The sequence below is a fragment of the uncultured Polaribacter sp. genome, assembly GCF_947503855.1.
Classification (GTDB): Bacteria; Bacteroidota; Bacteroidia; order Flavobacteriales; family Flavobacteriaceae; genus Polaribacter.
Map to the genome: position 1 here is coordinate 173,015 of NZ_CANNFF010000002.1, position 57,671 is coordinate 230,685.

The 57,671-nt window shown below is 29.3% G+C and carries 54 protein-coding genes (2 of these 54 running past the window's edge); 31 read left to right on the forward strand and 23 right to left on the reverse strand.

The window, feature by feature from the left end:
- Positions 1-307: the 3' end of a serine hydroxymethyltransferase gene (glyA, locus tag Q0662_RS02195; RefSeq protein WP_298946740.1), read on the forward strand. It extends 968 nt beyond the left edge of the window; 307 of the gene's 1,275 nt are visible here — the last part of the coding sequence; its start codon lies beyond the left edge, outside the window; the stop codon is at positions 305-307.
- Between the two features lie 65 nt (positions 308-372).
- On the opposite strand, the gene rmuC is transcribed toward glyA, so the two are convergent.
- On the reverse strand, positions 373-1,716 hold the full coding sequence (gene rmuC, locus Q0662_RS02200) for a DNA recombination protein RmuC (RefSeq protein ID WP_298947034.1): 1,344 nt from the start codon (positions 1,714-1,716) through the stop codon (positions 373-375).
- A gap of 91 nt (positions 1,717-1,807) precedes the next feature.
- On the opposite strand from rmuC, the gene Q0662_RS02205 reads away from it, so the two are divergent.
- Complete coding sequence (locus Q0662_RS02205; RefSeq protein ID WP_298946741.1) at positions 1,808-2,347, forward strand: 1-acyl-sn-glycerol-3-phosphate acyltransferase; 540 nt, start codon at positions 1,808-1,810, stop codon at positions 2,345-2,347.
- A gap of 85 nt (positions 2,348-2,432) precedes the next feature.
- On the opposite strand, the gene pepT is transcribed toward Q0662_RS02205, so the two are convergent.
- Genes pepT through Q0662_RS02220 form a run of 3 tightly spaced genes read right to left on the reverse strand, consistent with a single transcriptional unit; the run spans position 2,433 to position 5,278 of the window.
- A complete protein-coding gene (pepT, locus tag Q0662_RS02210) occupies positions 2,433-3,674 on the reverse strand; it encodes a peptidase T (protein WP_298946742.1) in 1,242 nt (413 codons plus the stop codon).
- The gene (locus tag Q0662_RS02215; RefSeq protein ID WP_298946743.1) at positions 3,675-4,235 is read right to left on the reverse strand and encodes a hypothetical protein; all 561 of its coding nucleotides are present in this window, start codon (positions 4,233-4,235) and stop codon (positions 3,675-3,677) included.
- Positions 4,235-5,278, reverse strand: coding sequence for an oxidoreductase (locus tag Q0662_RS02220; protein WP_298946744.1), 1,044 nt, complete (start codon positions 5,276-5,278; stop codon positions 4,235-4,237). The genes Q0662_RS02215 and Q0662_RS02220 overlap by 1 nt, the downstream gene beginning before the upstream one ends.
- 45 nt (positions 5,279-5,323) lie before the next feature.
- Between Q0662_RS02220 and Q0662_RS02225 the strand changes: the two genes are divergently transcribed.
- On the forward strand, positions 5,324-6,262 hold the full coding sequence (locus tag Q0662_RS02225; RefSeq protein ID WP_298946745.1) for a patatin-like phospholipase family protein: 939 nt from the start codon (positions 5,324-5,326) through the stop codon (positions 6,260-6,262).
- Between the two features lie 224 nt (positions 6,263-6,486).
- Here the strand turns inward: Q0662_RS02225 and Q0662_RS02230 are convergent, their stop codons facing one another.
- Positions 6,487-7,962, reverse strand: a complete 1,476-nt coding sequence (locus Q0662_RS02230; RefSeq protein WP_298946746.1) for a S41 family peptidase — start codon at positions 7,960-7,962, stop codon at positions 6,487-6,489.
- Between the two features lie 165 nt (positions 7,963-8,127).
- Between Q0662_RS02230 and Q0662_RS02235 the strand changes: the two genes are divergently transcribed.
- The 5 genes from Q0662_RS02235 to Q0662_RS02255 all read left to right on the forward strand — a co-directional run bounded on the left by Q0662_RS02235 (position 8,128) and on the right by Q0662_RS02255 (position 12,801).
- On the forward strand, positions 8,128-8,637 hold the full coding sequence (locus Q0662_RS02235) for a sigma-70 family RNA polymerase sigma factor (RefSeq protein WP_298946747.1): 510 nt from the start codon (positions 8,128-8,130) through the stop codon (positions 8,635-8,637).
- Positions 8,624-9,058: a hypothetical protein gene (locus tag Q0662_RS02240; RefSeq protein WP_298946748.1), complete on the forward strand. Its 435-nt coding sequence runs from the start codon at positions 8,624-8,626 to the stop codon at positions 9,056-9,058. Before Q0662_RS02235 ends, Q0662_RS02240 begins: the two co-directional genes overlap by 14 nt.
- A 41-nt stretch (positions 9,059-9,099) precedes the next feature.
- Positions 9,100-9,618 carry a DUF4252 domain-containing protein gene (locus Q0662_RS02245; protein ID WP_298946749.1) on the forward strand — a complete coding sequence of 173 codons (519 nt, stop codon included), beginning with the start codon at positions 9,100-9,102 and terminating at the stop codon, positions 9,616-9,618.
- 40 nt (positions 9,619-9,658) lie between these two features.
- Entirely contained in the window at positions 9,659-10,204 is a 546-nt protein-coding gene (locus Q0662_RS02250) for a DUF4252 domain-containing protein (protein WP_298946750.1), read from the forward strand.
- A gap of 152 nt (positions 10,205-10,356) precedes the next feature.
- Entirely contained in the window at positions 10,357-12,801 is a 2,445-nt protein-coding gene (locus Q0662_RS02255) for a M1 family metallopeptidase (protein ID WP_298946751.1), read from the forward strand.
- Between the two features lie 201 nt (positions 12,802-13,002).
- Here the strand turns inward: Q0662_RS02255 and Q0662_RS02260 are convergent, their stop codons facing one another.
- A complete protein-coding gene (locus Q0662_RS02260) occupies positions 13,003-13,362 on the reverse strand; it encodes a helix-turn-helix transcriptional regulator (RefSeq protein ID WP_298946753.1) in 360 nt (119 codons plus the stop codon).
- A 347-nt stretch (positions 13,363-13,709) separates the two neighbouring features.
- On the opposite strand from Q0662_RS02260, the gene Q0662_RS02265 reads away from it, so the two are divergent.
- The 4 genes from Q0662_RS02265 to Q0662_RS02280 all read left to right on the forward strand — a co-directional run bounded on the left by Q0662_RS02265 (position 13,710) and on the right by Q0662_RS02280 (position 16,780).
- Positions 13,710-14,768, forward strand: a complete 1,059-nt coding sequence (locus tag Q0662_RS02265) for a M14 family zinc carboxypeptidase (protein WP_298946754.1) — start codon at positions 13,710-13,712, stop codon at positions 14,766-14,768.
- A 76-nt stretch (positions 14,769-14,844) separates the two neighbouring features.
- Positions 14,845-15,324 carry a winged helix-turn-helix transcriptional regulator gene (locus Q0662_RS02270; RefSeq protein ID WP_298946756.1) on the forward strand — a complete coding sequence of 160 codons (480 nt, stop codon included), beginning with the start codon at positions 14,845-14,847 and terminating at the stop codon, positions 15,322-15,324.
- Positions 15,325-15,590: 266 nt separating this feature from the next.
- Positions 15,591-16,595: an NADP-dependent oxidoreductase gene (locus tag Q0662_RS02275; RefSeq protein WP_298946758.1), complete on the forward strand. Its 1,005-nt coding sequence runs from the start codon at positions 15,591-15,593 to the stop codon at positions 16,593-16,595.
- Positions 16,595-16,780 carry a CPXCG motif-containing cysteine-rich protein gene (locus Q0662_RS02280; protein WP_298946760.1) on the forward strand — a complete coding sequence of 62 codons (186 nt, stop codon included), beginning with the start codon at positions 16,595-16,597 and terminating at the stop codon, positions 16,778-16,780. The genes Q0662_RS02275 and Q0662_RS02280 overlap by 1 nt, the downstream gene beginning before the upstream one ends.
- A 208-nt stretch (positions 16,781-16,988) precedes the next feature.
- On the opposite strand, the gene Q0662_RS02285 is transcribed toward Q0662_RS02280, so the two are convergent.
- From Q0662_RS02285 to dnaB, 7 genes are all read right to left on the reverse strand, one after another.
- Positions 16,989-17,696 (reverse strand): pseudouridine synthase, encoded by a 708-nt coding sequence (locus Q0662_RS02285; RefSeq protein ID WP_298946762.1) that lies wholly within the window; start codon positions 17,694-17,696, stop codon positions 16,989-16,991.
- A gap of 582 nt (positions 17,697-18,278) precedes the next feature.
- Positions 18,279-19,589 (reverse strand): nitrate/nitrite transporter, encoded by a 1,311-nt coding sequence (locus Q0662_RS02290; RefSeq protein ID WP_298946764.1) that lies wholly within the window; start codon positions 19,587-19,589, stop codon positions 18,279-18,281.
- Positions 19,590-19,604: 15 nt separating this feature from the next.
- On the reverse strand, positions 19,605-20,498 hold the full coding sequence (locus Q0662_RS02295; protein WP_298946766.1) for an EamA family transporter: 894 nt from the start codon (positions 20,496-20,498) through the stop codon (positions 19,605-19,607).
- 238 nt (positions 20,499-20,736) lie between these two features.
- Complete coding sequence (gene bshA, locus Q0662_RS02300; protein ID WP_298946768.1) at positions 20,737-21,867, reverse strand: N-acetyl-alpha-D-glucosaminyl L-malate synthase BshA; 1,131 nt, start codon at positions 21,865-21,867, stop codon at positions 20,737-20,739.
- Between the two features lie 197 nt (positions 21,868-22,064).
- The gene (locus tag Q0662_RS02305; RefSeq protein ID WP_298946770.1) at positions 22,065-22,910 is read right to left on the reverse strand and encodes a transketolase; all 846 of its coding nucleotides are present in this window, start codon (positions 22,908-22,910) and stop codon (positions 22,065-22,067) included.
- A gap of 248 nt (positions 22,911-23,158) precedes the next feature.
- Positions 23,159-24,418 carry an asparagine synthetase B gene (locus tag Q0662_RS02310; protein ID WP_298946772.1) on the reverse strand — a complete coding sequence of 420 codons (1,260 nt, stop codon included), beginning with the start codon at positions 24,416-24,418 and terminating at the stop codon, positions 23,159-23,161.
- Positions 24,419-24,490: 72 nt separating this feature from the next.
- Positions 24,491-26,017: a replicative DNA helicase gene (gene dnaB, locus Q0662_RS02315; RefSeq protein ID WP_298946774.1), complete on the reverse strand. Its 1,527-nt coding sequence runs from the start codon at positions 26,015-26,017 to the stop codon at positions 24,491-24,493.
- Between the two features lie 138 nt (positions 26,018-26,155).
- Here dnaB and Q0662_RS02320 point away from each other — a divergent pair, with 138 nt between their 5' ends.
- The 12 genes from Q0662_RS02320 (at position 26,156) to Q0662_RS02375 (ending at position 42,618) form a co-directional block, all read left to right on the forward strand.
- Positions 26,156-27,226 (forward strand): DUF3810 domain-containing protein, encoded by a 1,071-nt coding sequence (locus Q0662_RS02320; RefSeq protein ID WP_298946776.1) that lies wholly within the window; start codon positions 26,156-26,158, stop codon positions 27,224-27,226.
- 97 nt (positions 27,227-27,323) lie between these two features.
- Positions 27,324-30,287 carry an amidohydrolase family protein gene (locus Q0662_RS02325; RefSeq protein WP_298946779.1) on the forward strand — a complete coding sequence of 988 codons (2,964 nt, stop codon included), beginning with the start codon at positions 27,324-27,326 and terminating at the stop codon, positions 30,285-30,287.
- Positions 30,288-30,293: 6 nt separating this feature from the next.
- On the forward strand, positions 30,294-31,589 hold the full coding sequence (locus Q0662_RS02330) for an amidohydrolase family protein (RefSeq protein WP_298947036.1): 1,296 nt from the start codon (positions 30,294-30,296) through the stop codon (positions 31,587-31,589).
- A 155-nt stretch (positions 31,590-31,744) separates the two neighbouring features.
- Positions 31,745-32,539 carry an RNA methyltransferase gene (locus Q0662_RS02335; protein WP_298946781.1) on the forward strand — a complete coding sequence of 265 codons (795 nt, stop codon included), beginning with the start codon at positions 31,745-31,747 and terminating at the stop codon, positions 32,537-32,539.
- A 26-nt stretch (positions 32,540-32,565) separates the two neighbouring features.
- Complete coding sequence (ppgK, locus tag Q0662_RS02340; RefSeq protein ID WP_298946783.1) at positions 32,566-33,309, forward strand: polyphosphate--glucose phosphotransferase; 744 nt, start codon at positions 32,566-32,568, stop codon at positions 33,307-33,309.
- A gap of 122 nt (positions 33,310-33,431) precedes the next feature.
- Entirely contained in the window at positions 33,432-34,664 is a 1,233-nt protein-coding gene (locus Q0662_RS02345) for a M48 family metallopeptidase (RefSeq protein WP_298946785.1), read from the forward strand.
- Positions 34,665-34,767: 103 nt separating this feature from the next.
- Positions 34,768-36,990 carry a RelA/SpoT family protein gene (locus tag Q0662_RS02350; RefSeq protein ID WP_298946787.1) on the forward strand — a complete coding sequence of 741 codons (2,223 nt, stop codon included), beginning with the start codon at positions 34,768-34,770 and terminating at the stop codon, positions 36,988-36,990.
- Between the two features lie 72 nt (positions 36,991-37,062).
- Positions 37,063-37,509, forward strand: a complete 447-nt coding sequence (locus Q0662_RS02355; RefSeq protein ID WP_298946789.1) for a Fur family transcriptional regulator — start codon at positions 37,063-37,065, stop codon at positions 37,507-37,509.
- A gap of 72 nt (positions 37,510-37,581) precedes the next feature.
- Positions 37,582-38,853: an adenylosuccinate synthase gene (locus tag Q0662_RS02360; protein WP_298946791.1), complete on the forward strand. Its 1,272-nt coding sequence runs from the start codon at positions 37,582-37,584 to the stop codon at positions 38,851-38,853.
- Positions 38,854-39,020: 167 nt separating this feature from the next.
- Complete coding sequence (locus Q0662_RS02365; RefSeq protein ID WP_298946792.1) at positions 39,021-39,758, forward strand: DUF542 domain-containing protein; 738 nt, start codon at positions 39,021-39,023, stop codon at positions 39,756-39,758.
- 64 nt (positions 39,759-39,822) lie between these two features.
- Positions 39,823-41,439: an OstA-like protein gene (locus Q0662_RS02370; RefSeq protein WP_298946794.1), complete on the forward strand. Its 1,617-nt coding sequence runs from the start codon at positions 39,823-39,825 to the stop codon at positions 41,437-41,439.
- Positions 41,440-42,618, forward strand: a complete 1,179-nt coding sequence (locus tag Q0662_RS02375) for an aspartate aminotransferase family protein (protein WP_298946796.1) — start codon at positions 41,440-41,442, stop codon at positions 42,616-42,618. It abuts the gene before it with no gap.
- Positions 42,619-42,676: 58 nt separating this feature from the next.
- Here the strand turns inward: Q0662_RS02375 and Q0662_RS02380 are convergent, their stop codons facing one another.
- A complete protein-coding gene (locus Q0662_RS02380) occupies positions 42,677-43,129 on the reverse strand; it encodes a cold-shock protein (protein WP_298946798.1) in 453 nt (150 codons plus the stop codon).
- Between the two features lie 300 nt (positions 43,130-43,429).
- Here Q0662_RS02380 and Q0662_RS02385 point away from each other — a divergent pair, with 300 nt between their 5' ends.
- Genes Q0662_RS02385 through Q0662_RS02400 form a run of 4 tightly spaced genes read left to right on the forward strand, consistent with a single transcriptional unit; the run spans position 43,430 to position 48,559 of the window.
- A complete protein-coding gene (locus Q0662_RS02385; protein WP_298946799.1) occupies positions 43,430-44,101 on the forward strand; it encodes a TetR/AcrR family transcriptional regulator in 672 nt (223 codons plus the stop codon).
- A gap of 2 nt (positions 44,102-44,103) precedes the next feature.
- Positions 44,104-45,768, forward strand: coding sequence for a peptidase domain-containing ABC transporter (locus Q0662_RS02390; RefSeq protein WP_298946801.1), 1,665 nt, complete (start codon positions 44,104-44,106; stop codon positions 45,766-45,768).
- Between the two features lie 5 nt (positions 45,769-45,773).
- On the forward strand, positions 45,774-47,135 hold the full coding sequence (locus Q0662_RS02395) for an HlyD family secretion protein (RefSeq protein ID WP_298946803.1): 1,362 nt from the start codon (positions 45,774-45,776) through the stop codon (positions 47,133-47,135).
- A gap of 26 nt (positions 47,136-47,161) precedes the next feature.
- Complete coding sequence (locus Q0662_RS02400) at positions 47,162-48,559, forward strand: TolC family protein (RefSeq protein WP_298946806.1); 1,398 nt, start codon at positions 47,162-47,164, stop codon at positions 48,557-48,559.
- A 75-nt stretch (positions 48,560-48,634) separates the two neighbouring features.
- On the opposite strand, the gene Q0662_RS02405 is transcribed toward Q0662_RS02400, so the two are convergent.
- Positions 48,635-48,835 (reverse strand): helix-turn-helix transcriptional regulator, encoded by a 201-nt coding sequence (locus Q0662_RS02405; RefSeq protein WP_298946808.1) that lies wholly within the window; start codon positions 48,833-48,835, stop codon positions 48,635-48,637.
- 1 nt (position 48,836) lies between these two features.
- Positions 48,837-49,280 (reverse strand): hypothetical protein, encoded by a 444-nt coding sequence (locus tag Q0662_RS02410; protein WP_298946810.1) that lies wholly within the window; start codon positions 49,278-49,280, stop codon positions 48,837-48,839.
- Positions 49,281-49,400: 120 nt separating this feature from the next.
- Here Q0662_RS02410 and Q0662_RS02415 point away from each other — a divergent pair, with 120 nt between their 5' ends.
- Positions 49,401-49,817: a hypothetical protein gene (locus Q0662_RS02415; protein ID WP_298946811.1), complete on the forward strand. Its 417-nt coding sequence runs from the start codon at positions 49,401-49,403 to the stop codon at positions 49,815-49,817.
- A 19-nt stretch (positions 49,818-49,836) separates the two neighbouring features.
- On the opposite strand, the gene Q0662_RS02420 is transcribed toward Q0662_RS02415, so the two are convergent.
- The 4 genes from Q0662_RS02420 to Q0662_RS02435 are packed head-to-tail and all read right to left on the reverse strand — an operon-like array spanning position 49,837 to position 52,475.
- Positions 49,837-50,295, reverse strand: a complete 459-nt coding sequence (locus Q0662_RS02420; RefSeq protein ID WP_298946814.1) for a MaoC family dehydratase — start codon at positions 50,293-50,295, stop codon at positions 49,837-49,839.
- A 1-nt stretch (position 50,296) separates the two neighbouring features.
- Positions 50,297-50,926, reverse strand: coding sequence for a trimeric intracellular cation channel family protein (locus Q0662_RS02425; RefSeq protein WP_298946816.1), 630 nt, complete (start codon positions 50,924-50,926; stop codon positions 50,297-50,299).
- Positions 50,927-52,045 (reverse strand): DEAD/DEAH box helicase, encoded by a 1,119-nt coding sequence (locus Q0662_RS02430; protein ID WP_298946818.1) that lies wholly within the window; start codon positions 52,043-52,045, stop codon positions 50,927-50,929.
- 34 nt (positions 52,046-52,079) lie between these two features.
- Positions 52,080-52,475 (reverse strand): thioesterase family protein, encoded by a 396-nt coding sequence (locus Q0662_RS02435; RefSeq protein WP_298946819.1) that lies wholly within the window; start codon positions 52,473-52,475, stop codon positions 52,080-52,082.
- Between the two features lie 102 nt (positions 52,476-52,577).
- Between Q0662_RS02435 and Q0662_RS02440 the strand changes: the two genes are divergently transcribed.
- Positions 52,578-53,915, forward strand: a complete 1,338-nt coding sequence (locus Q0662_RS02440; RefSeq protein ID WP_298946821.1) for an MATE family efflux transporter — start codon at positions 52,578-52,580, stop codon at positions 53,913-53,915.
- Positions 53,916-53,985: 70 nt separating this feature from the next.
- Here Q0662_RS02440 and Q0662_RS02445 read toward each other — a convergent pair whose 3' ends face one another.
- Complete coding sequence (locus Q0662_RS02445; RefSeq protein ID WP_298946823.1) at positions 53,986-54,660, reverse strand: DUF2461 domain-containing protein; 675 nt, start codon at positions 54,658-54,660, stop codon at positions 53,986-53,988.
- A gap of 35 nt (positions 54,661-54,695) precedes the next feature.
- Here Q0662_RS02445 and Q0662_RS02450 point away from each other — a divergent pair, with 35 nt between their 5' ends.
- Complete coding sequence (locus tag Q0662_RS02450; RefSeq protein WP_347186397.1) at positions 54,696-55,535, forward strand: DUF1853 family protein; 840 nt, start codon at positions 54,696-54,698, stop codon at positions 55,533-55,535.
- Positions 55,536-55,608: 73 nt separating this feature from the next.
- Here the strand turns inward: Q0662_RS02450 and Q0662_RS02455 are convergent, their stop codons facing one another.
- The gene (locus Q0662_RS02455) at positions 55,609-56,721 is read right to left on the reverse strand and encodes an efflux RND transporter periplasmic adaptor subunit (RefSeq protein WP_298946825.1); all 1,113 of its coding nucleotides are present in this window, start codon (positions 56,719-56,721) and stop codon (positions 55,609-55,611) included.
- 35 nt (positions 56,722-56,756) lie between these two features.
- Positions 56,757-57,671: the 3' portion of an ABC transporter permease gene (locus Q0662_RS02460; RefSeq protein ID WP_298946827.1), read on the reverse strand. It continues 303 nt past the right edge of the window; 915 of the gene's 1,218 nt are visible here — the last part of the coding sequence; the start codon falls outside the window, past its right edge; the stop codon is at positions 56,757-56,759.

The following is a 57,671-nucleotide window of genomic DNA, read 5'->3' on the forward strand; positions in this document are numbered from 1 at the left end:
CTGTATGTTAATAGATCTTCGTAACAAAGGTATTTCTGGTAAAGATGCAGAAATTGCCTTAGGAAAGGCAGACATTACTGTAAATAAAAATATGGTGCCTTTTGATGATAAATCTCCTTTTGTTACCTCTGGTATACGTGTTGGAACCCCTGCAATTACAACTAGAGGTTTAAAAGTTGAAGACATGAAACAAGTAGTAAACTTTATTGATGAAGCAATTCAAAATGCAGATAATGAAGAAGCTTTACATGAAATTGGAGAAAGAGTTTCTGAAATGATGAGCTCTAGAAGACTGTTTGTTATGTAAACAACCATAAATATAATTTAAAAAACACCAAGATATAAGTCTTGGTGTTTTTTTTTGAAAGAAAATTAATCGTTGTTTTTAGCTCTTTCTATAATTTTTTCAGGAAGTGCTTTTTTAGCTTTAGCGCCCATTTTTTTCAGCTTTTCGATACTTGTAATAATATTTCCTCTACCATCTACTAACTTATTCATAGCACTAGAATACTCTTTTTTACTATCATCTATACGTTTTCCTATTGTAATTAAATCGGTTAATAAACCTTGAAATTTATCGTACAAAGCACCAGCTTGTCTTGCAATTTCTAACGCGTTTCTTTGTTGTTTTTCGTTATTCCACATAGTATCTATAGTACGTAATGTAGCTAATAGAGTAGAAGGTGTAACAATTACAATATTTTTTTCGAAAGCTTTATTATATAGATTCGTATCTGCATTTAATGCCACAGCAAAAGCAGGTTCTATTGGGATAAATAGTAATACAAAATCTGGCGATTCTATTTTATATAAGTCTTCATATTTTTTGTCGCTCAATTGTTCTACATGTCTTTTTAAAGAATTGATGTGTTCCTTTAAAAAACGCTCTTTTAAATCATCCTCTTCTGCATTTATATATTGTTCATAGGCAACTAAAGAAACTTTAGAATCTACAATCATTTTTTTGTTATCTGGTAAATGAATCACCACATCTGGTAACACCCTTTTTCCATCATCATTGGTAAAGCTTTGTTGTACAAAATACTCTCTATTTTTCTCTAAACCAGATTTTTCTAATACGCGTTCTAAAACCAATTCGCCCCAATTACCTTGCATTTTATTATCACCTTTTAAAGCTTTAGTTAGGTTTAAGGTTTCTTTACTCATTTGTTGATTCAGTTCTTTTAAACCCAATATTTGTTGGCGTAAAGCAGCATGATAATCGATACTTTCTTTGTGCGTTTTTTCTACTTTATCTTCAAAACCTTTAATTTTCTCTTGCAAAGGGTTTAAGATATTTTTAATATTTTCTTTGTTTTGTTCTGTAAATTTTGATGATTTTTCGTCTAAAATTTTATTGGCTAAATTTTCAAATTCTTTGGTAAATTTTTCATTTAATTTTTCTAATTCGCCTTTGTTGTCATGTAATTTTTCTGAGGTATTTTTAAACTCTGTTTCCAAACGAGTTTTATCAGAAATTAAACTTTCTTTTTCTTTTTGAATAAATTTTAGCTCACTTTGGAGTTCTTCTAACTTGGTTTCTAAATTTTTTAAGCTTTGATTTAGTGTATTGTTTTGGATTTCTAGCGTATTTTTTTCTTTTTCGGAACTACTTTTTTCTTTTTCTATTTGTAATTTAGAAATTAACTTACCTATAAATAAGCCAATTACAGTAAATATTAGAGCTATTAAAAGGTTAATAATTATTTGTGTCATCATGTGAATTTAAGTCCTTAAATTTATCACTTTAAAAGATAACAAAAAACTCTATAACTGAGATTTTGTAAACAAATATGTAAATTGATAAATGAAGAGACTTGCGAAATTTATACTACACACTCTTTTAGGTTGGAAAGTTGCAGGAAGTTTTCCTGAAAAACCTAAAAAATATGTTGTTATTGCTGCGCCACATACAAGTTGGGTAGATTTTCCTATTGCTATTTTAACACGTATAAGTTTAGGAACTATGATTCACTTTATTGGTAAAGATTCACTATTTAAATGGCCTTTTGGATATTTTTTTAGAGCTTTGGGAGGCACTCCTGTAGATAGAAGTAGAAGTAATAATTTGGTAGATGCGGTTATTCAAATTTTTAATAAAAAAGAAAGTTTTAAGCTGGGTTTGTCTCCAGAAGGTACTAGAAAAAAAGTAGAAAAATGGAAAACAGGTTTCTATTTTATTGCAAAAGGGGCAAATGTACCTATTGTTATGGCTACTTTAGATTTTGAAAAAAAACAGGTTAAAATATCAGCACCTTATTATATAACAAACAATTTAGAAGAAGATTTTAAATATTTTAAAAAATTTTATAAAAATATAAAGGGGAAAAATCCTGAATTATCATAATTTTAAATATTCTACAAATAGATAAATTTAAATAATTAATAGCATATGCTATGGCATTAATTATCTAGCTTATTTAAGCCATTTTTTATTGGTATTGTTCTGCAACTTTTGCAGTAATACCCACAATAACTTCTGTTGCTTTTATCATAGATTCTACAGGAATATACTCGTAACGTCCATGAAAATTATGCCCGCCAGCAAAAATATTTGGACACGGTAAACCTTTGTAAGAAAGCTGTGAACCATCTGTACCACCTCGTATGGGTTTTATTATTGGTGTAATGCCAATGTCTTTCATTACTTCTTCTACAATATCTACAATATGCATTACTGGTATAATTTTTTCTTTCATATTAAAGTATTGATCTTTTAGATCTACTTGTATTAATTCTTGCCCAATTTTTTCATTTATATCTTTAGCTATTTTTTGAAACATTTTTTTTCTTTGGGTAAATAATTCAAAGTCATGATCTCTAACAATATATTCTAAAACCGTTTTTTCTACGCTACCAATCATATCATGTAAATGAAAAAAGCCCTCATATCCTGTTGTTTTTTCAGGAACCTCTTCTGTTGGTAAAGCTGCTATAAAATCGTTAGCAATGTTAATAGAATTGATCATTTTACCCTTTGCATATCCTGGATGTACAATTTTACCAGTTACAGTAATTTTAGCACTTGCAGCATTAAAGTTTTCATACTCTAATTCTCCTATTTGACTACCATCCATTGTGTATGCCCAAGCTGCATCAAATTTATTTACATCAAATTTATGAGCGCCTTTGCCAACTTCTTCATCTGGTGTAAAACAAATTCGAATTTTACCATGTTTAATTTCGGGATGTTGCATTAAGTATTCCATAGCAGTTACAATTTCTGTAACACCTGCTTTGTCATCAGCTCCTAAAAGTGTAGTACCATCTGTGGTGATAAGAGTTTGCCCTTTATATTGTAATAAATCTTCAAAATAATCTGGAGATAAGACAATGTTTTTTTCTTCATTTAGTAGGATATCATTAGCATTATAATCTTCTACAATTTGTGGTTTTACATTTTTACCTGTAAAATCTGGACTTGTATCCATATGTGCTATAAAACCAATAGTAGGTACTTTATAATCGATATTACTAGGCAATGTGGCCATGATATAACAATTTTCATCTAAAGTAACCTCTTGCAAACCAATAGATTTCAAATCTTCTACTAAAATTTTAGCCAAATCCCATTGATTTTCTGAACTAGGAAAATTTGGGTTGTTTGGATTCGATTCTGTATCTATAGTTACGTATTTTATAAATCTATTTGTGATGTGTTTTTTAGCAATCATTTATTGTAATTTTATTTTTTCTAACAAACTTATAGCTTTGCAAATTCTTTTATCTACTAAAGAATCTCCATAAATTAGCGCTTTTGCTAATAAAGAGTTTTTGTCATCTATTTTGCAAAAAACCTGTAATTGTAGGTATTTAAATTTTTCTTTTTTTCCATAAGCGATTGTAAAATAGCTTGGTTTGTTTAAAAAAGTAATTTCTTGTCCTTTTTTCTGAATTAAATTATTAGCTAAATTGTCTTGTTCTATTTTCAATTTAAAAATATCATTAATATTGATATTATTTTTTATATAATTGATATCCAGCAATATAGAAGATGTTAATTTTTGAATAGTGTCCGCAGCATAAATAGAAGATTGATAGTTGTCTGTATATAAATTAACATTCCAAGTTTTTGGGAGTTTTACAGAAAAATAGCCATTTGTACTTGTTGTTTCTTCTAAATTTTTGAAAAATACCTCTTTACAATTGCATATTTTTTGTAAATCGGTTTTTTGTTGACAAGAATACAATAGAAGAGAAGCTATTATTGTATATGCTATTGATTTTATGCGCATTAGTCTAGTTTTAATTTTCCTATTTTTTGATGACCACTTAACCAAGCTGTATTTTTATCTACAAATTGTATGGCATAATAGCTATCTTTAGAAACATCTTTCCAGGTTTTGCCACCATTATTAGAAAAAGAAACTCCGGTTTTACCCACTGCAAAAACTTCTTTACCATCTGTATTTGGTACATATTGCACGCAACTTTTATAGTTAGGCTGTTGTTTATCTGCCACCAGTTGCCAAGTTTTGCCACCATCTGAAGTAATTGCTTTATTAGCTGAGTTTTCTAACGGTTTTGCAAAATTACCACCTATAATAATACCTTTATTTTCATTAGCAAAATCTATGGAATATATTCCTTGAGGTCCATTGCCTTGTATAATTGGTGTTTGAGTAACTGTCCAGTTTTGTCCAAAATCTGTAGACTTTAATATTCTAGCTTTGCTGCCTCCAGAAGCTACCCAAACTGTGCTGCCAATTGTTTTAATATTGGTATTACTAGCGGCAAAAAAAGCTTCGCCTTTTGCTATTTCTGGTAAGTTTTTACAAGGCAATTTTTGCCATGTTTTACCACCATTACTGGTTAAAAGGATAGACGCACAATTTTCTATTGGGTCTCCAACTGCGATTCCATGCAAATGATCATCAAAAAACGTAAGCGCATCATAAAATACTTTTGGGTGTTCTTCTTTGTATTGTAAGGTGAATTTTCCATCAGAAATTTTATATAATAAACCAGGATTTTCAATAGAGAACGCAAAATAATCTTTCCCATTAAAGGCTAAACTTCTAAAATGTGGCACAATAGAATCTTGGTAACGTATGTGTAAAGCATTCCAAATAATGCCATTATCCGTAGTAAAACCAACATCGCCATTAGAGCCTGCATAAAACACACTTTTATGATCTACCACTTGAATTGCACGAATGCTGGTACGATCCATTTTAAACTCTTTAATACTCACTCTTTCTATATTTCTTGGAATATATTCTTCTTTACAAGCGATAAAAAAAAGGAATGCAAAAATAAATGTGGCTATTCTTCTCATTTTTGATATTTTTATAGGACTAAAGTACACAAATCAAAATAGATAATGAAAAAAGCATTGGTGATTTCTGGAGGTGGAAGCAAAGGAGCTTTTGCAGGTGGTGTTGCACAATATTTAATGAAAAAAGAAAAGAAAGAGTACGATTTGTTTTTAGGAACCTCTACTGGTAGTTTAATGGTTTCTCATCTGGCAATGGGGATGTTAGACGAATTAAAAGAACTTTACACGAATGTAAATCAAGAATCTATTTTTAGTAACAATCCTTTTAAAATTAAAAAAGTTGCTAGCGAAAAGGTTGTTAGTATCAATCACTTAAATACTTTTTGGAATTTTTTAAATGGAAGAAAAACCTTTGGAGAAAGTAAAAACTTACGTTCTTTAATTAAAAGAAACGTTACAAAAGACATGTATAACAGTATAAAAGAAGCCAATAAAGAAGTTGTGGTAACTGTGTCTAATTTGACAGCAAATCAAATAGAATATAAATCTATAAATGATTGTAGTTATGAAGATTTTTGCGATTGGATTTGGGGTTCTTGTAACTATGTGCCTTTTATGAGTTTGTTAGAAAAAAATTATTGTCAGTATGCAGATGGTGGTTTTGGCTCGTTAATACCTATTAGAGAAGCTATTTTAAGAGGTGCAACAGAAATTGATGCTATTATTTTAGAAACCGAGGTTACTCAGCTAAATAAGTTGCCAGCAAAAAACCCTTTTTCTTTACTCTTTGATGTGTTTGACTTTATGTTAACCCATGTAGAAAGACATAATATTACCATTGGTAAATTGGCAGCAGCTAATAAAGATATTAAATTGAATTTATATTATACACCCACTGTTTTAACTACAAATTCTTTGGTTTTTGATAAGAATTTAATGCGTAAATGGTGGAAATCTGGTTATAAATATGCAAAATCCAAAAAAGAAGAAAAAATGAGTGAATTTAGACCAGATATTTTAACAGATAAAGAAATGATTTGGTAAATCAATTAAACGAATGAGTGGGTGCAGGGTTAAATTATTCATTTTTAACTCCTAAAAATTTAGGAGATACTTCACCTTATATGAGTAACACTTTTTAAAAAAAAATAAAAAACGAATTTTATTAATTTTTAAAAATCTTATTGATAAAAATGATACAAGTTCAAAAGGTCAAATAAGTTTGAGAAAAACAACTTTTACCTAGATTTTTACGTTTAAAAAAGTGATTATTTTTTAAAATTTTCTACGTACATTTCTTGACTAAAAGGCTGCATTATTTTAGAGTCTAACATAGGTTTTTCTTCAAAAGAAAAAGAAGATTTACCTAATAAATATTTTCCTCCTGTTGTTATAAATGTAATTGTCCTATCTAACAATGGATCAGATTTTTCACCTAAAACGCCTAAATTAATTGTATCGTCATCTCTACCAAAATCTTCAGCTAACTCAATATTTGGTATATAACCATTTGGATTATTTTCTCCATTTGCATTTTTAATTTCTAACACAATTGGCTGTATTGCATAAGTATGATTTGGGTTTAAATTTAAACCATTTCTTCTGTAATTATCAGAGTCATATATTGTGATAGAACCTACTTGTTTCCCCACAGTTTTTGTTCCAACTAAGTTTACATCAATATATGCACTCATTCCATTAATTACAAGTTCAGATGCTGAAGCAGTATCATCAGTAACAATAAAATAAATTTTTTGTAATGATAAACTATTAATTGGTTCGTTCAATATAATAGTACCATTGTTATCTGTATTTACAATTTGGTCTGTAAAGTTATTTAGAAAAAGTGCTGGGTTAGTGGCTTTCATAACTTTTTCATTCCAAAACTCTTGTGAGAATAGTTTTCCTGTATTTGTTCCGTTTATCATGCTTGCTAAATAGGTTGCAGTTCTTACACTTCCACCACCATTATATCGTAAATCAATAATTAAATCGGTAATATTTTCTGATTGAAAAGTTGCAAAAGCGGCATTTAATTGAGCATCAAATGAACTCGCAAACTGATTGTACAAAAGATAACCAATTTTATTTGTGCCTTCATTAAAAGTTTTTGTGATCGCTACAGGGTTTTCTTGAAATTCTTCTTTTGTTAAATTAATTGTAGTTCCATTTACTGTTGGATTTCCTGCATTAAAATCGGCTAAATTTACTGTATAACTTGTATTTGTGCCAAACAACAAAGTTCTAAAGTTTGTAGTAGTAATTTGTGTTCCATCTATTCCATTAAAAACCATACCTCTTAAAACCCCTTTGTTTTCTGCATCAGAACCAGGAACTACAAAATAAACAACGCCATATACATTTGTATCATTACCTTTATATGTGTATAATTTAAATTCCATTCCGTTTGTTAATCTAATTCCTTGAAAAGAGTTTTCTAATTCCACATAATCATCTACAATCCAAGAAAAACGATCTACAACATCAGGTTGAAATCTAACAGCTTGAAATATATCTTCTGGTGTATTAAAGCTTGAAGTAAAATTATTTAATTCACGTTGATTTGAAAAACGTGTATCTGCCAAATCAGGCACATCACTTTGCCAGTAATAAGAGGCATTCATACCTTTCCAAACAAAGTCGTTAATTTCAATATCTAAAGGAATATTTTCAACTTTTTCAGAACAATTAAAAAAAAGTAAAAAGCTAAATATTAGTGTAATAATTTTAAATATATTTTTCATTTTTGAACATTTATTTTAATTGTAATATAACGCAATTTAAAGAATTTTAGTATTATTTTTAAATTCTATTGTAACAAAAAAAATACTTGTTCGTCGTAATTATGTAAACCCCTTAAAAAGTTGGTAACATAAAAGAGGTTTACAAAAAAAATCAACCCTATAATAATGAAACAGTCAGACTTTTTAAAAGTTGTTTTACCATTTAAAGATAAAGTTTTTAGGTTAGCAAAAAGACTTTTAGTTTCTAAAGAAGAAGCTGAAGATGCAACCCAAGAGTTATTTTTTAAATTGTGGAAAAGCAAAGAAAAAATAGCTGATTATAAAAATGTTGAGGCGTTTGCTATGACGATGACTAAAAATTATTGTTACGATAGATTAAAATCTAAACAAGCAAGTAACTTAACATTAGTACATAGTAATTATAAAGAAAAGGATGCGTCTTTAGATAAAAAGGTAGAATATAGAGATAGTGTAAATCAAGTACATCAATTGATAGAAAACCTACCTGAGCAACAAAAAATAATTATTCAACTAAGAGATATAGAAGAATATGATTTTGATGAAATCTGTAAAATGGTAGATATGAAACCCACAGCAGTTAGAGTAGCATTGTCTAGAGCAAGAAAAACTATTAGAGAAGAATTAATAAAAAAACATAACTATGGAGTTAGCTAACATAGAAAAATTAGTAGAAAAGTATTTAGATGCTACTACTACTTTGCAAGAAGAGGCCACCTTAAAACATTATTTTACAGAAGGTAATGTTGCACCACATTTGCAAGAGTATGCATACTTATTTAACTACTTTGCAATTGTAGAAAATGAAAAATTTACAAAAACCATAAAGTTAGAACCTAAGAAATCTAAAAAGAAAAACTTAAAATGGTGGTCTGCAGCAGCCTCTATTGCATTGCTAATTAGTGTATTTATTGGGCAACAACAATATAAAGAATACCAACAAAGAAAAGAAGCTGAAAGAATTTACGCTCAAGTAAGTAAAGGTTTAAAACTATTGTCTACCAACTTAAAAAAAGGAGAGCAAGCTGTAGCAAATTTATACACTTACGAAAACACCGTAAATAAATTATTAAAATAAAAACCAAGTAAAAATAGTAAAACCAAGTAAAAACAGAAATTATGAAAAAATTAATAGTATTATTAGCTTTCATTGTTACACCAATGGCAACAAGTGCACAATCTTTTTTTGATAGTTTAGAAAACACAGATGGCGTAGATATGGTTCTAGTAACCAAAGATATGTTTGAAATACTATCTAAATTTAATCCTAAAAAACTACAAGACAGTAAAGAAATAAAAGTGTTTGAAATGATAAACGATCTAAAGGAATTTAGAATGTTCTCATCAGACAATAAAGATATTGCCAATAAAATGGAAGAAATGGCTAACACAGCTATAAATAAGAATAAGCTTACAGAGTTAATGCGTATTAAAGAAGACGATTCTCGTGTAAAAATTTATGTAAAAGCTACAAAAAACAAAGATTATGTTAGCGAAGTTTTAATGTTTATTAAAGGCGTTAACAAACAAACAAATGGTATGGCAGAAGCAATGATTGTCTCCTTAACAGGTACTATAGATATTAATAAAATGTCTGATTTAGCAGATACCTTTATAAATAACGAAAAATCTAACTAGAACTTTTAAAGTTATTTTTAACACTAAAAACACAAATAAAATGAAAAATATATCTAAAATACTTTCTATATTAACTTTAGTTTTATTGATAACTTCTTGTAAAAACGATAAATCTTTACAAAGTTATTTAGTAGAAACAAGTACTAAAGAAGGTTTTATGACTGGAGATTTACCCGTAAGCTCAGTAATTACTGCAAAAGCAGATGTTTCTAATGATGTAAAAGAAACAATTAAAAGTATTAAAAAAATTAACGTTGTCTATTTGCCAAAAACTGCAGAAAATGAAGCTCAGTATTTATCAGAAAAAACAACTTTACAAAACATCTTTAAAGATAATAAAGAATACAAAAATCTAATGTCTATGAAAGCAAAAGAGATGAATGTAAAAATTTATTATTCTGGTGATACCGATTCTATAGACGAAGTAATTGCTTTTGGTTTTAGTGATCAAAAAGGGGTAGGAGTTGCAAGGTTATTAGGAGAAAACATGAATCCTGCAAAAATAATAGAAACGATAAAGGGTATGGATTTTAATGAAAATAGTCCATCTTTAAAACAGTTTTCTAAAATGTTTAAAAAGAATTAAAAAAGAAATTCAATCAACCGAAAAAGCCTTAATTGTAAAAAATAATTAAGGCTTTTTTACATTTAATTGGGTATATTTTTTGAATTTAACTGCTCATTAACATCAACTATTTCTATAATTATTACTTTTGAACTTTCAAGAAATTATAATTTATGAAGTTTAAAATTTGTTTTTTAATTCTGTTTTTAGGGATTACAACAATTGGTATATCGCAAAATACCACTAACTACAAAGCAGAAAGAGAGAAAACACACAGCTTAATTCATACCAAATTAAAGGTAGATTTTAATTTTGATAAAAAAGAGCTAAATGGAGAAGCATGGATAACTGCTAAACCTTATTTTTATGACTCGAGTACTTTTATATTAGATGCAAAAGCAATGTTGATTCATACGATTACATTGCAAAATAAAAAGTTAGATTATCATTATGATGGATATCAAATTACTATAAATCTACCTAAAAAATATACCAAAGAGGAAACTTTTACAGTTTACATCAACTATACTGCAAGACCAGAAAAAGTAAAAGAAAAGGGGAGTGATGGCATTACTGCTGCCAAAGGCTTGTATTTTATAAATGCTTCTGGAATAGATAAAAACAAACCAACACAAATTTGGACACAAGGTGAAACAGAAGGAAGCAGTTGCTGGTTTCCAACGATAGATGCTCCAAATCAAAAAACAACTCAAGAAATTTACATTACAGTTCCTAATAAATATGTAACACTTTCTAATGGCGAATTGGTGAATCAAACAAAAATTGGAGCAAACAGAACAGATTACTGGAAATTAGATAAAAAACATGCACCATATTTGTTCTTTTTAGGTGTGGGCGAATTTGAAATAATAAAAGATACATATAAAAACATACCTGTAAATTATTATGTAGAAAAAGAATACGCGCCTTATGCAAAACAAATTTTTGGTAATACACCCGAAATGATGCAATTTTTCTCAGAAAAATTAGGGGTAGAATTCCCTTGGAACAAATACAGCCAAATAGTAGTTAGAGACTATGTTTCTGGTGCTATGGAAAACACTACAGCAGTAGTTCATGGAGAACAAGCTTACCAAAAATCGGGGCAATTAATAGATGAAAATAAACATGAAAATACCATTGCTCATGAGCTTTTTCATCATTGGTTTGGTAATTTAGTTACTTCAGAAAGTTGGAGTAATCTAACTTTAAATGAATCATTTGCAAATTATAGCGAGTATTTATGGTTAGAATATAAATATGGTAAAGAAGCTGCAGCAATGCATTTGTATGATAACAATCTCTTGTATTTAAATGGGCAAGAAACAGATAAAAAGCTAGTTCGTTTTAATTATGATGATAAAGAAGATCTATTTGACTTAGTAAGTTATAATAAAGGAGGTGCCATTTTGCACATGCTTAGAAATTATGTAGGTGATGAGGCCTTTTTTACAGTGCTAAAAGCTTATTTAACCGAATACAAATATCAATCAGCAGAAGTACATCAATTACGTTTGATCTTTGAGAAAATTACGGGTAAAGATTTAAATTGGTTCTTCAATCAATGGTATTATGGTGCCAATCACCCTACAATTAGTGTTTCTTACGATTATAATTTAATTAGAAAAACAGTTACTGTAAACATTTACCAACAACAGATAGAAAAGTTCCAATTTCCTTTAACTATAGATATTTTTGAAGGCAATAAAAGAAGAAGACAAACTGTTTTTATAGAAAATAACGATGCCTCTTTTACCTTCAACTACAATAAACAACCTACGCTAATACAAGTAAATGCAGATGGTGTTTTATTGTGCGAAATCAATGAGAATAAGGTTGTAAGTGATTATATTTTTCAGCTAAAAAATGCTGAAAATTACGGGCATAGAAGAGAAGCTTTGTTAGAAGTAGCAAAAAAACAAGATGACAAAGATGCTTTTAAAGCAGTTGTTTCAGCTATGGATGATTCTTCTTATAAAATTAGAGTATTAGCATTAGAAAATGTAGATTTAATAAATAAGTTTTCTAAAAAAGATGCGATTAGAAAAATTATACAAATGGCAAAACAAGACAATAAAACACTTGTGCAAGCTGCTGCTATAGAAACTTTGGGCAAATTAACAGATCCAGAATTAAAGCAAATTTTTGTAGAGGGTTTAGAAAGTAAATCGTTTGCTGTGTTGGGTAAATCTTTAGTAGCTATGTATTATGTTGATCAAAATTTGGCTATAAAAAAATCTAAAGAATTGCCAGATGAAGTTAGAAAAATACTAGCAAACCCATTAACAAAAATATTTATAGAAGCTAATGACGAATCTGAATTGGCGTTTATAGCTAAAAACATAATTTCTGGCATGTATTTATCAGGAAACAGTACGAACAAGGTACTGTACGAAAAAGCATTTAATAGAGTTTCTAAAAGCAATAATATAAAGGCGATTAAAAACTTATTAGATGATATGGCTGCTAAAGGAATTCAGTATAAAAAATTCAATTTTAATAAGGTGATGATTAATTTAATGCGCTCTATGGTTTTAGAACAAGAAAAGAGTAGTAATTCTAATAAAGATAGAAATATTGCCATTATTAAAACTGCAATGGCGTCACTGATAGAGTAAATTTATTAAAAAATTATACTCTCTATTTTATATTATAAATTAGATATCGATATTTATAAATTAAATTCATTATATCTTTTTCATTGATTTTATTAGGAGTGTGTCGGTTCGTGTAAATTATGAAGAATGAAAAAAATTGTGTCAAGAACAATTTTACTTCGAGTTTTTATAACACAAATAAACCACAAGTACCGTTAATTATTATTTCAAATATTCATCAAAAGTTCCATCTGCATAAAAAACAACAATACGTTGTATTTTTTTTCCTGATGAAATATCAGAGTTATTAAATAAAGGTGGAGTAGGAGCTGTAGGTTGTGTTTTAGAAACTTGTTTTTTAGGAAAAACACCTGTGCCATTTAATAACCAATGGATATCAACATCTATAAATTCTGTAGTTACTTTTAAAATAAAATCTAAACTAGGTTTATTTCTGCCAGATAAAATATGAGAGATGCTAGAACGCTGCACACCTACTTTATCTGCAAACATAGAAGCAGAAAGTTGATGATAATCCATAATCTTTTTTAGTCTTTCTGTAAAATCACTACTGTTTATCATTGTAAAACGCTATTGTATTACAAATGTAAAACTATTGATTTTAATGGCAAAGTTAAATTTTAAATTAAAATAAAAAAGGATATATATAATTAAATCTAAACTTTAAATAAAATACATAAAAACCTAAAATTAAATGATTTAAGTTTTATATATAATTTTTTTCTATTGCATAAATTATTGAAAGTATGTAGGAAAACCATGTGTTTACATGTTGTTTACAGAAGTTAATTTTAAGGGCAAATTACATGTTTACATTTGTAATATTTTTAAAATTTACAATTGTAACTTTTTAGTTTGATTACAAATGTGATTGGTTTATTTTTACAAAATATTATTGCACCTTTACTATGAGCTTACTATCTATAGAATTTTTAGAAACTATTTTTACAGAACAAAAAGAATCATCACTTTTTGGAAAATGGATTCGTTTTGAAGACATCCGAAATTTATTTGAAAAATATCAAAGTCTTTTTGAGGTTACACAAATAGGTACTTCAGAACAAGAAAGACCAATTTATCAACTTAAAATAGGTTCTGGAGAAAAGAAAATATTATTATGGTCTCAAATGCATGGTAATGAAAGTACAGGAACCAGAGCTTTGTTTGATTTATTCAATTGTTTTATAAATATAAAAAGTAATAATTTACAGTCTATTTTAAGAGAATGCACCTTGGTTTTTATCCCTATGCTAAATCCTGACGGTGCAGAAGTTTATACAAGAGTTAATGGAAACAATATAGACCTTAATAGAGATGCAGTAGATAGAAAAGCAAAAGAAAGTAAATTGTTACGTACTATTTTAGAAGGTTTTAATCCTGAATTTTGTTTCAATTTACATGATCAAAGAACCATTTTTAATGTAGAAAATACCAATAACCCAGCTACCATTTCTTTTTTAGCACCTTCAGAAGAGGAAACTAGAATGCTTACAAAAGGCAGAATAGCCACAATGAATGTTATTGTAGCTATGAATACAATGTTGCAAAATATTATTCCCAATTGTGTTGGTAGGTATACAGATGAGTTTTACCCAACCGCAACAGGAGATAATTTTCAAAAATTAGGGTACAATACTATTTTGATAGAATCTGGTCATTTTCCAAATGATTATGTAAGAGAAGAAAGTAGAAAATATACTTTTTTCTCGATTTTACAAGGCTTGTATTACATTGCAAAAACATCAGAATTTAAAACTTACAAAACCTATTTTAACATTCCTAATAACGATAAAGTATTTTATGATGTCATTCATAGGTACCCAAATTCAGAAAATGATGTTGCTTACCAATATCAAAATGAAATTAAAGACAATAAACTGATTGCTAAATTGGTAAAAGTTGATGAAAAATTGAAAAAAACCAATATTGGGCATCACGAAATCGTTTTCGAAAAGGATTTTTTTTAAATATTTCTCATTTTTATTCTTGTTTAGTTAAATTTAATTCATAGATTTGCTGCAATAATTGAATAATATATAAATTATGAAAAAATTCATCTTAGACGAAATAGACCATCAGATCTTAGATATTTTAATTGAGAATGCAAGAACACCTTTTACAGACATCGCAAAACAGTTGTTAGTATCTGCAGGAACTATACATGTTCGTGTAAAAAAGATGGAAGATGAAGGCATTATACAAGGCTCTACATTAACACTTAATTACGAAAAAATGGGGTATTCTTTTATAGCGCATGTAGGTGTTTTTTTAGAAAAAACTTCTATGACGCAAAGTGTAATTGAAAACTTAAGACAAATACCAAACGTAACAGTAGCCTATGTTACAGCAGGAAAATATAATATTTTTTGTAAAGTAAGAGCAAAAAGCACTAACGATGCTAAAGATATCATTTATAAAATAGATGATGTACCAGGTGTTAATAGAACAGAAACCATGATTGCTTTAGAAGAAAGCATTAACGATAAGAAAAGAATGATGCATGCAATTTTTAAAGAGCTGTAAATAATTTTTCTTTCTTAAAGTATTCAGAAATCCTTACCATTTCAAATGATAAGGATTTTTTTATAGATTCTATTTTTAAATTATTAAGTTTGTTTAGGTTGCAATATCATAGATACCCCTCTAAAAAGGGTGGCAAGTTTAGAAACGCCTATTCCTTTTGATGCAAATTTAGAGCAACAATATTTAGGAAAAAGTCAATTAGAAAAAGCTATTTTATCAGTTTTAAACTATTAAAATACTTATTTTTATAGCACACAAATCATACTATGAATAATAAACAAATCATCTTAAAAAATAGACCCAAAGGTTTCCCTGACGAAAATACTTGGCAATTAGAAGAAAACAAAGTTCCTGAGTTAGAAGAAGGCGAAATCTTGATTCAACATCATTATATCTCCTTAGATCCTGCCATGCGTGGTTGGATGAATGACACAAAATCATACATTCCACCTGTAGCATTAGACCATGTAATGCGTGCAGGTGCCATTGGTAAAGTCATCAAAAATAACAACAATCCAAATTTTGATATTGGAGATTGTGTTACAAGTTGGGGTGGTGTGCAACAATATTCGGTTTCTAATGGAGATGGTTGGTTTAAAGTTGATGAGAAATTAGCTACTATGCCAATGTATTTAGGCACTTTAGGCATGCCAGGTATGACAGCTTATTTTGGTATTTTAGAAGTAGGCAAGATAAAAAAAGGAGATATTGTGTTGGTTTCTGGTGCAGCAGGTGCTGTAGGTTCTATAGTTGGTCAAATTGCAAAAATTAAAGGTTGTACTGTAATTGGTATTGCTGGTGGGCAAGAAAAGTGCCATTACATTAAAAACGAATTAGGTTTTGATGAAGCTATCGATTATAAATCAGAAAATATTTATTCTGCCTTAAAAAAGAAATGCCCACAGGGTATTGATGTGTATTTTGATAATGTAGGTGGCGTAATTTTAGATGCAGCTTTGTCTAAATTAAGAATGCATGCAAAAGTGGTTATTTGTGGTGCTATTTCTCAATACAATAACAAACACAAAATTAATGGTCCAAGCAATTATTTATCACTTTTGGTAACACGTTCTACCATGCAAGGAATGGTGGTTATGGATTATAGCAAAGATTTTGGAAAAGCGGCCAAAGAAATGAATACTTGGTTACAAGCAGGCACATTAAAATCTAGGGAAGATATTTACGAGGGAATTGAAAACTTTAGAGAAACCTACAACAGACTTTTCACAGGAGAAAAAAACGGTAAATTAGTTTTAAAAGTAATAGAGTAGTGGAGCAAGAACATTTTTTTCAATGCCCATATTGTTGGGAAGAAATTTCGATGATTTTAGATAGTAGCGTAAGACAGCAAACTTATATAGAAGATTGCGAAGTTTGTTGCAATCCTATAGAAATTACACCCACTTTTGAAGCTGGAGAAATAATAGCCTTTGAAGCTAGATCTATAGAACAATAATTTTTTTAGAAGCTACTTCCTGCTTTCAGCACTCGCTTTTTTTAGTTTTGTTCTCGTTACAAATCCCGATAAAATCGGGATTCACTCGAACTGACAACTAAAAAAGAGCTCAAACAGATGCTTCAATCAGGGCTAAACTTGTTTGTTAGCTTTATTTCTAATAGTAAAAATATTGCTGTATTAATAAGGTTTTTTGCAAATTACTGCATTATATTTCCAAAGGATTTTCCCAAGAAAAATGTTCAAAAATCGTTATCCAATCTTTAGGAAAATCTGCTTTTAAGTGAAGTTTTTGTGCAGTAAAAGGATGCGTAAACTCAAGTTTGCCAGCATGTAAAAACAAATTTTTACAATTAAAATTTTCTGTAAACATTAGATCATGATTTTTATCACCATATTTTGCATCACCAATTAAAGGGTGACTAATTTTATTAGCATGCACTCTTAATTGATGCATTCTACCTGTTTTTGGGTGTAATTCCACCAAACTGTAACGAGAAGTATCATAAGGTTTTACAGGAATGTCTAAGGTAACGTTTGCTAATGTTTTTAGGTGTGTTAGTGCATCTTTATGTACGTTTGCATCCCGTCCTTTTACTGGCGTATTTATTATTTTTATTTCTGGAGCAAAACCACGCACCACACCAAAATATGTTTTTTGTATTGTGTTATTGGTAAACATCTCTTGAAATTTGGCGACAAAACTCTTGTTCTTTGCCAATAAAATAATACCAGACGTTTTTCTATCTAATCTGTGTATAGGATAGGTTTTTATTCCTTTTTCAGTCTCAATCTGTTGTAAAAGCGAAGTTTCATCAGCAACATTTCTAGAATGAAAAGCGTGATGCACTAACATATTATTGGGTTTGCTAACGCATAATATGTATTGATCTTCAAAAATAACAGCTACATTCATTTTTGTTTTTTAGAGCTCAAAAATAGTATTTAATTTGTTGAAAGCGCATTTAAATACATTTTAAAATATTTGATATATACTAATAATGGTACTTGAACTACTACTAAGTATGCAAGTATATGAAAAGCTATAATGAAGAGGCAATACAGGTTTCAATCTTCAAAAAAAATAGTGATTATAAAATCATATTATAAGGTTATCACTCAAAAACAATGCTGTTTATAGTTTCTATTTTTAAAAGTTTATTATTATACACAAAAAACGATGGGTTATTGTATTCTATTTATAATCTCAAAAAAAACTATTTAACATAATATAAATTATAATACAAATAGTGAACAGTTTATAAAAAATAATGTTTAAAGCAATTTTAACTAATATCACTTAAAAGATTTTTAAACTTATCTCTATAAATAGTATAATAAATAAATAAATTTATAGATTATGTAAAGTACTTAGTTATTTGTCATTTCAGCTGGCAATAAAGAAATTAAATTTAGAGGTTGTTTTAGCTTTGTCTATTTTTGGTTTGTTGTGTGGTTTTACCAGTTACAAACTAACAAATGTTAAAAGGCAATTTTGTTAATATATTTTTGAAGGTTTTTCAACTTTAAAAGAACCAAAACTTAAAAAGACTAAAAAACCAATTAACAAATAAGAAATATAACTATAACTGCCTAGTTTTGTAAAACAATAACTCATCAAACTTGGGGCTAAAGCACTTGCAATCACTAAAAAACTCATAACTTTCCCTGTAATTTCACCCAAGTATTTTCTACCGAAATAACGAGGCCACGAAACAGCGTTTACCACCGCAAAAAAGCCACTATAAAAGCCTAAACCAATTATTAATAAATAAATTCCGAAATTGGTACCAAGGTTTAATAAACCAAATGCAGCTAAAAAACCACTACAAAGCATCGCAAATAAATAGAATTTATGAGCTATATAATCACTTAAAACATTGGCAATTGTAGAAATACAAATGGCAATAATAGAAATGGGTAAAAATATCGAAATAGCATCGTTTTTTGTGTATTGAAAACTTTCAAAAATAGACACTACATGAAATGTAAAGCCTGTAATAAAAAAGCTGTTAAATGCTAGAGCCATTCCAAACATCCAAAAAGCGCGTGTTTTTTTTGCTTCTTTTAGCGTAAAATTTATTTCTGTGGGTATTTGCGTTTTCTTATTTTTTTGATGACTTTTAATTCCATCGGGTATCAATCCAAAATCTTCTGGTTTATTTCTATAGAATTGTAAAATAAAAAAACAAAAAATAAATAGCGAACATGCTAAAATTTGCCAACTTAGCTCCCATCCATTATGATCTATTAAATAATTAATTAAAATTGGTGAGCTAGAAAATCCTAAAGAAATGGTTATACTGCTTATAGAATTTATTTTACCTCTATTGCTATCAAACCAAATCATTACCATATTTCTAGAAGCCATTGTTAATACGCCTTGACCAAAAAAACGAATTAAAAAAAACAGAAAACAAAGTAGTAAGAAGGGTACAACCCAAGAATTGGTGGTAAATAAATCTTTTATAAAACCACTAATACTATCTAAAAACGAGAATATAAATAAAGATACACCTAAAGAAAAAGCTGCAAAAACAGCAACAAATCTGGCACCAAATAAATCGAATAATTTACCAGCTTTTGTTACAAAAAAGGCGCTTATTAAAGTTCCAATCATATATGCATTACTAAACTGATTTCTAGTTAAACCTAAAGCATCTTTTACAGGGTCTGTAAATACAGAAACTCCAACTGTTTGACCAGGAGTGCTAAATAAAATACCAATACTACCAAAAAGCACAATGGCATAACCATAAAAAAAAGGAAACTTTTTAGGACGTATAAAAGAAAACTTATTAGGATTCATCAATTATTATAGTTGTTATCTTCTTTTTCTTGAGGTTATAAAGTATACACCAGTTAATAATATAGCTGATGCTATTATAGACTGAGTACTTAATTTTTCATCTAAAAAATACCAACCCATAAAAAGTGCAATTACAGGATTTACATAAGCAGATGTTGCTACTTTTTCTGTAGATACGACTTTTAAAAGGTAATTAAATGCTGTAAAAGCCACTATACCTCCTAAAAAGATTAACAAAAACATAGAGATTTGTACGTTCGTACTCCATTGTAAAGGTGATGTCCATGTTTCTTTAAAAAGTAAACTTAGTATTGCCAAAACCACACCAGCAATAGCCATTTGATAACCAGTGCTTACCAAAGAGTTTTTAAGTAAAATTGCTTTTGAAACAAAAACACTACCATAACTCCACCCTAAAACACAACCCATCATAACTAGAATTCCTAAAAGAGTATTCTCTGACGTTACTAACTCTTGCTGACTGATGAGTAAATACATACCAAAAATACCCAAACAAACCCCAATAATAGATTTTTTCTGCATGGGTTTTTGATCTAAAATTCGCAGTATTAGCAAAACAAAAAGAGGCTGTGTAGAAGCAATTAGGGCTGCAAAACCACTATCTACAAATTGTAAAGCCCAAACAAACACACTGTTACCCAATATTAAAAAGAACAAAGAAGCTATTGCTGTGTTTTTTAGTTCTTTTTTAGTAATTTTTAAAGAAGCCTTAAATATTTTAGCTAAAGTTAGCATTAATATACCTGCCGTAGAAAAACGTATAGATGCCAAAAAAAAAGGGGGCAATTCTGTAACTGCGACTTTATTAAATAAATAAGTAGAGCCCCAAATAATATAAATAGATAAAAATGCTATAATTATAAAAACTTGGGTTTTTGTTAAGTTCATTTTCTAAAATTGAAGTTGCAAAATTACTATTAAAAATAAATGTACACTCATTAATATCAAATTTAAATGCAGCCAAATAATTGTTTATTTTTAAAAAAAATCAAATTCTAAGTTCAAGCAATAAGTGCAACAGATAAATATAAATATATGAATTTAAAAACCGTATTATAAATACATATTAAACTTTCTATTTTACTATTTTTTTAAAATTACTTGTATAATATTGCAAGCGTTTATGTTATTTAGCTAAATAACAAGATTTGTATAAATCTTCATAAACTGGTAAAATATTTTCTAAAGAGAATTTTCTAGTGTGGTCTTTGGCATTTTGTTTAAAACTTTGCAAAGTACTATCGTCTTTTAAAATTGATATGGCATTTTTAGCCATATCATTTATATCGCCTAAATTGCTTAAAAAACCTGTTTTACCTTGTATATTAACTTCTGGTAATCCACCTGTATTGGTAGAAATTATAGCCGTTTTGGCTGCCATTGCTTCTAAAGCTGCCAAACCAAAACTTTCTGTTTGCGATGGTAGTAAAAATACATCTGAGTAACAAAGTATTTTCGGTACTTCTGTACTGTTTCCTAAGAAAAAAACAGCATCAGAGAGTTTTAAATCTTTAACAAGTTGTTTTGCTTTAATTTTATCTGGCCCCTCCCCGATCATTAAAAGTTTAGAAGGTATTTCTTTATGTACTTTATCAAAAATCCGTATTACATCTTCTACCCTTTTTACAGGTCTAAAATTACTAATATGTGTTAGAATTCTCTCATTTGGTGCAGCTAAAGCAACTCTTTTACACTCTTCTTGATTGTCTTGGTTATATTTATTGGTATCTATAAAGTTATAAACAACGTCTATTTTTTTTGTAATGTTAAATAGTTTGTTAGTCGTTTCTCTTAGACTATTAGATACAGCTGTAACTACATCAGAATTATTAATACTAAATTCTACAGCAGTTTTATAAGTTGGATGACTACCCACTAAAGTAATGTCTGTACCATGCAAAGTAGTAACTACTCTTACATCTAATCCTTTTTCTTTTAACATTTGCTTTGCCATATATGCGGCATATGCATGAGGAATTGCATAATGTACATGTAAAACTTCTAAATTAAATTTTCTAACAACTTCTACCATTTTACTAGACAAAGCTAACTCATAAGGTTGGTATTGAAACAATGGATATTCTTCTAATAAAACTTGATGAAAGTGTAATTTATGTGATAAAAAATCTAAACGAACAGGTTGATTATAGGTTATAAAATGAACTTCGTGACCTTTATCTGCTAAAGCCATACCAAGTTCTGTTGCCATAACTCCGCTACCACCAAAGGTTGGATAACATACGATACCTATTCTCATATTTTTTATTGAAGGTTTAAAATTTACTAAGTGTAAATATAAAGCTAATCTTACAGTTCAAATCAAAATAAAAGCATAAAAAAAGCTTTTCAAATAAATGAAAAGCTCTTTAATTTTATAAATTCTGAAATAAATTTAGAATTAGTGCAACTTACGATTTTAAATATGTTCTGCGAACTTTTTAAAAACGAGTTTCACTAATAATCTCCTAATGTTACAGGGTTTTGAGCCAAAGCATTTTCTAATTGTTCATCATTAGGTGCTTTACCATGCCAAGCATGGGTATGCATCATAAAATCTACACCATTCCCCATTTCTGTATGCAATAAAATACAAACTGGCTTTCCTTTTCCTGTTAATGATTTTGCTTCTTCTAAACCGGTTAAAATAGCTTCAATATCGTTTCCTTTTTCAATGTCTAAAACATTCCAACCAAAAGCTTCAAATTTTGCTCTAATGCTTCCCATTGGTAAAACTTCGTCTGTAGCACCATCAATTTGTTTTCCATTTAAATCTATAGTTGCAATTAAATTATCTACTTTTTTTGCAGAGGCATACATAATTGCTTCCCAGTTTTGCCCTTCTTGCAACTCACCATCTCCATGTAAGGTGTACACTAATTTATCATCTCCATTTAATTTTTTAGCTGCAGCTGCACCTAAAGCAACAGACATTCCTTGACCTAAAGAACCAGAAGCAATTCTTACTCCAGGTAAACCTTCATGCGTAGTTGGATGTCCTTGTAAACGAGAATCTATTAACCTAAACGTAGCTAATTCTTCTACTGGAAAGAAACCACTGTGTGCCAAAACACTATAAAAAACAGGAGATATATGTCCGTTTGAAAGAAAAAATAAATCTTCATTTTCACCATTCATGGTAAAATCTGTAGAATACTCCATAACTTCTTGGTACAAGCAAGTAAAAAATTCTGCACAGCCTAATGATCCTCCTGGATGCCCAGAGTTTACTTTGTGTACCATTCTTAAAATATCTCTACGTACTTGTTGTGTAAAGTCTTGTAATTGTTGTGTTGTTGACATTTTTTTATTTAATTTATACTGACAAAAATACAAAAGTGAATGAAACTGAAATGTATTTCTAAAGTATTTATTGAAGATTTATCAACAGTTTTATTTTTTATTTGTAAATGGTGTTTTTAAACACAACATATTTCGACGTTTTATTGGGCTTGTTTAAGCGTTAGGGATTGAAATGGAAATCCTTTTGCCTTTTTTTTAGGCAAAAGATTGCAAAGAAAAGCCCGTTAGATAGCCTAAATAAAATAAAATTAAGTTTTCTGCTTTTTCTTTTTGGCTGCAGGAAATAAAACGTTGTTTAAAATTAAGCGATAACCTGGTGACGTTGGATGTAAATCTAGTTCTGTTTTTGGATCTCCTACTCTATGTGTATAATCTTCTGGATCATGCCCCCCATAAAACGTAAACATGCCTTTTCCCTTCGTGCCATGTATGTAACGTGCTTCTCTATTTACTTTGTTTTCGCCTAAAACTAATACATTACTTTTTATGGTATTCCTCTCAAAAGAGGTGGTTTGCCCCATAAAGCCTTTTACTAAAACTGTATGGTTTTGGGTTAACATGGTAGGTACAGGATCCCATTTTGCAGAAAATTCTACCAAATTAAAATAGTCTGATGTTTTTGGTATTTTACGTTTACGAGTCATATCAATTGATGAAAACTCATAGGTTGTTGGGTTTTTAATTAAACTAAAGTTTTTAAAAGCAAAGGTTTTATTATAGTTGATTTTAGATTGATAATTTGGTGTAGACGCATCTCCATCAAACATAGCTTCTGCAATATCTACGCCTTCTGCAGATAAGGCAATATCAAAACTGTCTGTAGCAGAGCACATGGCAAACATAAAACCACCACCTACAACATAATCTCTTATTTTTTTTGCAACTGCTAATTTTTCTTCAGATACTTTACGGTAGCCTAATTTTGTGGCTAGTTTTTCTGCTCTTTGTTTGCTTTCTATATACCAAGGTGCAGTTCTAAAAGAGCCGTAAAAACGCCCATATTGTCCTGTAAAATCTTCATGATGCAGGTGTAACCATTCGTATAATAATAATTTATCTTCTAAAACTTCTTTGTCGTAAACTACATCAAAAGGAATTTCTGCATAGGTTAATACCATGGTTACAGCATCATCCCAAGGCATTTTGTCTTTTGGTGAATACACCGCAATTTTTGGTGCTTTTTCTAAGGTTACGGCATCTTGATTAGAAGATGGTGAAGCTATTTCTTGTAATATTAATTGCGATTTTGCATCAGAAATTATTTGATAAGAAACGCCTCTAATTTTACATTCATTCTCAATAAGTTTATTGTTTTCAATTAAAAAAGCGCCTCCATCATAATTTAACAACCATTTAGATTTTAAGCCTGCTTCTAATGAGTAGTAGACAATTCCGTAAGCTTTTAAATGGTTTTTTTGATTATCATTACTCATTGGAACATAAATAAAAGATGCCCAAATTGAGTTAGAAATTAATAGAAATGTAAGTATTGTTAAGCGTTTTTTCATATCAAAAACTAAAATACACAATTCCTATAAAGCAATTGTGTATTTCTATAATTTTATAATTTATTTAATATTCTAGAAAGGAACATCAGTATCCTCATCACCAAAAGCATCTTTGGGATCTACACCACCTTCTCCTGCAAAAGGATCATCAGGAAAATCTGCATTCATAGAAGATTGAAACTCTGAACTGAAACCTTCTTCTAAATCTGAGAATTTTGCTAAATGTCCAGTAAATTTCAAACGAATATTATCCAAACCACCATTTCTGTGTTTTGCCACAATAAATTCTCCTTGTCCTTCACATGGTGTATGTTCATCATCATCCCATTCTGTCATTCCATAATATTCTGGTCTAAAAATAAAGCTTACAATATCTGCATCTTGCTCAATGGCACCAGATTCACGTAAGTCAGACAGTAAAGGTCTTTTACTTCCTCCACGTGTTTCTACAGCACGTGATAATTGAGAAAGTGCAATAACTGGTACAGATAATTCTTTTGCCAAAGCTTTTAAGTTTCTAGAAATGGTAGAAATTTCTTGCTCTCTATTTCCTCCACTTTTTCCATTACCACCAGCTGTCATTAGTTGTAAATAGTCAATTACAATAATTCTTACATTGTGTTGCGATACCAAACGTCTTGCTTTTGCTCGTAAATCGAAAATAGAAAGTGATGGGGTATCATCTATAAAAATAGGTGCATCAGACAAACGTTTTACTTTTACATTTAATTGCTCCCATTCATGTGGTTCTAAATTTCCTTTTCTTAATTTTTCTGAAGTCAATCCAGTTTCTGAAGAAATCATCCTGGTTATTAATTGTACAGAAGACATCTCTAGTGAAAAAACGGCTACAGCATGATTAAAGTCGATGGCCATATTTTTTGCCATTGATATTACAAAGGCAGTTTTACCCATACCTGGTCTTGCTGCAATGATAATTAAATCGGAAGGTTGCCAACCAGAAGTAAGTGCATCTAGTTTAGTAAAACCTGTTGCCAAACCAGACATTCCTTCTTGATTTCCAATTTCTTGAATTTTCTTTAAAGCTTGTTTTACTAAAGAACCTGCATCTTCTGAACTCTTTTTTAAGTTTCCTTGAGTAACTTCAAATAATTTTCCTTCTGCTTCATCTAACAAATCAAAAACGTCTGTAGACTCGTCATAAGAGCTTTCTATAATTTCTGATGAAATGGAGATTAATTTACGTTGAATGTATTTCTGTAAAATAATTCTTGCATGAAATTCGATGTGTGCAGAAGAGGCTACTTTTTGTGTTAAACGAATCAAGTAGAAATCGCCACCAACCATTTCTAATTTACCATTTTTCTTTAATAAATTAGAAACTGTAAGTAAATCTATGGGTTGCGAATTTTGGAATAATTCATAAATAACAGCATATATCTCTTGATGTTTTACATCATAAAAAGCATCTGAATGTAAAATATCTATGACATCATCAATACCTTTTTTATCAATCATCATAGCCCCTAAAACAGCTTCTTCTAATTCTACTGCTTGTGGTGGAATTTTACCTTTCTCGAGGCTTATAATTCTACTTTTATCTATTTTTTTTTGGGTGATTGCATTCGTATTCTCCATGGTCACAAATGTACTTTTTTACTTGGTTAGATATCTATTTTTTAAAACTTTTATTTGTACACAAATATTGTAAACTAAATTGTTATTATCTTGTTAATAACCAATCAACTTATAAATTGATTTGTTATTTTTACGCAAATGAAAATTCAAAAAAAACATCTTCTTTTAACTGTATTTCTTCCTGTTCAGATTTTTTTAGTGCAGTTAGCTTCTAAAAATCCTGAGTTTATAGAAACCTATTATTCTAATGGAATTTATCCTTATATCTCCTCTTTTTTTAGAATACTTTTGGGTTGGGTTCCTTTTTCTGTAGGTGATGTTTTAATCGCTTTCCTCCTATTTATATTTGTGCGCGCTTTGTATTTATTGATAAAAAATCGTTTTAAAAATTTTCTGCACAAATTTATTTATTTTACAGCAATTTTATCAATAATTTATGGTTGTTTCTATATGTTTTGGGGCTTAAATTATTACAGAAAACCTTTGGCTGATAACTTAGAATATCAACAAAAAAAATATACAACAGCACAGCTAAGAAAAGTTACAGAAACCATTGTAAAAAAACTGAATGATTATCATTTTAAAATCACAAAAAATGACACTGTAAAAGTGACCAACCCATATCAACAAAAGGAAATGTATACAATGGCTGTTTTGGGTTATAAAAACTTAACAACAGATTTTCCGCAGTTAAAATACCAATACAAATCTGTAAAAAGCTCTCTAATGAGTTTGTTGCAAACCTATAATGGCACTTCTGGTTATTTAAATCCGTTAACAGGAGAAGCACAAGTAAATGATAGAGTTCCAAAAACAAGCTACCCAACAACTGTTTGTCATGAAATGGCACATCAAATTGGTTATGCAGCAGAAAACGAAGCTAATTTTGTGGGTTTTTTAGCTGCTAATTATAATGATAATATATATTTTAAATATGCAAGCTATAGAATGGCGTTTGCCTATTGCATTTCTGAAGTTAGAAAACGAAATCCTGATTTATCTAAAGAACTTTGGAGTACAATAAATAAAGGTATTTCTAAAGATTTTAGAGTGAGTTATCTCTTTTGGCAAGCTTACAAAAATCCGTTTGAACCCATTTTAAAAAAAGGGTACAATGCTTATTTAAAAGCCAATAAACAAGAAAAAGGAATCGAGTCTTATAACTATATTGTGGATTTGCTGATTTCTTATTTTGAGAAACATCCTTAAGCACACAATTATTAAATTTATGTTAAAATAAAATGTTTTAACCCCTATCAAAAAGCATATCAATAAATTTATAGCTAATTCAAATAATACTAACCATATGAAAAAACTATTTTTCTTACTCTTTTTCTTGTCGTTTACAATCGTGTATGCACAAGATTATTTCCCTACAGATTCTGGAGTAAAAACAACAGAAACTACTTTAGTTGCGCTTACCAATGCAACTATTTATGTAACACCCAAAAAGGTGATTAAAAAAGGAACTTTACTAATTGAAAACGGAAAAGTTATTGGCGTTGGTAGATCCGTAAAAATTCCGACAGGAACTGAAACGATTGATTTATCTGGTAAAACCATCTACCCTTCTTTTATTGATATTTATTCTGATTTTGGAATAAAAAAACCAAAAAGAGCCTCTGGAAATTCTAGAGTTACACAATATGATGCGTCTAGAGAAGGCTATTATTGGAACGACCATATTAGACCAGATGTAAATCCGTTAAAAGATTTTTCTTTTGATGCTAAAAAAGCAAAATCTCTAATAAGTGCTGGTTTTGGTGTAGTAAATACACACATGGCAGATGGTATTATTCGTGGAAATGGATTGCTAATTGCTTTAAATCCGAATGCTACAGATGCCTACAGAATTTTAGATACTAAATCTGCTCAGTATTTATCATTTTCTAAAAGTGTTACTTCTAGACAAGCCTATCCAAGTTCAAGAATGGGGGCTATGGCTTTATTAAGACAAGTATACTTAGATGCTGATTGGTATGCAAAAGGAAACATGAAAAATAAGGATTTAGCTTTAAAAGCATTAAATGAAAATAAAAATCTAATTCAAATTTTTGAAACTAACAATCATTTAGATGCCTTAAGAGCAGATAAAGTGGGTGATGAATTTGGAATGCAGTATACAATTGTTGGTAGTGGTGATGAATACGAAAGAATAAATGACATCAAATCTACAAATGCAAACTTTATCATTCCTATCAATTTTAGCAATGCTTATGATGTTTCTAATCCGCTTTTAGCACAACAAATTTCTTTAAGAGATATGCGTAAGTGGAATCAAGAACCTTCTAATTTAAAGGCTTTAGCAGAAAATGAAGTTAATTTTGCTTTAACTACGCACTCTTTAAAATCTGTAAAATCTTTTCATAAAAACTTACAAAAAGCTATTAAATATGGTTTTGATAAAGAAAAAGCATTAGAAGCTTTAACTACCATTCCTGCAACAATTATTGGTAACAATGCTATTGGTAATTTAAATGAAGGTAGTTATGCCAATTTTATTATTACATCTGGTGATATTTTTGATGCCAAAACTACCTTATATGAAAATTGGGTTCAAGGTGATAAAAATGTAATAAATGACATGAATATTCCTGATATTACAGGAAGTTACATGTTATATGTTAACAATAAAAATTACGATTTAACCATTTCTGGTAAAGGTGCTAAACAATCTGGAAGCATTAAATTAGGTGATAAAAAAATAAAATCTAAATTTTCTTTTAAAGATGATTGGATTGAAATCACTTTAAATGAAGAAAATGGCTACACAAGAATGATTGGAAAAATCATTAATGCTGCCAATGCAATGCAAGGTACTGCTTTTGACATTTTAGGAAACGAAACTTCTTGGTCTGCAAGTAAAGTAGTTAAGAAAGATGCTAAAAAGAAGAAAAGTAGTAAAAAATCTAAAAAAAATGACATTGTTGTAATGCCTGTAAGCTATCCTAATATGGGTTTTGGTAATTACGTACAACCTAAACAAGAAACAATTTTAATTAAAAATGTAACTGTTTGGACAAGTGAAGATGCTGGGATTTTAGAAAATACAGATGTACTTTTAAAAAATGGTGAAATTGCAGAAATTGGCAAAAACCTAAGAGCAAGAGGTGCTAAAGAAATTGATGGAACAGGCAAACACTTAACTGCTGGTATTGTAGATGAGCATTCTCATATTGCAACATCTGCTGTTAATGAAGGAGCACAAAACTCATCTGCAGAAGTAACTATAGAAGATGTTGTAGATCCTACAGACATTAATATTTATAGAAATCTTTCTGGAGGAACAACTACTGCTCAAATTTTACATGGTTCTGCAAATCCTATTGGTGGGCGTTCTGCAATCATCAAACTAAAATGGGGAGAAAATGCAGAAAACATGATTTACGATAACACACCTAAGTTCATCAAATTTGCTTTGGGAGAAAATGTAAAACAATCTCGTTACCAAAATGGTGTTCGTTTTCCGCAAACAAGAATGGGTGTAGAACAAGTTTTTACAGATTATTTTACAAGAGCTAAAGAATACGATGCATTAAAGAAAAGTGGAAAACCATATAGAAAAGACATCGAAATGGAAACATTGTCTGAAATTTTGAATAAAGAACGTTTTATTTCTTGTCACTCTTATGTTCAGTCAGAAATTAATATGTTAATGAAAGTTGCAGAAAAATTTGATTTTAATATAAATACATTTACACATATTTTAGAAGGTTACAAAGTAGCAGATAAAATGCAAGAACATGGTGTTGGTGGCTCTACTTTTTCTGATTGGTGGGCATATAAATACGAAGTAAATGATGCTATACCTTACAATGCTGCAATTATGCACAATGCTGGGGTTACAGTGGCTATTAATTCTGATGACAGAGAAATGTCTAGACGATTAAATCAAGAAGCAGCAAAAACAATTAAATATGGTGGTATGACAGAATTAGAAGCTTGGAAAATGGTTACCATTAATCCTGCAAAACTGTTACATATAGATGATAGAGTTGGTAGTATTAAAAAAGGGAAAGATGCAGATGTTGTATTATGGAGTCATCACCCAATGTCTATTTATGCAAAAGCAGAAAAAACAATTGTAGATGGTAAAATCTATTTTGATATCGAATTAGATAAAAATAAAAGAGCTGCAATTAAACAAGAAAAAAGTAAGTTGATTAAAATGATGTTGGATGAAAAAATGGGTGGTGGAAAAACCAAAGTACCTATGAAAAGAGGAGATAGAAACTTTCAATGTGATACTTTAGAAGAAACTAAAAGCTAAAAAATGATGAAAAAAATAATATATAGTTTGCTATTTTTCTTAGCAATACATACAGTTTCTGCACAACAAACCCCTGCAGACAAACAAACTAGAGCATTTTCTATTGAAGGCGCAACTGCACATTTAGGAAATGGAAAAGTAATAGAGAATTCGTTAATCATGTTTGATGGAGGTAAAATTACCTTTGTTGGAAGTGCAATGATGAAAATTGCAAGAATGGGAACCATTATTAATGCCAATGGAAAACATGTATATCCTGGTTTTATAGCTGCAAACGCAAGTTTAGGTTTGGTAGAAATAGATGCTGTAAAAGCAAGTGACGATGAGGATGAAATTGGTACTATGAATCCGCATATTAGAAGTTTGATAGCCTACAATGCAGAAAGCAAAGTCGTAGAATCTATGCGACCTAATGGCGTTTTAATGGCACAAATTACACCTAGAGGTGGTATTATTTCTGGTACATCTTCTATTGTACAATTAGATGCTTGGAACTGGGAAGATGCTGCTATTAAAACTGATGATGGAATTCACATGAATTGGCCTTCTAGTTTTAAACGTGGCAGATGGTGGTTAGGAGAAGATCCTGCATTAAAACCAGATTCAAATTATGCTAAAAAAATAGATGAAATAAAGAGTTATTTAACAGATGCTAAAAATTATTTAGCAAGAAATCCAGATAAAAAACATTTACCATATGAAGCAACTAAAAGCTTATTTAATGGTACTCAAAAGTTTTTTATACATGTAAATGGTCAAAAAGAAATTACAGATGCTATAACCATTTCTAAAGAATTAGGAATCAATAATATTGTAATTGTACATGCAGAAGGTGCAGAAAAAGTAGCAGATTTATTAGTAAAAAATAATATTCCTGTAATTTTAGAGAGACCTCATAGAAATCCAAATAGCGAAGATGATGCCTATGACAAAACCTATACCATAGCAAAAACACTTACAGACAAAGGTGTGTTGGTTAGTTTAGGTATGGAGGGGCAAATGGAAAGAATGAATACTAGAAACCTCCCTTTTTACGCAGGTACATTTGCTGCATTTGGTTTAGACAAAGAAGAAGCTTTAAAACTAATTACATCGAATACAGCAAAAATTTTAGGGATAGATGCTTTTGCAGGTACTTTAGAAGTTGGTAAAGATGCTACCCTATTTATTTCCGAAGGTGATGCTTTAGAAATGAGAGGAAACATAGTAAACAAAGCTTTTATACAAGGTAGAGATCTTAGTTTAGAAACGCACCAAACCAAACTTTGGAAACGTTATGCTAATAAGTATAAATCTAAATAAAGTATTTAATCAATTTAAAAAGGCTCCGCTTCCAGTAAAATGTAATTGCGAGCCTTCTTTTTCTTAGAAATTTTAATATGCAAATAATATATCTAATAAATTAAATAAGTATTTATTAATTTTTACAATATCTATAATTAGGTATATTTGTGTTGATGAAAGAAATTACCAGCAGCCAAAACCCTCTAGTTAAAAATATTCTAAAACTGCAAGAAAAAGCAAGAGAACGCAAAAAACAAGGGGTATTTATTATTGAAGGAAAACGTGAAATTTCATTAGCCATAGCTGCAGCATATCAATTTGAAACCTTATTGTTTTTAGAAGATTTAATTTCAGAAAATGAGGTTTTAGAACTGTTTCCAATAAACATCAATTGTATAAAAATTTCTACAGAAGTTTATCAAAAAATAGCTTACAGAAACTCTACAGAAGGCATTATTGCCATTGCAAAAACAAAAGATTTTTCTTTAGATAGTATTGTTTTTAAAAATGAAAATCCGTTAGTTTTAGTTGCAGAAAGTATAGAAAAACCAGGTAATGTTGGCGCTATTTTAAGAACTGCAGATGCAGCCAATATAGATGCTGTACTTATTGCAAATCCTAAGAGCGATGTTTACAACCCAAACATTATACGTTCTAGCGTAGGTTGTGTTTTTACCAATCAAGTTGCTGTAGGTACATCAGAAGAAATTATTAGTTTTTTAAAAAAGAACAATATTCATACTTATGCCACTACTTTGCAGAATTCAAACCCGTATTTTCAAGAAAATTATACAAAACCAACAGCCATTGTTGTAGGTACAGAAGCCACTGGTTTAACAACTATTTTTAGAGAACAAGCAACCCAAAACATAAACATACCTATGCAAGGTAAAATTGACTCTATGAATGTTTCAGTTGCAGCAGCCATTGTTTTGTTTGAAGCAAAAAGACAACGATTATTTAAATAAACCATTATTTGTAAAACACTTGAGATATGAAATCATTAGGAATAGATATAGGTGGCTCTGGTATAAAAGCGGCTATTGTTAATACCAAAACAGGCGAATTATTATCTGAAAGACATAGAATACCTACACCAAAACCAGCTACACCAGAAGCAGTTGCTAAAGTTGTAAAACAAATGATTGTACATTTTAACTGGAAAAAAGAGGTTGGTTGTAGTTTTCCAACCACGCTTGTAGGTGGTAAATGCATACATTCTGGCAATTTAAGCGAAGAATGGCTAGGTGTAAAGGTAGATAAGTTGTTTAAAAAGCAATGTAAAATTCCTTTTTATGTAAGTAATGATGCAGATTTAGCGGGTTTAGCAGAAGTTAGTTTAGGTGCTGCAAAAAAAGAAAAAGGGCTGGTGCTTGTAGTAACCATTGGTACAGGTATTGGTTCTGGTTTGTTTTATAAAGGTAAATTAATTCCGAATTTAGAAGTAGGTAAAATGTTGCATACCAACGGAGAAATCATAGAATTATACACAGCTGATTCTGTTAGAAAAAGAGAAGACTTAACATTAGAAGAATGGGCCATTAGATTTGATTCTTTATTAGAATATATAAGATTGGTATTTACACCCAATTTAATTGTTTTGGGTGGCGGAATTAGTAAAAAATACAATAATTTTAAAAAATATTTAACCACAGATATACCCGTTAAAGCTGCAGAATTTAGAAACAATGCCGGTATTATTGGTGCAGCCATGTACGCTAAAAAAATGAAGAAATAATTAAAGAATGGAAGTTATAAAACGAAAGCTAACATTTACACATAACTTATAAAAAATCTATTTTGCAGAAAATAAATAGTGTACTATACAACACTAACTGAATCAAATAACAAGTTAAAAAAATGCAACCCACTACTCTATTTTATATTTTAATCGCAATTTTAATCATCAGTTTTGTTGTAGACAAAATTTTAGACAGCTTAAATGCCAAACATTTTAATGACAAAATACCTGCTGAATTAGCAGATGTGTATGATGAAGAAGCCTATAAAAAATCTCAAGCCTATAAAAAGGAAAATGCAAAATTTACGAACCTAACATCCACTTTTTCAATCTTATTAACTTTAGGGTTCTTTTTTCTTAATGGTTTTAAATATGTAGATAATTTTGCGAGAAGTATCTCAGAAAACCCTATTGTAATAGCTTTAATTTTCTTTGGTATTATTATGATTGGGTCAGATATTCTAACCACACCTTTTTCTTACTATAAAACATTTGTTATCGAAGAAAAATTTGGTTTTAACAAATCCACCAAAAAAATATTTTGGTTAGATAAAATTAAAGGAATCTTTTTAAGTACAATATTAGGTGGTGGTGTTTTAGCGATTATCATCTGGTTTTATCAAACAACAGGAACTAATTTTTGGATTTATGCTTGGGTTTTAGTCGCTGTTTTTTCTTTATTTATGAATCTTTTTTATGCCAAATTAATAGTTCCCATATTTAACAAACAAACACCTTTAGAAGATGGCGAATTAAAATTTGCCATAGAAAAATACGCACAAACTGTAGGTTTTAAATTAGACAATATTTTTGTAATCGATGGTTCTAAACGTTCTACAAAAGCAAATGCCTATTTTTCTGGTTTTGGTTCTCAAAAAAGAATTACACTTTTTGATACACTTATAAACGATTTAGAAACCGATGAAATTGTAGCTGTTTTAGCTCATGAAGTGGGTCATTACAAGAAAAAACATATTGTTTTTAATCTTTTTACCTCTATCCTGCTTACTGGTTTTACCTTGTATTTGTTATCGTTATTTGTAAACTTACCTATATTTTCTGAAGCTATTGATATAACTAAACCTAGTTTTCATGCAGGTTTAATTGTATTTGGTATTTTGTACTCTCCAATATCAGAAATTACAGGTTTTGTAATGAATTATATTTCTAGAAAATTTGAGTACCAAGCAGATAATTTTGCAAAAAATACCTTTGCTGGCAAACCTTTAATTAGCTCTTTAAAAAAACTTTCTAAAAATAGCCTGAGTAATTTAACCCCACATCCTGCTTATGTTTTCATGCATTATTCACATCCAACTTTGTTGGATAGAGTAAAAAATTTAGAAGAATAATAACATCAAATTTTTAAAAATTTAGACTTTAATTTTCTTGCTTGTTCAAATACTTATTGCTAAATTCACTTTAGATTTTTAAACACAAATCTTACAGTTATTTATGGCATATTTAGCAACCATTGAAGAAGAAAATAAGGAAATAGCAAATCGGTATAAAGATTTGCTAAAAGGAACTTATGAGGTGCTTTCTAAAGAAGATAAAGAGCTGATTAGAAAGGCTTTCGAGATTGCTGTAGACGCACATTCTAAACAACGTAGAAAAACAGGCGAGCCTTATATTTTTCACCCCATTGCTGTAGCAAAAATTGTAGCTTTAGAAATTGGTTTAGGTGCAACCTCTATTGCAGCAGCATTGTTGCATGATGTTGTAGAAGATACAGAGTACACCTTAGATGATATGGAGCAGCTATTTGGTGAAACTATTGCAAGAATTGTAAATGGACTCACCAAAATTTCTCGTTTAAACAAAGAACAAGACGCCTCTATACAAGCAGAAAATTTTAGAAAAATGCTATTAACATTAAATGATGATGTTAGAGTCATTTTAATAAAAATTGCAGACCGATTGCACAACATGCAAACTATGGATGCAATGCCTGCATACAAACAAGTAAAAATAGCCTCAGAAACCCTTTATATTTATGCACCTTTAGCACACAGACTAGGACTGTATAATATTAAAACAGAATTAGAAGACTTAGGTTTAAAATACACAGAACCAGAGGTTTTTAATGATATTGTTGCAAAAATTAAAGAGAGTAAAGAAGATCAACAAAAATATTTAGAAACCTTTGCAGATAGATTAAAAGAGGGCTTAGATAAAGAAAATTTTGATTATGACATAAAAGGACGTTTCAAGTCCATTTATTCTATTCGCAAAAAAATGCGAAAACAAAATGTAACTTTTGATGAGGTTTATGACAAATTTGCCATTAGAATTATATTTACACCTACCTCTAAAGACGAAAAATTTGATGCCTGGAAAATCTATTCGATAGTTACAGATTATTTTAAGCCCAACCCTGTTCGTTTAAGAGATTGGATTTCGCAACCCAAATCTACAGGTTACGAAGCTTTGCACATTACAGTGGTAGGCCCTGATGCAAAATGGGTAGAAGTACAAATTCGTTCTAATAGAATGAATGAAATTGCAGAAAAAGGCTATGCAGCACATTTTAAATACAAACAAGGAAACACCAACGAAAGTGGTTTAGAAACATGGTTAAATAGATTAAAAGAATCGCTAGAAAACCAAAGTTTAAATGCAGTTGATTTTGTAGAAGAATTTAAACTAAACTTATATGCTAAAGAAATTTATGTTTTTACACCTAAAGGTGAATTAAAATCGTTACCAAAAGATGCGTCTGCATTAGATTTTGCCTTTTCTATACATACAGATGTAGGTTTAAAATGTAGAGGCGCAAAAGTAAATGGCAAGTTAGTGCCTTTAAGTTACACTTTAAAAAGTGGAGATCAAATAGAGGTAATTACAAGCGCTTCTAACAAACCCAATGCTAGATGGTTAGATTTTGTAATAACAGCAAGGGCAAAAACAAAAATTAGAGCTGCTTTAAAAGATGAAGAAAAACAAATTGCCGAAGAAGGAAAAGCAATTTTAACTAGAAAATTACGTCATTTAAAAATACCGTTTACCGAAAAAACAACGAACGAACTTGTCAATTTCTTTAAACTTAGAACTAGTTTCGATTTGTTTTTTAGAATTGGTAATGGTTCTATAGACAATACACAATTAAAAGCATTTGTTACACAGAGAAATAGTACTATTTTAAATTTCTTTAAAACCAAGTTAAGAAGAAAAAATACCACCAATAAAGAACTTATAGATACTGAAGAAGTAACTAATAAATTTGATGCGCTTGTTTTTGGTAAAGAAGAAGAAATATTAGACTACAAACTCTCTAAATGTTGTAATCCAATACCAGGAGATACCGTTTTTGGTTTTTTAACTATAAATGAAGGGATTAAAGTGCATAAAAAAAACTGTCCAAACGCAATTTCTTTACAATCTAACTATGCTTACAGAATTATGCTAGCAAAATGGATAGATTCTACCAAGCAAGATTTTAAAGCAATTTTACATATAAATGGTGTCGATAATAAAGGGATCGTAAATAATGTAACCCGAATAATTTCTAACAATATGGGCGTATTTATTAACAGTATTAATATTGCTGGAGACAATGGTGTGTTTGATGGAAAAATAAGCTTAAGCGTTAAAAACAGTGCACAGTTGAATAAATTAACAAAAAGTCTGCAAAAAATTGAAGGTGTTAAAAATGTAGAACGTGTTAATACTTTGTAAATATCATTTTCAAAAAAAAGTATTTTATAAAGAAATAACTGTAAATTTGTCTTTTCGTAAAATTTTAAGAAAATGAATAATTCTCTTGAAAATCAAGAAGTAGTAAAAAAAGTATTTACATCCTATTTAGAAGAAAATAAGCACAGAAAAACACCTGAGCGTTATGCTATTCTTCAAGAAATTTATGATGCAGATGAACATTTTGATATAGAATCTCTTTATATTAAAATGAAAAATAAAAATTATAGAGTTAGCAGAGCTACGCTTTACAACACCATTGATATTTTATTAAATTGTGGTTTGGTTAGAAAACACCAATTTGATGGACAATCGATGGCTCGTTATGAAAAAAGTTACTTCGATAAAAATCACGACCACGTAATTTTTACAGACTCTGGAGATGTTAAAGAATTTTGCGATCCAAGAATACAAATTATTAAAAAAACCATAGAAGAAATTTTTGATATTGATATTCATAATCATTCACTTTACTTTTACGGGACAAAAAAGAAAAAATAACAACATTCTGTTGGTATTTTGCCAATAAACTAAAAACAATACAACAAAACAAACAACAAATTAACACAACTAATGGCTGTAGATTTATTACTAGGATTACAATGGGGAGACGAAGGAAAAGGAAAAATTGTAGACGTATTAACTAAAAATTATGATATCATTGCGCGTTTTCAAGGAGGGCCAAATGCAGGACATACTTTAATTTTTGATGGCGCAAAACACGTTTTACACACAATCCCTTCAGGTATTTTTCACAAAACAGCATTAAATGTTGTAGGGAATGGTGTTGTTATTGACCCTGTAATTTTTAAAAAAGAATTAGAAAATCTAGACAAACACAATATAGATTATACTTCTAAATTATTAATCTCTAGAAAAGCACATTTAATTTTACCTACACATAGATTGTTAGATGCGGCATCAGAAACTTCAAAGGGTAAAGCTAAAATTGGTTCTACTTTAAAAGGTATTGGCCCAACTTATATGGATAAAACTGGCAGAAACGGTATGCGAGTTGGAGATTTAGAATTAGAAAACTGGAAAGAAAAATACGATGCGCTTACAGAAAAGCATATTAAAATGTTAAAGTTTTTTGATGTTCAAATAGAATATGACTTAAAAGAATTAGAAGCAGAATTCTGTAAAGGAATTGACAAGCTTAAAACCTTAGCGTTTATAGATAGCGAAGAATTTTTAAACCAAGCAATTAAGGATAAAAAAACAATTTTAGCAGAAGGCGCTCAAGGTTCTTTATTAGATATCGATTTTGGTACCTATCCTTTTGTAACATCATCTAATACAACTGCTGCTGGAGCTTGTACAGGTTTGGGTGTAGCACCTAATAGAATTGGCGAAGTTTTTGGTATTTTTAAAGCGTATACCACTAGAGTGGGGTCTGGTCCTTTTCCTACAGAATTGTTTGATGATGAAGGAGCAACTATGGCAAAAGTTGGGCACGAATTTGGAGCAACAACTGGTAGACCAAGAAGATGTGGTTGGTTAGATTTAGTAGCTTTAAAATATGCTGTAGATGTAAATGGTGTAACACAATTAATGATGATGAAAGGTGATGTACTTTCTGGTTTTGATACTTTAAAAGTATGTACATCATACAATTATAAAGGTAAAGAAATTGCTCACTTACCATACAATATAGAACCAGAAAATATTTCTGTAAATTATACTGAATTTAAAGGTTGGACAGAAGATTTAACAAAAATGACTTCTGCAAATCAATTGCCTAAAAACTTACTAGAGTATGTTGCTTTTATAGAAAAAGAAACAGGCGTACCTGTAAAAATAGTTTCTGTAGGTCCAGATAGAAAACAAACTATAGAAAGATAATACATTTTACTTTTTATAAGAAAAAGCCTTATTTCTAATTAAGAATAAGGCTTTTTTGTGTTGTCTAAAATTAGTTTTCATCTATTTTAAAATTTAATTGAAGTACTGATAAAAGTCATATTTACTGCCGTTTATTTCATCGAAATTTGTAGAAAATTAAATGATACATGAAACGTTTTGAAAATAAGCTAATTGCAGATATTGTTTTAAATAACATCAATACGTCTAAAGTATTTAAAGAGTTTAATATAGACTATTGTATAGAAGGGAATAAAAACTTTTTAACAGTTTGCGAGCATAAAAATATAGATAGTAAAAAAATCATAAATAAATTAGTAGCTGCACATAAAGATGTTTATTATTTACAAAACTACAATTCTTGGAAATTAGATTTTTTAATTGAATTCCTATCAGAAATTCATCACAATTATAAAGAAGAAAACATATTAATACTAAAACAATATAGTAAAAAAGTAGCTGATTTATATAGTAAACAATATCCTGAATTATTAGAAGTTAACAACTTAATACAAGTTGTTTCAGAAGAAATTTTAGAACATATGAAAAACGAGGAAACCATCTTGTTTCCTTACTTAAATGAGTTATTAAAACTCGAGAATGCTTCCTCTACTTCTAAATATAATTCTTCAAAAAAACTAAAAATTATAGATAGTTTTGAAGACGAGCACTATAAAATTCGTAAGACATTTCAAAAAATAGCAACACTTACCAATTACTATATTCTACCAGAAAACATATGCAACTCATTTAAACTTTTATATATAAAATTAAAGAATTTTGATGATCGATTGCAAGAGCATATCCATATAGAAAATAATATTCTTTTTCCGAAAGCAAAAAAACTACAGTTCAAAGTATTTAGCAAAAAAAAAGAATATAGCTAGAATTTTACTCTTCTTTAATAGTTTGCCATTTTCTTTTCATTATTTTTGCGTAAAATCGTTTATTTTGAAAAGAATACTTTTATTTCTATTTCTAACACAAACAGCCTTTGTTTTTTCGCAAACTAAAAAAATGGTTTTTGGTGCTGCACAACAATTTGTAGACGAAGAAAAATACCCGGGTGCTACTGTGCTTTTAGGGAATGTGAAAATGACTCATAAAGGTGCTGTATTAACTTGTAGCAAAGCCTTTTATTATAAAAAACTAAACTTTTTTAAGGCCATAGATAATGTACTCATTAAACAAGGTGATACCATAACACAAACTAGTGATTATGTTGATTATGATGCCAATACAGAACAGGCGCTCTCTTGGGGAAATGTGGTTTTAAAAGACCCAGAAATGACTTTAACTACAGATACGCTTCATTTTGATAGATTAAATCAAAAACTATATTATAGAACTTTTGCCACTATAAAAGACAAAACAAATACATTAAAAAGTAAAATTGGAAATTATTATCTAGAAAACAAAAAATTTACAGCTACAACAAGAGTTACTATTGTTAATCCTGAGCATAATTTGGCCTCTAATCACTTAGATTATTACACCAACTCTGGTTTGGTTTATTTATATGGACCATCTACCATCACCAATACAAAAAACAAAAATAAAATTTATTGTGAACGAGGTTTTTACAACACCAAAACAGATATTTCTTATTTTATTAAAAACGCAAAACTTTACTTAAAAGAAAGAACTGTAGAAGGAGATAGTTTGTATTACGATAAAAAGAACGGGTTTGCCTCTGCAACCAACAATATACAGGTGATAGATACCGTGAAAAACTTTGTTACCAGAGGGAATTATGCAGAAATTTTCGAAGAAAAAGATTCACTTTTTATCATCAAAAGAGCAGTTGCCATTTCTATTATAGATAAAGATTCTACCTTTATTCACGGAGATACTTTATTAGTTACAGGAGTTCCAGATAAAAGAATTGTTAGAACCTATCATAATGTAAAAATCTTTAAATCAGATTTACAAGGTAAGTGCGATTCGATACATACAAACCAAGAAAAAGGCTTAACAAGAATGTTTAGCAACCCCGTTTTATGGTCAGATGGTAATCAAATTACTGGAGATACCATTCACTTACTATCTAATATAGAAACAGAAAAGCTAGATTCTTTAAAAGTATTAAACAACTCATTTATAGTCTCTAAAGACTCTTTATCAAATGATAACTTTAATCAAATTAAAGGAAGAAATATATTTGGTAAGTTTTTAGAAAACAAACTTAAACTTCTATTAGTAAAGGGTAATGCTGAGTCTGTATATTTTAATAGAAATGAAGAAGGAGTTTTAGAAACCGTAACCAAAGAAATTTCTAGTAACATAGAATTTACTTTAAATGAAGGTGAAATTGAGCAAATAAAATATTTAAAAAAATCAGAAGGCACTACCTACCCTCCTTCTAAATTACCAGAAGAAGTAAACAGGTTAAATGGTTTTATTTGGCGAGAAACAGAACAACCTAAATCTAAAGAAGATATTTTTAAAAAGAGTACACAAGACAAATCACCAAAAAAATCTAAAAAAGATTTGGTAGAACCCGCTTTAAAAAAACTTCCTAAAAAAGAGAGAAAAAGAAAAAAAGAAATTCTACCCACTAAAAATTAGATGAAAAAAGATTTCTTTACATATCAAGCACAAACCAGTCCTCACCCACTTGCCTTAGAGATTTCTAAAGCAAAAGGCAGTTTTATATTTGATACCAAAGGAAAAAAATATTTAGATTTTGTGGCTGGTGTTTCGGCAAATAGCTTGGGGCACAACCATCCAAAAGTTACGGAAGCCATTAAAAATCAATTAGATAATTATGCACATGTAATGGTTTATGGTGAGTTTATACAAAAACCACAAGTAGATTTGTGCAAATTATTGGCGCAAAATTCACCCAAAAACTTAAATGCAGTTTACATAACAAATTCAGGTACAGAAGCTACAGAAGGGGCTTTAAAACTAGCCAAAAGAGTAACTAAAAGAGCAGAAATAATTGCTGCTAAAAACTCATATCATGGCAATACTATGGGGGCAATGAGTGTTTCTGGTGTAGAAAAACAAAACAGTGCATTTAGGCCTTTAATACCTGGCACAAAGTTTATTGGTTTTAATACAGATGAAGATTTAAATAAGATAACCCATAAAACAGCAGCAGTAATTGTTGAGACCATACAAGGTGGTGCTGGTTTTATTGAACCTAAAAATAATTTTTTAGTCAAATTAAAACAAAAATGTGATTCAGTTTGTGCATTGTTAATTTTAGACGAAATACAAACAGGAATTGGAAGAACAGGAACCTTTTGGGGTTTCGAAAACTACAATGTAACTCCAGATATTGTAGTTACAGGAAAAGGGTTAGGTGGTGGTATGCCAATTGGTGCTTTTTTAGCTTCTTTTAAAATGATGAGTTTGTTAAAAGACAATCCTAAACTTGGTCATATTTCTACTTTTGCTGGTAATCCTGTAATTGCAGCAGCTGCGAATGCAACTGTAAAAGAAATTTTAAATAAAAATTTACTAAAAAAAAGCCTTAGAAAAGAACAACTTTTTAGAAGACATTTACAGCATTCATCAATCTTAGAAATAAGAGGAAAAGGATTAATGTTAGCTGCCATTGTAAAAACACCAGAACTAGCAGTAAAAACAATACACAAGTGTTTAGAAAAAGGACTAATTTTATTCTTTTTATTGTTTGAACAAAGGGCAATGCGTATTACACCACCTTTAACAATTTCTGATAAAGAAATCGTAGAAGGTTGTAAAATACTAATAGAAACTCTAGACGAATTGTCATAAAAAAACCTTCTATTTTGCAATAGAAGGCTAACTTGTAGAATGTATTTGAATATATTGATTATACTTTTTTTACTTTAACAGCATTCATACCACGCATTCCTTTTTCTAGTTCAAAAGAAACTTTATCATTCTCTGCAATTTCATCTATTAAACCACTTACGTGTGTAAAATATTTCTCATTATTTTCTGTATCAATAATAAAACCAAAACCTTTAGAAGAATCAAAAAAAGAAACTTTTCCTTTTCTTACAGGATCTTCTTCTGGTAAATCTTCTTTTTTAGTTACAGATATTTGTATATCTTCTAACTCATACTCTACCTTTAACTCTGGGTCTGGTGGGGTATCTGTTAAATTTCCATTATGATCTACGTAAGCAAATTGAATACCTCCATTACCATTTGCTTCTTTGTCGGCTTTTCTAGCCTCCATTTTTTTACGTTTTTCTTCACGTTTTTTTAAACGCTTCTTTTCTTTTTCACTTTTACTAAATGTCTGTTGCGATTTTGCCATTAAAAATATTAGAATATTAAAATTAGTACTGTTTATTAGAAAATGCTTGGTAATTTTAGCTACAGAAGTTTTAAAACATCAAAGTATATTTCTTCTAATAAATTACAAATATACAAATTTATTAAAGAAATATTTTCAATATTATTTTGATAGGAAAATAAAGTTGTAAGAATAAATATCTAAAAACATCTCTTGTGTTTAAGTTGTTCTGTTAAATGTTAATTTTTTTACAAAAAAAAGTATTTTAAACTTTTGTAATAGTATTACTATTATATTTGCAATTGTTGAAAATAATTCGAAATGAAAAATTTATTATCTGTTTTAAAAATTTCTGTACCTAACAATGTATATATTAAAGATCCAGAAACATCCGATTTAGGAAAACGTATAGTAGAAAATAGCATTATACTAATAAATGAAATTGGTTTTGAAAATTTTACTTTTAAAAAATTAGGAACCAAAATTGGCTCTAATGAGAGTTCTATTTACAGATATTTTGAAAGTAAGCACAAATTGTTGCTTTATCTATCCTCTTGGTATTGGGCTTGGTTAGAGTATCAATTGGTTATAGAAACGTTTAGTATTTCAGACAATCAACAAAAATTAGAAAAAGCTATAGATGTATTTACAAGAAAAGTAAAAGAGGACTCTACATTTTCTCATGTTAACGAAGTATTTTTATATAAAATAATTGTAAATGAAAGCTCTAAATCATATTTAACTAAAGAGGTTGATAAAGATAATAAAGAAGGGTATTTTGAAACTTATAAACGTCTAATTTTAAGATTAGAGCAAATGATTTTAGCAATAAAGCCCAACTACAAATACGGGTTAAGTTTAGCTAGTACTATTTTAGAAGGAGGTTTGCATCAACACTTTTTAACAGAGCACTTCCCTTCTATTACAAATTGCAAACAAAAAAACACACCCAAAGAATTTTTTATTGAATTAGTAAAAAATACCATTAGATAAATATGGAAGAAAAAAAATTACACCCTTGGAAACGGTTTATCAACTTATTAAGGTTAGAAAAACGTGATATTTTTCAAATTTTTTATTATGCAATTTTTGGTGGTATTGTTGCTCTATCACTACCCTTAGGTATTCAAGCGATTATTAACTTAATACAAGGAGCACAAATTTCTACTTCTTGGGTTGTTTTAGTAATTGTAGTTACACTTGGTGTAATTTTTTCTGGAGCTTTACAATTAATGCAACTAAGAATTATAGAAACCATTCAACAAAGAATATTTACAAGAGCTTCTTTTGAGTTGAGTTATCGCTTTCCAAAAATAAAAATGAATGAGTTGCGTAATTATTATCCACCAGAATTGGCAAATCGTTTTTTTGATACATTAACCATTCAAAAAGGACTCTCTAAAATTTTAATTGATGTACCTACAGCATTATTGCAAATTATTTTTGCATTGATTTTGTTATCCTTCTATCATCCATTTTTTATCATATTTGGCATTCTATTATTATTGCTTATTTACATTGTATTTAAATTTACGGCTCAAAAAGGTTTAGAAACTAGTTTAAAAGAATCTAAAATTAAATATAAAGTAGCACATTGGATACAAGAGGTAGCAAGAACTGTAGTGAGTTTTAAACTTTCTGGAAACACAAATTTGGCAATTCAAAAAAATGATGCGTTGGTAGATCAATATTTAAAAGCAAGAGAAAGTCATTTTAAAATCTTAATACTACAATTTTCTCAAATGGTTGGTTTTAAAGTTGTTGTAACGGCTAGTTTATTGCTAATTGGTGGAGCTTTGGTTTTAAATCAAGAAATGAATATTGGCCAGTTTGTTGCAGCAGAAATTATCATTTTATTGGTTATTCAATCTGTAGAAAAACTTATTATTGGATTAGAATCTTTTTATGATGTATTAACATCTATAGAAAAAATTGGCCAGGTGGTTGACAAAGAATTAGAATCTCAGGATGGAGAAAGACCGATGTTTAAAGATGGTTTAACAATAGAACTAGACAATGTATCTTATAGAGTAGCAGATAGAAAAAAACCTATTTTAAAAGATGTTTCTCTAGTTTTACATCCTAAAAGTAGAATTTTAATTAAAGGAGAAAGTGGTGCAGGAAAATCTAGTTTACTACGTTTATTATCAGGAATTATAGAACCAACAGAGGGCAATATTTACATTAATAACTTATCGTTAAACAGCTTACATTTAAATCATTATCGTTCTCAATTGGGTTTATCACTATCAGATGAAACTCCTTTTGAAGGAACTATAAAAGACAACTTGGTTTTTGGTGATAAAGAGATAGATGATAGTATTATTTATAAAGCACTTGATATTGTAGGTTTAAATCAGTTTATCAAAGAGCAACCTTATGGTTTAGAAACAATAATTTATCCAGAAGGAAAACAAATGTCTTTTACCATTGCTAAAAAAATACTATTAGCTAGAGCAATTATTAAACAACCCCAAGTGCTCATTTTAGAAGATCCTTTAGATCAATTTAATTTAGAGGAAACTAAAGATATTATTAAATATTTAACAGCTCCAGATAAACCTTGGGCATTAATAGTTGTAAGTAGTAAAAAAAGCTGGAGCACACAATGTCAGCAAATAATAACCTTAGAAAAAGGAGAAATTAAATCTATAATATAATAGCTATGTTAAATATTTCTAACAATCAATTAAATAAAAAGGTAGATTTAACTTTATTTAAATCTGGTAAAGAAATCTTTACCAAAAACTATTACAAAGCATTTAATAAATTTTTATTAGTTTTTGCCATTCTAGGCTTTATTATACTTTTTTTACCTTGGACACAGAATATTACTGGCCAAGGTATTGTTACCACTTTAACGCCAGAACAAAGACCACAAACCATACAATCTCAAATTCCTGGTAGAATAGAAGAATGGTTTGTAAGAGAAGGAGATTATGTTAAAAAAGGAGATACTATTCTTAGAATTTCTGAAATTAAGACCGATTATTTCGACGATCAATTAATTGAGAGAACCAATCAACAAATTAATTCAAAAGTTTTATCTGTTGGTGCTTATAAAGAAAAAGTAAACGCATTAAAAAGACAAATAACCTCTCTAAAAAGAGAACAAATTTTAAAGTTAGATATGGCAAAAAATAAATTGCTACAATCTAAACTAAAAGTACAAAGTGATAGTATTGAGTTTGAAGCTGCTAAAACCAATATAAAAATAGCTAAAAGACAATATATACGTGCAAAAACATTAGAAAGTGAAGGTATTGCAGCTGTTAAAGATGTAGAAGAGAAAAACTTAAAACTACAAAAAACACAAGCAGCTTTAATAAATAAAGAAAACAAATTACTAGAAAGTAAAAACAATGTTATTAATGCAAAAATAGAAATCACAAGAATTACTGCAGAGTACAGTAATAAAATTTCTAAAGCTCAGAGTGATATGTCTACAGCCATGTCTAGTGGTTTTGATGCAGAAGTTCAGGTATCAAAACTAGAAAATAGCAATAGCAACTATACTGTAAGAAGAAATTTGTTATACATAACAGCACCACATGATGGTTTTATAAACAAAGCCATAAAAGGCGGAATTGGTGGGACTTTTAAAGAAGGGGATGATTTGGTGGGTATTATGCCAGAAAAATACGATTTAGCTGTAGAAACCTTTGTAAGACCAATAGATTTACCATTATTACATATTGGCGAAAAAGTACGTGTGCAATTTGATGGTTGGCCCGCCATTGTTTTTTCTGGTTGGCCCAATGTTTCGTATGGTACTTATGGTGCAAAAGTTGTGGCAATACAAAATTTTATAAGTGACAATGGTAAATACAGAGTTTTATTAGCACCTGATGAAACAGACCACACATGGCCACAAGCCATCAGAGTAGGTTCTGGAGCAAGAACCATTGCTTTATTAGAAGATGTTCCTATTTGGTTTGAGCTTTGGAGACAGCTAAACAGCTTCCCTCCTAACTACTATCAACCTAACGGAAGTAACAAAGGAAAATCTGACGCAAAAAAGAAATAATATAGCCATTTTAAGATTTTAAAAACATGAAAAAGTATATTTTAATGCTGTTTTTGTTGATTTCTGCCAGTGTTTTTTCACAAGAAAAAGTTACTTCTGTAATGACGCTGTCTGAATATTTAGGCTATGTAAAAAGTTTTCATCCTATTGTAAAACAAGCCAACCTTGTAATTAACGAAAGTGAAGCAAAACTTTTAAAAGCAAGAGGTGCTTTTGACCCTAAAATAGAGGTAGATTTTGATAAAAAAGAATTTAAAGACAAAGAGTATTACACCAAACTAAATGCAGCTTTTAAAATACCTACCTATTATGGCTTAGAATTTAAGGCAAATTTTGAAAACAATGATGGCGTTTTTTTAAATCCTGAAGCAAACGTGCCAACAGACGGTTTGTACAGTGCTGGTGTTTCTGCTTCTTTATTAAAAGGTTTGTTAATTAACAAAAGAATGGCGTCTTTAAAACAGGCGAAACTGTTTTTAAATCAAGCAAAGGAAGACCAACAAATAGTAGTAAATAATATATTGTACAATGCCTCTTTATCATACTTTACTTGGTTAAAAAATTATAATGAACAAAGGGTTTATAAAGAATTTTTAGAAAATGCTATTACTAGATTTAAATTAACAAAAAGAGCTTTTTTTGAAGGTGAAAAACCAGCCATAGATACTACAGAAGCAAAAATAACTTTAGATACAAGAAAGCTAAATTTAGAAAAAGCTAGAATTAAATTGGTAAAATCTTCATTAGAATTATCTAATTTTTTATGGCTGAATGATAACACTCCAGTAGAATTACAAGACAACATCCTACCCGATATAAATACTTTTAATTCTATTGATGCTACCTTTAATATTGCTTTATTTAATAATGAAAATTTTGATATTAACAAGCACCCAAAAATAAGGTCTTTAGAGTTTAAAATTAAAAGCCTTGATGTAAATAGAAGATTTAAAATGAATAACTTATTACCAAATTTAGATGTGCAATATAATTTTTTGACTCAGAATAGAAATCAAATAAACACGCTGAATATGCAAGATTATAAAGCAAGTATTAAATTTAAACTCCCCTTATTTTTAAGAAAGGAACGAGGAGATTTAAAATTGGCTAACGTTAAATTGAATGATAAAAAATACGAAAATGAAGTAGCTAAACTTACTATTAAAAATAAAGTGTCGGGTATACAACAAGAGTTAGAATCATATATTTTACAAAACGATTTAACTGCTAATATTGTTAAAGATTATACCACCCTTTTAAAAGCAGAAGATAGAAAGTTCTTTTTAGGAGAAAGTTCTTTATTTTTAGTTAACTATAGAGAAGTAAAACTTATAGAAGCCAAATTAAAAGCTATAAAATTAGAAAACACCTTTTTTAAAACCAAAGCAAACTTGTTTAAAACCGCAGTTATTTCTATAAATTAATCATTTATTTTCGAATCTGTAAAAAACTTCACAAAGTTATTTTGTGAGGTCTTATATATAATTTATCTAAGAAATCTAATCTTCTTCTTCTAAAGTAAAAAAATCGTTTACAGGTATATTAAAAATAGTAGAGAGTTTTAATGCCAATACTGTAGAAGGAACATACCTGTTTTTTTCGATAGAATTAATGGTTTGTCTTGATACTCCTATTTTTTTCGCCAAATCATCTTGTGTTAATCCTAAAATGGCTCTCTGTACTTTTAATGTGTTTTTCATCTTAGTTATTCATTCTTTTTAATTGCCAAAAAAACAGCAATTGCACAATTAACATAAAAAACAATACTTGAAAATAACTAAAACTAGATAATGTATCATCTTGATTTAACAAAGTAGCCACTGCATAATTAATGGCAGGTTGTACTAAAGAATAAACGATTGCTAAAATAAAAGCCAATCTATAAGACTGAGAACGTAAACTATCTAAATACTCATCTTCTATTTTTTCTTTAGATAATGAAATGATTAATAAGCCAATTAACAGTGTTCCCTGTAAAATTGGACGAATCCATTCTGAATCTTCAATATATTTTCTTAAAATCATTAAAAGAAAAGCACCTATTGCAATAATATGTCCTGCTTTTTTATATGGATTCCCAAGTTGAAATTTATTCATTTTTTGAAGTTGTTTTCTTTCTCTTTCACAAATAGTTGATTTAGACATCGTATTTTATTTTACAATTAGACAAGTTTATTTTATATAATGACAAATATACTTTACATTTTTGAATTAATCAATTTATTTTGACTAAATTTAAAAGAACAAACACCGAAACTTATTATTATGACTCCTAACAAAAAAACACCAGGATCCTTTTGGGTCATTGGTCCTATCGCCCTCCTTTGGAATTTAATGGGTGCAATTGCTTATTTAATGCAAGCATTTATTACAGATGCACAAATTGCGACTTTACCTAAAGATCAACAAGCCCTTTATTTAATTGAACACCCTGCTTGGTATACAGCTTTGTTTGTACTGGCTGTTTTTGTAGGTACTTTAGCTTGTATTGTACTTTTATTAAAAAAGAAGTTTGCCTATCAATTATTTTTAATTTCTGGTATTTGTGCCATTGTACAACAAGGTTACTTATTAACAAACATAGCACTACCAAGTGTTATAATGCCTGTTATGATTATAGTAATCTCGCTCTTTTTAATTTGGTATTCGAAAAAATGCGTTCAAGATGGCATTTTAAATTAAAAAATGCAGTAGCCCTTTTTTATTCAAACAATGCAGCAATAAACTCAGCTACACAAGCTGGTTTTGCTGCATTTTTAATTTCTATTGTACAAGAAAAAGTAACTTTAATTCCGTTATTATCTAAATCTTCAATTTTCTTAACAGTAGTATGTATTCTTAATTGACTGTTTACAGGAACAGGATTTGGGAAACGAACTCTATTCAATCCATAGTTTAAGCCCATTTTTAAACTTCTAATACTAAAAACATCTTCTAAAAGTTTGGAAATCATAGCAACAGACATAAAACCATGAGCAATCGTACTTTTAAAAGGAGTCTCCTTCTCTGCTCTAGCTTCATCAACATGAATCCATTGTTTGTCAAAAGTTGCATTGGCAAAATCATTTATCATTTGTTGAGAAACGGTATACCAATTTCCTGTTGGTAAATCTTTACCAAGCATTGTTTTAAAATCGGCAATCGTATCAAATGTTCTCATTTTATTTGTTTGATTTTGTAAAAATATCGTCTTTAATTTTAGGAAGTTCTAAATGAAACTTTACAGCAATTACTCTAATTACAACCACAACAGATACGGCTATCATAAAATTTAGTTGATTATCTACATGTAAAGATTTTAAAATTAAAAAAACGATTCCGCCAGCTAAACAAGCAAAGGCATAAATTTCTTTTTCAAAAATCAAAGGTACTTTATTGGTTAAAACATCTCTTAAAACCCCACCAAAAACAGCAGAAGTCATCCCCATAATTAAAGCTATGATTGGGTGCAAATTGTAAGACAATCCTTTTTGTAAACCTAACAATGTAAAAACACCTAAACCAACAGTATCAAACAAAAACATGGTTTTACTTAAAGGTAAAATTTTACTTTTAAATAAAATAGTGGTTATTACAGCAATAAAAATAGTGTATAAATAGTTTAAATCTCCAATCCAATTTATTGGGTGTGCATTAATTAATAAATCTCTTAGCATACCGCCACCAACAGCAGTTACAAAAGCAATTATTAAAACCCCGAATAAATCGAACTTTTTATCAGAAGCAACCAAGGCACCACTTACTGCAAAAGCAAAAGTTCCTAAAATATCTAAAATGTAAATAACATCCATTTACGTAGTAATTTCGGTAAACTTTATGTTTAATTCTTTTTGAATTTCGTGTATTCTAGGTAATTCGCTTGGTAAAATAAAAGCAATAGAATTTCCTGTTTTTCCTGCTCTAGCAGTTCTACCACTTCTGTGTGTATAATACTCTAATTGTTCTGGTAATTGATGATGAATAATAAATTCTAAACCTCTTACATCTATACCTCTAGCCGAAACATCTGTAGATATTAAATACTGCATGCTACCGTTTTTAAAAGCTCTCATGGCTTTTTCACGATCTCTTTGCTGCATATCTCCTTCTAAAGCTCCTACAGAAAAACCTTCTTCTTTTAGTTGATTGTACAAGTTTTGAACGCCTAATTTTGTTCTACAAAAAATAATACCTCTTTCTGTACCTCTTTTTTCTATGTAAGCAACAATATCATTTGTTTTTTGCTTGATGGTTGTTTTTACATATTGATGCCTTATGTTTTCGTTTACCAAAGAGTTTCTATTAATTTCTACTCTTGGCGAATTAGAATCCATGTAAGTTTTTATAATTCTTTGAATTTCTTCTGGCATTGTTGCAGAAAACAACCATGTGTTTCTTTGCCCAGTTGTAAACTTTAAAATTCTATTTAAATCTTGTTTAAAACCCATAGACAACATTTCATCTGCTTCGTCTAAAACCAACGTTTTTATATTACTGATGTCTATTTCTCCTCGTTCAATTAAATCTACCAATCTACCAGGTGTTGCAATTACAACATGTGTAGTTCTTTGTAAGTTTTTAATTTGGATGTCAATTTTTTCGCCACCAAAAACGGCTTCTAAAAAGATTTTATCGTTACAATATTTTGTGAATTTAAAAAGTTGCTTTTTTATTTGTTGCACCAACTCTCTCGTTGGCGATAAAATTAAGGCTTGTATTTCATCTTTTTTAGCATCAATATTTTGTAATATTGGTAATCCAAAAGCTGCAGTTTTACCTGTACCTGTTTGTGCTAAACCTACAAAATCGGTTTTAGAATTTAATAAAATTGGTATGGCTTTTTCTTGAATTTCAGATGGAATTTTAATTCCCAATTCGTTTAACCCTTTTATATATTCTTTTTGAATGCCTAAATCTAAAAATGTACTCATAACTAATCTTTCTTAATAAGTTACAAAGATACTTTTATTTAGGTGGCTGCAATACATTTAGCACGTTTTCTCTAATTCTAGATGGCTTATAAGTTTCTGTATCTAACATGCCCCAAATTGTTTTAGCTTTTACCAACACATCATTGTTTTTATAAAACTCCATATAACGTTCAGATTTAAAACCTTTGGTTTCTCCTACCCAAGTTTTTACTGTAATTTTATCACCTAAAACGGCTTGTTTTACATAATCTATCTCATGTCTTAATACAACCCAAATAAACTGAGGTAAAGGGTTATTTCTGGTTAAAAATGCCCAATGCTCAAACGCAACCTTATCCATCCATTTTACATAAACTACATTATTTACATGATTTAAAACGTCTATATCTTCTAAATTTACAACTATTTCTAGTTCAAAAATATCTTTCATTATTCCTTTTTTACAAACTTATCATTTTAAATAATTGTATAATAATTATTGATGATAGAATTCCGTTCAACTTCTAATTTATGTTGATATTTGGCAAATCATATGAACAAATTAGCAAGCGATTTAGGTACCGAAAAAATTAGCAAATTATTGATAAAACAAGCAGTTCCTGCAACTATAGGGATTCTTGTAATGTCTTTAAACATGATTGTAGACACCATTTTTGTAGGAAAATGGATTGGTGTTTTAGCAATTGCAGCCATTACAGTAGTTTTGCCTATTGCATTTTTAATTTCTTCTATTGGAATGGGTATTGGAATTGGTGGAAGTTCTATAATTTCTAGGGCTTTAGGTGCAAACAACTACGAAAAAGCATTTTTAACTTTCGGAAATCAAATTTGTTTAACAGTCATTTTAGCCATTACATTTGTTTTACTTGGCAACCTTTTTAGTGTACCAATTTTAAATTTATTTGGTGCAAAAGGCGATATTTTACCAATTGCATCAGACTATTTTAGTGTGATTATTTATGGAGTTCCCTTTTTAGCTTTTGCAATGATGGGAAACCCTACGATTAGAGCAGAAGGAAAACCAAAATTTGCTATGTATGCTATGATGATTCCTGCTGTGCTAAATATTTTGTTAGATATTTTATTTATTAAAGTATTTAATTGGGGTATGTGGGGCGCTGGTTTGGCAACTTCTTTGTCTTTTGCAAGTTGTGGTTTGTATATTTTATATTTCTTTTTATCTTCTAAAAGTGAACTACAAATAATTCCTAAAAACTTTAAATTAGACCATAAAATTGTAAGAGAAATTGTTGAATTAGGTGGTGTTTCTGTAGTTAGGCAAGGAGCTGTTAGCATATTAATGATTGTATTAAATTATTCTTTATATAAATACGGAGGAGAAATTTCTATAGCAATTTTTGGAATTATCAACAGAGTAATGATGTTTGCACTATCTCCTGTTTTAGGGGTTTCTCAAGGATTTTTACCTGTGGCTGGTTTTAATATTGGTGCAAAAAAAAATGATAGAATAAAAGATACCATTAAAATATCTGTGTATTTTGGAAGCATTATTGGTACCATTATCTTTTTAGGAATTGTATTTTTTAAAGAAGAAATTATTTGGGTATTTACCAATGATGCCACTTTATTATCTGAAACACCTAATGCAATGCTTATTGTTTTTTTAGCAACTCCAATTGTTACGATGCAATTAATAGGTTCTGCTTATTTTCAAGCAGCTGGAAAAGCAATACCTGCACTAATTTTAACACTTTTAAAACAAGGATTTTTTTTAATTCCACTAGCCTATTTTTTACCAAAGTATTATGGTGTAAATGGTGTTTGGTGGTCTTTTCCAATAGCAGACATCTTATCTACAGTCATTACAGTTTTGGTTTTAAAACGAGAAGTTGACAAGAATTTGAACTAATTCTGTTAATTTTGAAGACGGAAGTTAAAAATTTACTACCTAACAACTTTAAAGCATTCCAAATTAATTACTAAAGAATACTTTCACCGTTTAAATTAGTGGTTAAAATATCACTGAACAAATTAAAAAAAGGGCGTAAAGCTTTGTAACTTTTATCTACTTCTTCAATAAAGTTTTCTGATAATACTTCTTTATCTGTAAAGTTTTTAACAGCTATAAACCCTTTTTTACGTAATAAATCTATATCTGGATGTGCTTTATCAAAAACTCTTGGAGCCGTTTTTAATTCGCCAAAACTTTCAAACTTACTACCAAAATATTTTTTAAAATTTTTATCCTCTAAAATTTCTCTAATTTCAGAAGCATCTAATTCTATCTCTTTTCTAATTCTAAATAAATCTTCTTTATTTGGTTCCCAAAAACCACCTGCTAAAAAAGATTCTCCTGGTCTTATTCTTAAAAAATAACCACCCCTTAAAGCTGCACCTAATCTAGAATACGAGTTGGCAAAATGAGCTTTATAAGGTGTTTTATCTTTAGAAAAACGAACATCTCTATAAATACGCATCATTTTAGATTTTTCAATTTCATCGTGTTTTTGCAAATTAGTATGTATTGCCGCAAATACCTCTTTTGCATTTTTTTGTGCTTTTAAATACGTTTCTTTATTGTCTGTAAACCAATCTCTATTATTATTTTTCTGAAGGTTTTCTAAATATTGAAATGTTGTTTTTTGTATTTGCATTTTTTTGTTGTTATTAAAAAGTTCAATTTACAAAATTGATTTGTAACTTCGATTTTGAAATGCATCAAAAAACGAAAGACATACAAAAAAGATACGAAGGTTACTTACAGACTGCTTCTTTATGGAAAAATAATGCTGTTTTTAACTTAGAACAATTTAAAATCGATTCTAGATCAAAGAAAATAACTATTAATATTGATGAGAATTTGCGTTTAGGAAAATATGTAGAACGTTTTGTATCCTTCGAATTATCTCAAAAATCAACCATAAATATGATTGCTGAAAACATTCAAATTCAGCAAGAAAAAAGAACATTAGGCGAATTAGATTGTATTCTTTTAAAAGATGACATACCCATACATTTAGAAATAATTTATAAGTTTTATCTATATGATGTTTCAATTGGCAATACTGAAATAGAACATTTTATAGGCCCCAATAGAAAAGATAGTCTTTTAGAAAAATTAACAAAACTAAAAGAAAAACAGTTGCCACTTCTCTACTCTAAAGAATGTTCAGAATATTTATCAAGTTTAAATTTAAATCCAAAAAATATAGCACAACAAGTTTATTTTAAAGCGCAACTTTTTGTACCTTTCTCTAACAGAAACATACAACTTAAAAAGCTAAACACAATCTGTATTGCTGGGTTTTACATCAATTATAAGGAGCTTCCTCTTTTTTCTGATTGTAAGTTTTTTATTCCCGTTAAAAAAGATTGGCTCATAATTCCACATAAAAATGTAGATTGGCAATCTTTTGTAAGTTTTAAAAAAAGTTCTAGAGAATATTTAGATAGAAATTTTTCTCCACTTTGTTGGCTTAAAAAGACAAATGGTGAACTAGATAAATTCTTTTTGGTTTGGTGGTTGTAGGAGTGAGAATTGGTAAGTAAAAAAAAAGGAAACTAAAATTAGTTTCCTTTTTTTAAATTATTTACATTAAAATTTAGTTATTTCCTAAATCTTCATCATCTTTTTTGGTTTTCTTATTCCAAATTTTAATTTCATCATCTTTAGTAACTCCCTCTAAAATTTCAACATTTACGCCATCAGAAGTTCCTAATTCTACAAAAACTTTCTTAAAAGTATCATCAGCTTGTTTTATGTCAACAAAGGGTTTTTCAGTTTCTCTATCAAATTGCAAAAGTGACTCTTTAATAGCTAAAACACTATCTTTCTTCTCTAAAACAATTTCTGCATTGGCACTATAACCTGCTCTAATAAAGTACTCATCATCTAAAGACACATCAGCTTTAATTTTAAATTGAACTGCACCAGCTTCTTCTGTTCCTTTTGGAGCAATAAAGTTTAATTTTGCAGGAAATTTTTTACCTTCAATAGCTCCTAAAGAAATTTCGATATCAGTCCCACTTATTAATTTTCCAACTTCAGATTCATCAACTTTCCCTTCAAAAATCATTTTATTCATATCTGCAATAGAGGCAATGGTTGTACCTGCATTAAAATTGTTTGATTGAATTACCTGATCTCCTTCTTTGACAGGAATCTCTAATATTGTACCAGACATTTGTGCAATTATATTTGTATTAGCAGAAGCACCTGAGCCTGCAGAACCTCTTTTTATAATTTGATAATCGTTTTGAGCATTTTTTAAATCTTGCTTTGCTTGGTTGTAGGTTAGTTCTACATTTTCAAATTCTGCTCTTGGTATTACTCCTTTATCGAACAAATTTTCACTTCTTTTGTAAGTAATTTCTGCATTACCTAATCTTATTTTTGCATTGTCTACTCTACCTTTTGCACTAATTAAAGATTGCTCATTAGGCACTACTCTTACAGTTGCAATTAAATCTCCTTTTTTAACTTTAGAACCTTCTAACAACATAATTTTATCTATAATTCCTGTTATTTGAGGCTTAATTTCTATTTCTTCTAAAGGTGTTACTTTACCAGTTGCAATAGATTTTTTTACGATATCAGTTTTAAAAGCCTTTTCAGTTTCATAAGTAATTGGAGATGCACTATTTTTTTTGCCAAACCATATTAATACAAATATTAATGCGATTGCAATACTTCCGAAAATTATTATTTTTTTCATTTTAAAAAATTATTTATTCTTGTTATTTGGTTGTTTTATTCTTCTCTTAAAGCGTCAATTGGTTTTACAATAGTAGCCATATATGCAGGTATAAAACCTATTAATGTTCCTAATATAACTAAAACACTATAGGCTATTAATACAATTGGAATATTTACTGTTGGGTTTGTTAATAGGTCTTGCGAATCTATAAGCATTAAAATAAGACCTCCTGCAATAATACCTAATGAACCTGCCAATAATGTTAGAAATAAAGATTCTAGTACAATTTGCTGTCTAACTTTATTAGGAGTTGCTCCTAATGCTCTTCTAATTCCTATTTCTTTAGTTCTTTCTTTTACGGTTATTAGTAAGATATTACCAATAGCAAATACACCTGCAATTAACGTTGCAATACCTACAAACCAAGTTAAAAACTGCATTCCTGTAAGAAAACCTGTTACTTTAGCTATTTCTTTTCCTAGATTAAAGCCTCTAAAAGCTCTATTGTCATCTGGGTGAATTTTATGAATATTTTTTAGCAATAATTTCACATCTGCTTCTACCTGAACAATATCAAATTCTTTTTTTCCAGTTACAACCATCCACATAAATTTATCACCTTGATTGTAAACTACTCTAAAAGTACTAAATGGAATATGTATGTTATTTTTACCTTCAAACCTTCCAGATTTGTAAACACCAACTACTTGATAAGATATATTACTAATTTTTAAATAAGTTCCAACGGCCTCTTCTCCTTTGTCATATAATTCTTTATAAATTCCATCAGAAATCACACATATTTTCCTGTTTTCATCTATATCTTTCTGGTTGATAAATCGTCCATCTATAAGTTTCTTTTTTTGAACCTTATCTAACAATGGAAAATCTCCAAAAACAGTGAAATTACCTGTTTTAAAATCATGAGTAACTTGGCCACCTGTAGCATTTCTTGGAACTACAAATTG

Bases quoted from the DNA above. Each gene is read 5' to 3' on its own strand.
- rmuC (WP_298947034.1), bottom strand. From the start codon at position 1,716: ATGACACAAATAATTATTAACCTTTTAATAGCTCTAATATTTACTGTA.
- Q0662_RS02205 (WP_298946741.1), top strand. From the start codon at position 1,808: ATGAAGAGACTTGCGAAATTTATACTACACACTCTTTTAGGTTGGAAA.
- pepT (WP_298946742.1), bottom strand. From the start codon at position 3,674: ATGATTGCTAAAAAACACATCACAAATAGATTTATAAAATACGTAACT.
- Q0662_RS02215 (WP_298946743.1), bottom strand. From the start codon at position 4,235: ATGCGCATAAAATCAATAGCATATACAATAATAGCTTCTCTTCTATTG.
- Q0662_RS02220 (WP_298946744.1), bottom strand. From the start codon at position 5,278: ATGAGAAGAATAGCCACATTTATTTTTGCATTCCTTTTTTTTATCGCT.
- Q0662_RS02225 (WP_298946745.1), top strand. From the start codon at position 5,324: ATGAAAAAAGCATTGGTGATTTCTGGAGGTGGAAGCAAAGGAGCTTTT.
- Q0662_RS02230 (WP_298946746.1), bottom strand. From the start codon at position 7,962: ATGAAAAATATATTTAAAATTATTACACTAATATTTAGCTTTTTACTT.
- Q0662_RS02235 (WP_298946747.1), top strand. From the start codon at position 8,128: ATGAAACAGTCAGACTTTTTAAAAGTTGTTTTACCATTTAAAGATAAA.
- Q0662_RS02240 (WP_298946748.1), top strand. From the start codon at position 8,624: ATGGAGTTAGCTAACATAGAAAAATTAGTAGAAAAGTATTTAGATGCT.
- Q0662_RS02245 (WP_298946749.1), top strand. From the start codon at position 9,100: ATGAAAAAATTAATAGTATTATTAGCTTTCATTGTTACACCAATGGCA.
- Q0662_RS02250 (WP_298946750.1), top strand. From the start codon at position 9,659: ATGAAAAATATATCTAAAATACTTTCTATATTAACTTTAGTTTTATTG.
- Q0662_RS02255 (WP_298946751.1), top strand. From the start codon at position 10,357: ATGAAGTTTAAAATTTGTTTTTTAATTCTGTTTTTAGGGATTACAACA.
- Q0662_RS02260 (WP_298946753.1), bottom strand. From the start codon at position 13,362: ATGATAAACAGTAGTGATTTTACAGAAAGACTAAAAAAGATTATGGAT.
- Q0662_RS02265 (WP_298946754.1), top strand. From the start codon at position 13,710: ATGAGCTTACTATCTATAGAATTTTTAGAAACTATTTTTACAGAACAA.
- Q0662_RS02270 (WP_298946756.1), top strand. From the start codon at position 14,845: ATGAAAAAATTCATCTTAGACGAAATAGACCATCAGATCTTAGATATT.
- Q0662_RS02275 (WP_298946758.1), top strand. From the start codon at position 15,591: ATGAATAATAAACAAATCATCTTAAAAAATAGACCCAAAGGTTTCCCT.
- Q0662_RS02285 (WP_298946762.1), bottom strand. From the start codon at position 17,696: ATGAATGTAGCTGTTATTTTTGAAGATCAATACATATTATGCGTTAGC.
- Q0662_RS02290 (WP_298946764.1), bottom strand. From the start codon at position 19,589: ATGAATCCTAATAAGTTTTCTTTTATACGTCCTAAAAAGTTTCCTTTT.
- Q0662_RS02295 (WP_298946766.1), bottom strand. From the start codon at position 20,498: ATGAACTTAACAAAAACCCAAGTTTTTATAATTATAGCATTTTTATCT.
- bshA (WP_298946768.1), bottom strand. From the start codon at position 21,867: ATGAGAATAGGTATCGTATGTTATCCAACCTTTGGTGGTAGCGGAGTT.
- Q0662_RS02305 (WP_298946770.1), bottom strand. From the start codon at position 22,910: ATGTCAACAACACAACAATTACAAGACTTTACACAACAAGTACGTAGA.
- Q0662_RS02310 (WP_298946772.1), bottom strand. From the start codon at position 24,418: ATGAAAAAACGCTTAACAATACTTACATTTCTATTAATTTCTAACTCA.
- dnaB (WP_298946774.1), bottom strand. From the start codon at position 26,017: ATGGAGAATACGAATGCAATCACCCAAAAAAAAATAGATAAAAGTAGA.
- Q0662_RS02320 (WP_298946776.1), top strand. From the start codon at position 26,156: ATGAAAATTCAAAAAAAACATCTTCTTTTAACTGTATTTCTTCCTGTT.
- Q0662_RS02325 (WP_298946779.1), top strand. From the start codon at position 27,324: ATGAAAAAACTATTTTTCTTACTCTTTTTCTTGTCGTTTACAATCGTG.
- Q0662_RS02330 (WP_298947036.1), top strand. From the start codon at position 30,294: ATGAAAAAAATAATATATAGTTTGCTATTTTTCTTAGCAATACATACA.
- Q0662_RS02335 (WP_298946781.1), top strand. From the start codon at position 31,745: ATGAAAGAAATTACCAGCAGCCAAAACCCTCTAGTTAAAAATATTCTA.
- ppgK (WP_298946783.1), top strand. From the start codon at position 32,566: ATGAAATCATTAGGAATAGATATAGGTGGCTCTGGTATAAAAGCGGCT.
- Q0662_RS02345 (WP_298946785.1), top strand. From the start codon at position 33,432: ATGCAACCCACTACTCTATTTTATATTTTAATCGCAATTTTAATCATC.
- Q0662_RS02350 (WP_298946787.1), top strand. From the start codon at position 34,768: ATGGCATATTTAGCAACCATTGAAGAAGAAAATAAGGAAATAGCAAAT.
- Q0662_RS02355 (WP_298946789.1), top strand. From the start codon at position 37,063: ATGAATAATTCTCTTGAAAATCAAGAAGTAGTAAAAAAAGTATTTACA.
- Q0662_RS02360 (WP_298946791.1), top strand. From the start codon at position 37,582: ATGGCTGTAGATTTATTACTAGGATTACAATGGGGAGACGAAGGAAAA.
- Q0662_RS02365 (WP_298946792.1), top strand. From the start codon at position 39,021: ATGAAACGTTTTGAAAATAAGCTAATTGCAGATATTGTTTTAAATAAC.
- Q0662_RS02375 (WP_298946796.1), top strand. From the start codon at position 41,440: ATGAAAAAAGATTTCTTTACATATCAAGCACAAACCAGTCCTCACCCA.
- Q0662_RS02380 (WP_298946798.1), bottom strand. From the start codon at position 43,129: ATGGCAAAATCGCAACAGACATTTAGTAAAAGTGAAAAAGAAAAGAAG.
- Q0662_RS02385 (WP_298946799.1), top strand. From the start codon at position 43,430: ATGAAAAATTTATTATCTGTTTTAAAAATTTCTGTACCTAACAATGTA.
- Q0662_RS02390 (WP_298946801.1), top strand. From the start codon at position 44,104: ATGGAAGAAAAAAAATTACACCCTTGGAAACGGTTTATCAACTTATTA.
- Q0662_RS02395 (WP_298946803.1), top strand. From the start codon at position 45,774: ATGTTAAATATTTCTAACAATCAATTAAATAAAAAGGTAGATTTAACT.
- Q0662_RS02400 (WP_298946806.1), top strand. From the start codon at position 47,162: ATGAAAAAGTATATTTTAATGCTGTTTTTGTTGATTTCTGCCAGTGTT.
- Q0662_RS02405 (WP_298946808.1), bottom strand. From the start codon at position 48,835: ATGAAAAACACATTAAAAGTACAGAGAGCCATTTTAGGATTAACACAA.
- Q0662_RS02410 (WP_298946810.1), bottom strand. From the start codon at position 49,280: ATGTCTAAATCAACTATTTGTGAAAGAGAAAGAAAACAACTTCAAAAA.
- Q0662_RS02415 (WP_298946811.1), top strand. From the start codon at position 49,401: ATGACTCCTAACAAAAAAACACCAGGATCCTTTTGGGTCATTGGTCCT.
- Q0662_RS02420 (WP_298946814.1), bottom strand. From the start codon at position 50,295: ATGAGAACATTTGATACGATTGCCGATTTTAAAACAATGCTTGGTAAA.
- Q0662_RS02425 (WP_298946816.1), bottom strand. From the start codon at position 50,926: ATGGATGTTATTTACATTTTAGATATTTTAGGAACTTTTGCTTTTGCA.
- Q0662_RS02430 (WP_298946818.1), bottom strand. From the start codon at position 52,045: ATGAGTACATTTTTAGATTTAGGCATTCAAAAAGAATATATAAAAGGG.
- Q0662_RS02435 (WP_298946819.1), bottom strand. From the start codon at position 52,475: ATGAAAGATATTTTTGAACTAGAAATAGTTGTAAATTTAGAAGATATA.
- Q0662_RS02440 (WP_298946821.1), top strand. From the start codon at position 52,578: ATGAACAAATTAGCAAGCGATTTAGGTACCGAAAAAATTAGCAAATTA.
- Q0662_RS02445 (WP_298946823.1), bottom strand. From the start codon at position 54,660: ATGCAAATACAAAAAACAACATTTCAATATTTAGAAAACCTTCAGAAA.
- Q0662_RS02455 (WP_298946825.1), bottom strand. From the start codon at position 56,721: ATGAAAAAAATAATAATTTTCGGAAGTATTGCAATCGCATTAATATTT.